At 63.9% G+C, this 56286-nt stretch carries 56 protein-coding genes and 1 tRNA gene (2 of these 57 cut by a window edge); 29 read left to right on the top strand and 28 right to left on the bottom strand.

From position 1 onward, the window contains the following. A protein-coding gene (gene cyoB, locus I6F16_RS10870) for a cytochrome o ubiquinol oxidase subunit I (protein WP_225173730.1) crosses the window boundary here: on the bottom strand, positions 1-381 show its 5' portion. Its footprint begins 1620 nt before the window's first position; the window shows 381 of its 2001 coding nt (coding positions 1-381); the start codon lies at positions 379-381; its stop codon lies off the left edge, out of view. Then, positions 371-1204: a cytochrome ubiquinol oxidase subunit II gene (locus tag I6F16_RS10865; RefSeq protein WP_225173686.1), complete on the bottom strand. Its 834-nt coding sequence runs from the start codon at positions 1202-1204 to the stop codon at positions 371-373. Before I6F16_RS10865 ends, cyoB begins: the two co-directional genes overlap by 11 nt. 243 nt (positions 1205-1447) lie before the next feature. Here I6F16_RS10865 and I6F16_RS10860 point away from each other — a divergent pair, with 243 nt between their 5' ends. Continuing rightward, on the top strand, positions 1448-2248 hold the full coding sequence (locus tag I6F16_RS10860) for an SDR family NAD(P)-dependent oxidoreductase (RefSeq protein ID WP_225173685.1): 801 nt from the start codon (positions 1448-1450) through the stop codon (positions 2246-2248). A gap of 152 nt (positions 2249-2400) precedes the next feature. On the opposite strand, the gene I6F16_RS10855 is transcribed toward I6F16_RS10860, so the two are convergent. Further along, complete coding sequence (locus I6F16_RS10855) at positions 2401-3741, bottom strand: sorbosone dehydrogenase family protein (protein WP_225173729.1); 1341 nt, start codon at positions 3739-3741, stop codon at positions 2401-2403. 236 nt (positions 3742-3977) lie between these two features. Between I6F16_RS10855 and I6F16_RS10850 the strand changes: the two genes are divergently transcribed. The 3 genes from I6F16_RS10850 to I6F16_RS10840 all read left to right on the top strand — a co-directional run bounded on the left by I6F16_RS10850 (position 3978) and on the right by I6F16_RS10840 (position 6521). Next, on the top strand, positions 3978-5168 hold the full coding sequence (locus I6F16_RS10850) for a urate hydroxylase PuuD (protein WP_225173728.1): 1191 nt from the start codon (positions 3978-3980) through the stop codon (positions 5166-5168). 143 nt (positions 5169-5311) lie between these two features. Continuing rightward, positions 5312-6169 (top strand): VOC family protein, encoded by an 858-nt coding sequence (locus I6F16_RS10845; protein ID WP_225173684.1) that lies wholly within the window; start codon positions 5312-5314, stop codon positions 6167-6169. A 76-nt stretch (positions 6170-6245) separates the two neighbouring features. After that, complete coding sequence (locus I6F16_RS10840; RefSeq protein ID WP_036004252.1) at positions 6246-6521, top strand: hypothetical protein; 276 nt, start codon at positions 6246-6248, stop codon at positions 6519-6521. On the opposite strand, the gene I6F16_RS10835 is transcribed toward I6F16_RS10840, so the two are convergent. Continuing rightward, positions 6518-7549 carry a L,D-transpeptidase family protein gene (locus I6F16_RS10835; protein ID WP_225173727.1) on the bottom strand — a complete coding sequence of 344 codons (1032 nt, stop codon included), beginning with the start codon at positions 7547-7549 and terminating at the stop codon, positions 6518-6520. The genes I6F16_RS10840 and I6F16_RS10835 overlap by 4 nt on opposite strands. Positions 7550-7732: 183 nt before the next feature. On the opposite strand from I6F16_RS10835, the gene I6F16_RS10830 reads away from it, so the two are divergent. Continuing rightward, positions 7733-8695, top strand: coding sequence for a lytic transglycosylase domain-containing protein (locus tag I6F16_RS10830; RefSeq protein ID WP_225173683.1), 963 nt, complete (start codon positions 7733-7735; stop codon positions 8693-8695). Positions 8696-8738: 43 nt separating this feature from the next. Here I6F16_RS10830 and I6F16_RS10825 read toward each other — a convergent pair whose 3' ends face one another. Continuing rightward, positions 8739-9800 (bottom strand): DUF1236 domain-containing protein, encoded by a 1062-nt coding sequence (locus I6F16_RS10825; protein ID WP_225173682.1) that lies wholly within the window; start codon positions 9798-9800, stop codon positions 8739-8741. A 108-nt stretch (positions 9801-9908) separates the two neighbouring features. Between I6F16_RS10825 and I6F16_RS10820 the strand changes: the two genes are divergently transcribed. Continuing rightward, positions 9909-10367, top strand: coding sequence for an NUDIX domain-containing protein (locus I6F16_RS10820; protein WP_225173681.1), 459 nt, complete (start codon positions 9909-9911; stop codon positions 10365-10367). A gap of 11 nt (positions 10368-10378) precedes the next feature. Here the strand turns inward: I6F16_RS10820 and I6F16_RS10815 are convergent, their stop codons facing one another. Beyond that, on the bottom strand, positions 10379-11362 hold the full coding sequence (locus I6F16_RS10815) for a tripartite tricarboxylate transporter substrate binding protein (protein ID WP_225112708.1): 984 nt from the start codon (positions 11360-11362) through the stop codon (positions 10379-10381). Between the two features lie 429 nt (positions 11363-11791). Here I6F16_RS10815 and I6F16_RS10810 point away from each other — a divergent pair, with 429 nt between their 5' ends. Further along, positions 11792-12436, top strand: a complete 645-nt coding sequence (locus tag I6F16_RS10810) for a hypothetical protein (protein WP_225173680.1) — start codon at positions 11792-11794, stop codon at positions 12434-12436. Then, positions 12433-12702, top strand: a complete 270-nt coding sequence (locus I6F16_RS10805; protein ID WP_036026046.1) for an HGGxSTG domain-containing protein — start codon at positions 12433-12435, stop codon at positions 12700-12702. The genes I6F16_RS10810 and I6F16_RS10805 overlap by 4 nt, the downstream gene beginning before the upstream one ends. 113 nt (positions 12703-12815) lie before the next feature. Here the strand turns inward: I6F16_RS10805 and I6F16_RS10800 are convergent, their stop codons facing one another. Both I6F16_RS10800 and I6F16_RS10795 read right to left on the bottom strand, forming a co-directional pair. Continuing rightward, entirely contained in the window at positions 12816-12998 is a 183-nt protein-coding gene (locus tag I6F16_RS10800; RefSeq protein WP_036037914.1) for a hypothetical protein, read from the bottom strand. A 172-nt stretch (positions 12999-13170) separates the two neighbouring features. Next, positions 13171-13395, bottom strand: coding sequence for a hypothetical protein (locus I6F16_RS10795; protein ID WP_225173679.1), 225 nt, complete (start codon positions 13393-13395; stop codon positions 13171-13173). A 342-nt stretch (positions 13396-13737) separates the two neighbouring features. Between I6F16_RS10795 and I6F16_RS10790 the strand changes: the two genes are divergently transcribed. The 5 genes from I6F16_RS10790 to I6F16_RS10770 all read left to right on the top strand — a co-directional run bounded on the left by I6F16_RS10790 (position 13738) and on the right by I6F16_RS10770 (position 20342). Continuing rightward, positions 13738-14979, top strand: coding sequence for an MFS transporter (locus I6F16_RS10790; RefSeq protein WP_225173678.1), 1242 nt, complete (start codon positions 13738-13740; stop codon positions 14977-14979). Positions 14980-15046: 67 nt separating this feature from the next. Continuing rightward, complete coding sequence (locus I6F16_RS10785; protein ID WP_225173677.1) at positions 15047-16240, top strand: M20/M25/M40 family metallo-hydrolase; 1194 nt, start codon at positions 15047-15049, stop codon at positions 16238-16240. 267 nt (positions 16241-16507) lie between these two features. After that, the gene (locus I6F16_RS10780; RefSeq protein ID WP_225173676.1) at positions 16508-17710 is read left to right on the top strand and encodes a hypothetical protein; all 1203 of its coding nucleotides are present in this window, start codon (positions 16508-16510) and stop codon (positions 17708-17710) included. Between the two features lie 172 nt (positions 17711-17882). Next, positions 17883-18968: a mandelate racemase/muconate lactonizing enzyme family protein gene (locus I6F16_RS10775; protein WP_225173675.1), complete on the top strand. Its 1086-nt coding sequence runs from the start codon at positions 17883-17885 to the stop codon at positions 18966-18968. Positions 18969-19193: 225 nt separating this feature from the next. Next, complete coding sequence (locus I6F16_RS10770) at positions 19194-20342, top strand: amidohydrolase (RefSeq protein ID WP_225173726.1); 1149 nt, start codon at positions 19194-19196, stop codon at positions 20340-20342. 1 nt (position 20343) lies between these two features. On the opposite strand, the gene I6F16_RS10765 is transcribed toward I6F16_RS10770, so the two are convergent. Beyond that, complete coding sequence (locus I6F16_RS10765; RefSeq protein ID WP_225149985.1) at positions 20344-20568, bottom strand: hypothetical protein; 225 nt, start codon at positions 20566-20568, stop codon at positions 20344-20346. Between the two features lie 91 nt (positions 20569-20659). Between I6F16_RS10765 and I6F16_RS10760 the strand changes: the two genes are divergently transcribed. Next, positions 20660-21382: a DUF72 domain-containing protein gene (locus I6F16_RS10760; protein ID WP_225173674.1), complete on the top strand. Its 723-nt coding sequence runs from the start codon at positions 20660-20662 to the stop codon at positions 21380-21382. A 2-nt stretch (positions 21383-21384) separates the two neighbouring features. Here I6F16_RS10760 and I6F16_RS10755 read toward each other — a convergent pair whose 3' ends face one another. Next, positions 21385-22572: a CoA transferase gene (locus I6F16_RS10755; RefSeq protein ID WP_225173673.1), complete on the bottom strand. Its 1188-nt coding sequence runs from the start codon at positions 22570-22572 to the stop codon at positions 21385-21387. A 183-nt stretch (positions 22573-22755) separates the two neighbouring features. On the opposite strand from I6F16_RS10755, the gene I6F16_RS10750 reads away from it, so the two are divergent. Both I6F16_RS10750 and I6F16_RS10745 read left to right on the top strand, forming a co-directional pair. Continuing rightward, positions 22756-22998, top strand: coding sequence for a hypothetical protein (locus tag I6F16_RS10750; protein ID WP_156446846.1), 243 nt, complete (start codon positions 22756-22758; stop codon positions 22996-22998). A 266-nt stretch (positions 22999-23264) separates the two neighbouring features. Beyond that, positions 23265-24152 (top strand): hypothetical protein, encoded by an 888-nt coding sequence (locus tag I6F16_RS10745; protein ID WP_109144599.1) that lies wholly within the window; start codon positions 23265-23267, stop codon positions 24150-24152. A 30-nt stretch (positions 24153-24182) separates the two neighbouring features. Here I6F16_RS10745 and I6F16_RS10740 read toward each other — a convergent pair whose 3' ends face one another. The 6 genes from I6F16_RS10740 to I6F16_RS10715 are packed head-to-tail and all read right to left on the bottom strand — an operon-like array spanning position 24183 to position 30063. Next, positions 24183-25232, bottom strand: coding sequence for a LacI family DNA-binding transcriptional regulator (locus I6F16_RS10740; RefSeq protein WP_225171684.1), 1050 nt, complete (start codon positions 25230-25232; stop codon positions 24183-24185). Continuing rightward, on the bottom strand, positions 25229-25873 hold the full coding sequence (locus I6F16_RS10735) for a ThuA domain-containing protein (RefSeq protein ID WP_036004213.1): 645 nt from the start codon (positions 25871-25873) through the stop codon (positions 25229-25231). Before I6F16_RS10735 ends, I6F16_RS10740 begins: the two co-directional genes overlap by 4 nt. A 10-nt stretch (positions 25874-25883) precedes the next feature. Beyond that, positions 25884-26981, bottom strand: coding sequence for a Gfo/Idh/MocA family oxidoreductase (locus I6F16_RS10730; protein WP_225173672.1), 1098 nt, complete (start codon positions 26979-26981; stop codon positions 25884-25886). 21 nt (positions 26982-27002) lie between these two features. After that, the gene (locus tag I6F16_RS10725; protein ID WP_225112726.1) at positions 27003-27848 is read right to left on the bottom strand and encodes a carbohydrate ABC transporter permease; all 846 of its coding nucleotides are present in this window, start codon (positions 27846-27848) and stop codon (positions 27003-27005) included. After that, a complete protein-coding gene (locus tag I6F16_RS10720; protein WP_225112727.1) occupies positions 27841-28794 on the bottom strand; it encodes a sugar ABC transporter permease in 954 nt (317 codons plus the stop codon). The genes I6F16_RS10725 and I6F16_RS10720 overlap by 8 nt, the downstream gene beginning before the upstream one ends. Positions 28795-28797: 3 nt before the next feature. Continuing rightward, a complete protein-coding gene (locus I6F16_RS10715; protein ID WP_225112728.1) occupies positions 28798-30063 on the bottom strand; it encodes an extracellular solute-binding protein in 1266 nt (421 codons plus the stop codon). 161 nt (positions 30064-30224) lie between these two features. Here I6F16_RS10715 and I6F16_RS10710 point away from each other — a divergent pair, with 161 nt between their 5' ends. Both I6F16_RS10710 and I6F16_RS10705 read left to right on the top strand, forming a co-directional pair. After that, entirely contained in the window at positions 30225-30983 is a 759-nt protein-coding gene (locus I6F16_RS10710) for an SDR family NAD(P)-dependent oxidoreductase (RefSeq protein ID WP_036026107.1), read from the top strand. 809 nt (positions 30984-31792) lie between these two features. Next, a complete protein-coding gene (locus tag I6F16_RS10705; protein WP_036026108.1) occupies positions 31793-32071 on the top strand; it encodes a hypothetical protein in 279 nt (92 codons plus the stop codon). A 515-nt stretch (positions 32072-32586) separates the two neighbouring features. Here I6F16_RS10705 and I6F16_RS10700 read toward each other — a convergent pair. The 9 genes from I6F16_RS10700 to I6F16_RS10660 all read right to left on the bottom strand — a co-directional run bounded on the left by I6F16_RS10700 (position 32587) and on the right by I6F16_RS10660 (position 41836). After that, positions 32587-33300 carry an ABC transporter ATP-binding protein gene (locus tag I6F16_RS10700; RefSeq protein WP_225112729.1) on the bottom strand — a complete coding sequence of 238 codons (714 nt, stop codon included), beginning with the start codon at positions 33298-33300 and terminating at the stop codon, positions 32587-32589. After that, the gene (locus I6F16_RS10695; protein ID WP_225112739.1) at positions 33281-34012 is read right to left on the bottom strand and encodes an ABC transporter ATP-binding protein; all 732 of its coding nucleotides are present in this window, start codon (positions 34010-34012) and stop codon (positions 33281-33283) included. Before I6F16_RS10695 ends, I6F16_RS10700 begins: the two co-directional genes overlap by 20 nt. 32 nt (positions 34013-34044) lie before the next feature. Then, positions 34045-35034, bottom strand: a complete 990-nt coding sequence (locus tag I6F16_RS10690; RefSeq protein ID WP_036026083.1) for a branched-chain amino acid ABC transporter permease — start codon at positions 35032-35034, stop codon at positions 34045-34047. 16 nt (positions 35035-35050) lie between these two features. Further along, entirely contained in the window at positions 35051-35920 is an 870-nt protein-coding gene (locus I6F16_RS10685; protein WP_109144605.1) for a branched-chain amino acid ABC transporter permease, read from the bottom strand. Continuing rightward, positions 35920-36078 carry a hypothetical protein gene (locus I6F16_RS10680; RefSeq protein WP_157783994.1) on the bottom strand — a complete coding sequence of 53 codons (159 nt, stop codon included), beginning with the start codon at positions 36076-36078 and terminating at the stop codon, positions 35920-35922. The genes I6F16_RS10685 and I6F16_RS10680 overlap by 1 nt, the downstream gene beginning before the upstream one ends. 64 nt (positions 36079-36142) lie before the next feature. Next, on the bottom strand, positions 36143-37267 hold the full coding sequence (locus I6F16_RS10675; protein WP_225112740.1) for an ABC transporter substrate-binding protein: 1125 nt from the start codon (positions 37265-37267) through the stop codon (positions 36143-36145). An 82-nt stretch (positions 37268-37349) separates the two neighbouring features. Further along, complete coding sequence (locus tag I6F16_RS10670; protein ID WP_225112730.1) at positions 37350-38792, bottom strand: glutamine synthetase family protein; 1443 nt, start codon at positions 38790-38792, stop codon at positions 37350-37352. 33 nt (positions 38793-38825) lie between these two features. Then, positions 38826-40184, bottom strand: coding sequence for an aromatic ring-hydroxylating dioxygenase subunit alpha (locus I6F16_RS10665; protein WP_036004148.1), 1359 nt, complete (start codon positions 40182-40184; stop codon positions 38826-38828). A gap of 56 nt (positions 40185-40240) precedes the next feature. Next, the gene (locus tag I6F16_RS10660; protein WP_225173671.1) at positions 40241-41836 is read right to left on the bottom strand and encodes an amidohydrolase; all 1596 of its coding nucleotides are present in this window, start codon (positions 41834-41836) and stop codon (positions 40241-40243) included. A gap of 268 nt (positions 41837-42104) precedes the next feature. Between I6F16_RS10660 and I6F16_RS10655 the strand changes: the two genes are divergently transcribed. From I6F16_RS10655 to I6F16_RS10645, 3 genes are read left to right on the top strand one after another with little or no spacing between them, the layout of a single operon-like run. Continuing rightward, on the top strand, positions 42105-42467 hold the full coding sequence (locus I6F16_RS10655) for a 2Fe-2S iron-sulfur cluster-binding protein (RefSeq protein WP_346730175.1): 363 nt from the start codon (positions 42105-42107) through the stop codon (positions 42465-42467). Next, complete coding sequence (locus I6F16_RS10650; protein WP_225112732.1) at positions 42464-43702, top strand: FAD-dependent oxidoreductase; 1239 nt, start codon at positions 42464-42466, stop codon at positions 43700-43702. The genes I6F16_RS10655 and I6F16_RS10650 overlap by 4 nt, the downstream gene beginning before the upstream one ends. A gap of 60 nt (positions 43703-43762) precedes the next feature. Beyond that, positions 43763-44557: an IclR family transcriptional regulator C-terminal domain-containing protein gene (locus I6F16_RS10645; protein WP_036026095.1), complete on the top strand. Its 795-nt coding sequence runs from the start codon at positions 43763-43765 to the stop codon at positions 44555-44557. A gap of 28 nt (positions 44558-44585) precedes the next feature. Here I6F16_RS10645 and I6F16_RS10640 read toward each other — a convergent pair whose 3' ends face one another. After that, on the bottom strand, positions 44586-44927 hold the full coding sequence (locus I6F16_RS10640) for a 5-carboxymethyl-2-hydroxymuconate Delta-isomerase (RefSeq protein ID WP_036026098.1): 342 nt from the start codon (positions 44925-44927) through the stop codon (positions 44586-44588). Positions 44928-45148: 221 nt separating this feature from the next. Then, positions 45149-45223 (bottom strand) — tRNA-Gln (locus tag I6F16_RS10635). Between the two features lie 243 nt (positions 45224-45466). On the opposite strand from I6F16_RS10635, the gene I6F16_RS10630 reads away from it, so the two are divergent. Further along, positions 45467-47245 (top strand): acyl-CoA dehydrogenase, encoded by a 1779-nt coding sequence (locus I6F16_RS10630; protein ID WP_225112644.1) that lies wholly within the window; start codon positions 45467-45469, stop codon positions 47243-47245. 107 nt (positions 47246-47352) lie between these two features. Here the strand turns inward: I6F16_RS10630 and I6F16_RS10625 are convergent, their stop codons facing one another. Further along, on the bottom strand, positions 47353-48585 hold the full coding sequence (locus tag I6F16_RS10625) for an MFS transporter (RefSeq protein ID WP_225112643.1): 1233 nt from the start codon (positions 48583-48585) through the stop codon (positions 47353-47355). A gap of 230 nt (positions 48586-48815) precedes the next feature. Between I6F16_RS10625 and I6F16_RS10620 the strand changes: the two genes are divergently transcribed. From I6F16_RS10620 to I6F16_RS10590, 7 genes are all read left to right on the top strand, one after another. After that, positions 48816-50477, top strand: a complete 1662-nt coding sequence (locus I6F16_RS10620) for a bifunctional metallophosphatase/5'-nucleotidase (protein WP_225153974.1) — start codon at positions 48816-48818, stop codon at positions 50475-50477. A gap of 122 nt (positions 50478-50599) precedes the next feature. Beyond that, on the top strand, positions 50600-51529 hold the full coding sequence (locus tag I6F16_RS10615) for a histone deacetylase family protein (protein ID WP_036004131.1): 930 nt from the start codon (positions 50600-50602) through the stop codon (positions 51527-51529). Between the two features lie 73 nt (positions 51530-51602). Then, positions 51603-51854, top strand: coding sequence for an exodeoxyribonuclease VII small subunit (locus tag I6F16_RS10610; protein ID WP_008132970.1), 252 nt, complete (start codon positions 51603-51605; stop codon positions 51852-51854). A 627-nt stretch (positions 51855-52481) separates the two neighbouring features. After that, a complete protein-coding gene (gene dxs, locus I6F16_RS10605; protein ID WP_225112641.1) occupies positions 52482-54410 on the top strand; it encodes a 1-deoxy-D-xylulose-5-phosphate synthase in 1929 nt (642 codons plus the stop codon). Between the two features lie 218 nt (positions 54411-54628). Then, complete coding sequence (locus tag I6F16_RS10600; RefSeq protein WP_225112640.1) at positions 54629-55183, top strand: nucleoside 2-deoxyribosyltransferase; 555 nt, start codon at positions 54629-54631, stop codon at positions 55181-55183. Positions 55184-55210: 27 nt separating this feature from the next. Beyond that, the gene (locus I6F16_RS10595; RefSeq protein WP_128263630.1) at positions 55211-55945 is read left to right on the top strand and encodes a TlyA family RNA methyltransferase; all 735 of its coding nucleotides are present in this window, start codon (positions 55211-55213) and stop codon (positions 55943-55945) included. Beyond that, positions 55938-56286: the 5' end (the start) of a methyltransferase gene (locus I6F16_RS10590; protein WP_225173670.1), read on the top strand. 899 nt of this gene lie beyond the right edge of the window; only the first 349 of its 1248 coding nucleotides appear in the window; the start codon lies at positions 55938-55940; its stop codon lies beyond the right edge, outside the window. Before I6F16_RS10595 ends, I6F16_RS10590 begins: the two co-directional genes overlap by 8 nt.

Genomic DNA, 56286 nt, shown 5'->3' with positions numbered 1-56286 from the left:
CGGTACGATGAGGTTCATCAGCCCGATCACGAACGGCATCGCCACGAAGAAGATCATGATGGTGCCGTGCGCGGAGAAGATCTGGTTGTAGTGCTCCGGCGGCAGATAGCCCTGCGACTGATACGCCACAGCCTGCTGGATCCGCATCATGATGGCGTCGCTGCCGCCGCGCAGCAGCATGACCGAGGCGAGCAGGATGTACATGACACCGATGCGCTTGTGGTCGACGCTGGTGATCCATTCGCGCCAGAGATAGGGCAGATGTCCCTTCACCACGACCCAGCCCAGCACGCCGAGGATCGCGACCAGCACCACCGCGCCGGCCACGAGCGGAATCGGCTGGTCGAGCGGGATGGCCGACCAATCGAGCTTACCGAGCATCATGGCCTCCACTGTGCGACCGGCCTGCTTCGGACGCGAGGGCCGGCCCGGGCCCCGGCGGAATATGCTGGGTCGCGATCAAATCGAACAGGCGCGGATCGTCGAGGCGGTAGACCGGCCTGCCCTTCTCAATGCCCTGCTGCATCAGCTTCTTGTAGCTGTCCTCGTTCAGCACCGCGTCCGTCTTAGCCGTGTTCGCCACCCAGTCCGGGAAGGCGAGCGGCGAGATCACGTTGACGTCGAACATCATGTCCGGGAAACCGTCGCCGGAGAAATGCGCGGACAGGCCCTGAAGCTTGCCTTCGTTGTCGGCGCGCAGGTTCAGCTTCGTCACCATGCCGTTCATGGTGTAGATCATGCTGCCGAGCTGCGGGATGAAGAACGTGTTCATCACGCTCGATGACGTCAGCTGGAAATTCAGCTCGGCGCCGGCCGGCACCATCAGCGTGTTGACGGTGGCGATGCGCTGGTCCGGATAGATGAACAGCCATTTCCAGTCGAGCGAGACCGCCTGGATCCGCACTGGGCTGCCGGTGCCCGGAACGGGCGCGGCGGGATCGAGCTGGTGCGAGCCGATCCAGGCGACGCCGCCGAGCAGGATCACGGTGAGCGCCGGAATAGACCACACCACCATCTCGACGCGGCCGGAATAGACGAACTCCGGCTGGTAGCGCGCCCTCGGATTCGAGGCGCGAAACCAGAACGCGAAAGCCAGAATCGCGAAAATGGTCGGCACCACGATCACGAGCATGATGAAGACCGAATCGACCAAAATAGTTCTATTGGCCGCAGCCACGGGCCCTTGCGGATCGAGCAGATTCATCGGCAAGCCACTGGTGGTTGGGAAGCCCCGAGACTGAGCCTAGCGCGGGAAAGGCTCCGCGACAAACGCTGCGAGGCCGGAACGGTTCCTGGACCGCAACGGCCAGCCATGCGCGATGGACCGGCTGCCACATGCAATTCCGTGCGATGTCAATGACATGAACGCGGAAAGCGCGCTCTTCTCTCCCAGGAGCGCGATTGCTAGTCTGCACGAAAATAATGACAAGGACGGGAGTGAACCGAGATGCGCTTGAAGGACAAGGTCGCGATCGTCGTCGGAGCCGGGCAAAGCCCCGGCGAAGGCATGGGCAACGGCCGCGCTACCGCGCTCACCTTCGCGCGCGAGGGCGCCAAGGTCTTGTGTGTCGACCACCATCTGGAATCGGCGCAGGAGACGGTGGCGATGATCGCCGCGAAAGGCGGCACGGCGGCGGCCTTCAAGGCGGACGTGACCAAAGCTGCGGACATCAAGGCGATGGTTGCGGACGCGCAATCGCGCTGGGAACGTATCGACGTGCTGCACAACAATGTCGGCGTCAGCCTCGCCGGTGGCGATGCCGAGCTGCTGCAAATAACCGAGGAGGCGTTCGATCGCGTCGTCGCCATCAATCTGAAGAGCTGCATCCTCGCAGCGAAGGAAGTGATCCCGATCATGCGCGCGCAGAGAAGCGGCGCCATCATCAACATCTCGTCGATGGCCGCGATCACCACCTATCCTTACGTCGCCTACAAGGCGACGAAGTCGGCGATGATCGCCTTCACCGAACAGCTCGCCTACCAGAACGCCGAATACGGCATCCGCGCCAACGTCATTCTGCCCGGCCTGATGAACACGCCGATGGCCGTCGACACCCGCGCCCGCGAATGGCACAAGACCCGCGCCGAGGTCGAAGCCGAACGCGACAGCAAGGTGCCGCTGCGCAGAAAGATGGGTACGGGCTGGGACGTCGCCAACGCCGCGCTGTTCCTGGCGAGCGATGAGGCGAATTTCATCACCGGTGTGACGCTGCCGGTGGATGGTGGTGCGAGCGTGAGACGGGGATGAGCTGCTCTTCTTCTCCCCTTGTGGAGAAGGTGGCGCAAAGCGCCGGATGAGGGGTTCTCTCTACACCTGAGACTGCTCGTGACGATAGATACCCCTCACCCGGCTTCGCGTTCGCGAAGCCACCCTCTCCCACAAGGGGAGAGGGTGCAGCGTCACCGCGGCGCGCTTGTCACCCGCCAGATCGTGCCGTTGCCATCTTCCGAGATCAGCAGCGATCCATCCTTCGCCACCGCCACTCCCACCGGCCTGCCCCACACTTCCGTATCGTTCACGACGAACCCGGTGACGAAATCCTCGTACTCGCCGGTCGGCTTGCCGTCCTTCATGCGGATGCGGATCACCTTGTAGCCGGTGCGTTTCGACCTATTCCAGGAGCCGTGCTGGGCGGCGAAGGCGTCGCCCTGGTATTCGGGCGGAAACTGCGCGCCCTGGTAGAAGGTCATGCCGAGTGAGGCCGAGTGCGGCTGGATCAGCACATCGGGCACCGTCACCTTGTCCTTGAGATCCGGCCGCGCGCCGGCATGGCGCGGGTCTTCATTGCCACCGATATAGAACCATGGCCAGCCGTAGAACGCGCCTTCCTTCACGCTCGTGACGTAATCGGGCACGAGGTCGTCGCCGAGACCGTCGCGCTCATTGGTCGAGCACCAGGGCAGACCGGTCTGCGGCTGGATCGCGAGGCCGACGCAGTTGCGGATACCGGTGGCATGGATCTTTCGCTCCCTGCCGTCAGGGTTGAAGGCCAGCACCGCGCCGCGCTCGAGCTCGCTGGCCCATGTGGCGCCGAGCGGCTGCGTCTTCGCCCACGCCTCCATCCCGCCGGGCGGCGTGCCCATGCCTTCGGCGACGTTGCTGAGCGAACCCACCGACACCAGCATACGCTTGTTGTCGGGCGTGAAGACGATATCGCGGGTGGAATGGCCCCCATCCGGCAGGCTTGCGACAACCGTCTCCGCTTTGCCGCGCGCCTTGAGATCGCCGGCCTTGTAGGGAAAGCGAACGACGCTGTCGGTGTTGGCGACATAGACCCATTGCGGATTGTCGCCGTTCGGAAAGAAAGCGATGCCGAACGGCTGCCGCAGGCCGCTGGCGAAGATCTCGTTGGTCGCGACTTTGCCGCCCTCGCCCGCGCGCAGCACCCGAACGGTGCCGGCGCGTGTTTCCGCGACGAACACATCGCCATTCGGCGCCGCGCGGATGATGCGCGGCGCACGCAGGCCTTCGGCGAACAGCTCGATCTTGAAGCCGGCCGGCACCTGGAGCTGGGCTTCCGGCGGACGCGGCACCACGCGCGACGAGCTCGCAACCGATCGCGTGGCGCCGGGCCTGACCAGATCCTGCGGCCGGATCAGCCTGACCGTGCCGGGCTTGTCGGCGCGCCAATCGCCATAGGCGTCCTTGCCCTGCAACACGGGCTCGGCGTGTGCGCCGGCCGCCGCAGCAGCAGCCAGCAGCGCTGCGAGCATCGCCACGAACGTTATCCTGTCGCTCAATTCGTCGTCCTCCGCCTTGGGCGTGTCGTGCGTCAACGCCGATCACCCGCAAAAGGTCTCTCGGCGAGTTTGGCGCCTGCCGAATCCCACGTCAGTTCATGCCCGCACGATGTGCATCAGCCGCAGTCCATCATACTGGAAAATGCGGTTGAACGGTGCGACACATTGTGAGGGCGGCGATCGCCGGTTACGGTCATGGAGGCTGCGGCATCCAGGTCGCGCCGGATGAGGAGATCATGTGGGGATCCGTCATATCGGAATGGGCGAGCCTGCTGCTGCGCTGGCTGCACGTGGTGGCCGCGATCGCCTGGATCGGCAGTTCCTTCTATTTCATCGCCCTCGACCTCAGCCTGAAGCTGAAGGCCGACCTGCCGGGCGGCGTGCAGGGCGAGGCCTGGCAGGTCCATGGCGGCGGCTTCTACCGGATCATGAAATACCTGGTCGCGCCCAGCCAGATGCCGGACGAGCTGACCTGGTTCAAATGGGAGGCCTACACCACCTGGCTGTCCGGCTTCGCGCTGATGGTGGTGGTGTATTATCTCGAGGCCGACCTGTTCCTGGTCGACAAGTCGATCCTCGACCTCACATCATTCCAGGCCGGACTGTTCAGCTTCTGCAGCCTGGCGCTGGCGTGGCTGCTCTATGAGGCCGCCTGCCGCACCGGGCTCGCCCAGCGCGAACTGCCTTTCGCCATCGGCGGCTATCTGTTCCTGGTCGCACTCACTTACGCCTTCACCCATGTGCTGAGCGGACGCGGTGCCTTCAACCAGATCGGCGCGATCATCGGCACCATCATGGTGGCCAATGTCTTCACGCTGATCATCCCGAACCAGAAGAAGATCGTAGCCAGCCTGATCGCCGGACAGGCGCCTGACCCCAAGCTCGGCAAAGCCAGCAAGGAACGCTCGGTCCACAACAATTACCTGACGCTTCCCGTCGTCGTGCTGATGATCAGCAACCACTATCCCCTGCTCTACGCCACGCGCTTCAACTGGATCATCGTCGCGATCGTCCTGGCGCTCGGGCCGGTGATCCGCCACTTCTTCAACGAGCGTCATGCCGGGCGCAAATCGCCCTGGTGGGTGTGGGGCGTCGCCGCGGCCGGCGTGATTGCGATCCTCCTCCTCTCCGCCGCCGGACCGCGCGAGGTGAAGACGGGCGCATTGTCGGCGCCGGTCACGGCCGCCAATGTCGAGGAGATCGTGATGTCCCGCTGCAGCATGTGCCACGCGGCCGAGCCGGTCTGGGCCGGCATCGTCACCGCGCCGAAGGGCATTGTGCTCGACACGCCCGAGCACATCCATCGCAACATCCGCCTGATCGGACGGGTCGCGGCCTGGTCGAATTCGATGCCGCCCGGCAACATCACCGAGATGACCGGCGAGGAGCGCGCCGTCCTCGCGGCTTACCTCGAGCAGGCGCGCTGAAGCGTGTCGGAGGATGCCTTGCGCGGAATGAAATTCCGCTTCTCTCGCGGAATTGAAAATGACTTGACGGCCCATCCGGCGTAGACATGGCCGGCAGCCGCCGGCGCGGCGCAAAATCAGCTTGCAATCGGGGAATAACAACAGTGGCCCTCAAGAACGTCATCGGTATCGACCACGCCGTCGTCATGGTGAAGGACCTCGACAAGGCTGCCGAGAATTATCGGCAACTCGGCTTCACGGTCTCGCCGCGCGGCACCCACAGCGCGCATATGGGCACCGGCAATTACACCATCATGTTCGACCCCGATTACATGGAGCTGCTCGGCGTGCTAGTGGCAACCGAGCACAACGCGCCGGCCCGCGCCTTCGTCGAGCGGCATGGCGAGGGCATCGAGCGCATCGCTTTCACCGCTGTCGATAGCGCCGCCGGCGCCGAGGAGATCCGTGCGCGAGGCCTGGAGCCGATCGGCCCGACCGATTTCGAACGCCCTGTCACGCTGCCAGATGGCACGATCTCGGCGGCTAAATTCCGCACCTTCATGTGGCCGACGGCTGAAGCGCCGGGCGGCGTGCGCATCTTCGCCTGCCAACACAAGACCCGCGAGACCGTGTGGATCCCCGAGCTGATGACCCACGCCAATGCGGCCAAGCGGATCAAGCAGACGCTGATCGCAACGCCAGAGCCCGCCAAGGAGGCCGCGCATCTCGCCCGCCTGATCGACCGCGAGGCGAAGACCGACGCGGACAGCGCCATCATCGTGCCCTCCGGCGGCGATCGCGCCGACTTCGTCTATTTGACGCTGGACCAGCTCGCCAAGCGCTATCCCGGCGTGTCGCTGAATGGCCTCTCAGAGCGCGGTGGCGCCGCGCTGGTGCTGGTCAGCGGCGACCTCGCGGCGACCGAGAAGGCGCTGGGGCCAGCCGCCGTGCGGAGCGCAGCTGCGATCTGCGTGCCGCCGGCCAAGGCCAACGGCACCCTGCTCGCCTTCATTGCCGGCTGATTTGAACCAATTCTTTAACGGGCGTTTACCCGGCGGCTGTAGACTTCCCGGCCATCAAGCCACCGGGGCCAAACGCATGTTCAAAGAGGGATCGCCGATCGCCTATGACGCGCCGGCCGAGCTGAAGAAATGGCCGTCGCTGAAGGGCGAGCGGCAGAAGGATCGCGGGCCGCCCTATCTCGTCTACAACGGCACGCTCGCCGAATGCGTCCGCGAGCTCATGGGCAAGCCGATCAAGGGCATCTCGCTCTACGACATCATGACGACGCCGCAGGCCGCCTTCGATCAAAACGTGCTGTCGCCCGGCGACGCCGCGGAGATCGCGATGCGCAAGGATTTTCCGAAGGACTAGTTCGCGGCACGCTTCGCAGCGGGCGTGCCCTGCCGCTTCGATGAGGATTCCGTCGGCGCATCGAGGAAGACGACGGGCATGCCGCGCTTCACGTTCTCGCCGAGCACACGCGCGTCCCAATTGGTGAGCCGAACGCAGCCGTGCGACGCCGACTTGCTGACCTTGTCGGGCTCTGCCGTTCCGTGGATGCCGTAGCCCTGCGCCGACAGGCCGATCCAGTATGCGCCCACCGGATTGTTCGGACCCGGCTTGATGTCGAACGGTCTCTTGGACTTGACGCTCTTGAACTTGTACTCGGGATTGTAGCGGTAGGTCGGCAGCTCGTGGCTGGCGGTGACCTTCAGCGTTCCCGTTGGCGTCGGGCGATCCGGACTGCCGACTGACGCCGGATAGAACGCCAGCAGAGCGCCGCTTGCGTCGAACGCTTTCAAGGTCCCGTTGGTCTTATCGACTTCGAGCCGGGCAATGCGCGGCAGCTCGCGCCGCGCCGGAACATTGGCAGCCACGATCGTCTCTCCGGCCTTGTCGAACGCCTTGCCCGGATTGAGCGCCTTGAGCAGATCCGCGCTCATGTGGAATTTCTCGGCAAGTCCTTCGAGCGGGCTGGTGTAGCTCAGCGCGTCCAGCGACTTCATGTCATCGAGCCTAGCCGGCAGCTTCTTTAAGAACGGTCCCTTCAGGTCGGCGTCGGTGATCTTGTAGTCGACGAGGATAGGACTTTCGCTCGATGCGGTCAGCTTGTCCCAGAGCTCCGGCGCTATGCTCTTGTCGAATGTCAGGCCGTTCTGCTCGGCAAAGGCCTTGAGCGCCTTCTGCGCGTTCTCGCCGAGCTTGCCGTCAATCTCGCCGGGCGAAAATTGCGCGCGATCGAGCAGCACCTGAAGCTTCACCACGGCTGCATTCAGCTTGTCGGTGGCCGGCGGCTTCGCAGGACGCGCAGCCTCGTTCACCGCAGCCCGATCGAGATTGCCTGCGAGCGCCGGGCCGGCGAGCCACAGCACAATCACCGCGCCAAGCATCCATCGCATCGTCATCGCGCATCCCACTCGCAAACAGCCCACGAAACCGCGGATGGTTTCGCTTCGGGAACACCGTAGTAACACCGAAGGAACCGACGAGATCGCAGCTTTGCCGCAATCGGACGGTTAAGAACTTCCTATCGCCGGCGCATCGCTGGCCATTCATCCCACAGTTCGAGGTTCTCCCAGCAAATGCGATTTGTCGTCGCGGCTTGCGCCGCGTTTCTGCTTCTGATGTGCGATCTCGATCCGTCGCCATCCCGCCAAGCATCACGTTTCGACACCACTGTTCTCAAGAACAATCATGCCTCGTCACTTGTTCCGGTGGTCGAGCTCTTCGTCGCCAGCGTGCAGGCGATCGAGCTTGCCAACGCGCACGCGGCTTACGAGCAGGTGATCGAGCCACCGCGCGCGGTCGAGCCGGTGGTGCAGGCGGAGCCCTCGCCAACCGAACGATTTTGTCACGCGCTGCGCGAGGCCGCCGAATCTAGCGGCATTCCGGTGCCGTTCTTCGCGCGCCTGATCTGGCAGGAGAGCCGCTTCAAGTCCAACGAGGTCAGCCATGCTGGCGCGCAGGGCGTCGCGCAGTTCATGCCGGGGACGGCCGCCGAGGTCGGGCTCGACGATCCCTTCGATCCGATGAAGGCGCTGCCGGCGTCGGCAAAATTCCTGCGCAAGCTGCGCGACGATTTCGGCAATCTCGGCCTTGCTGCCGCGGCCTACAATGCCGGTCCCGGCCGTATCCAGAAATGGCTTGCCAGGCAGAGCGAGCTGCCGCGTGAGACGCGCGACTATGTCCGGATCATCACCGGCACCAAGGCCGAAGACTGGACCGAACGGTCGGAGGCACTCGCGATCCGCATCGACCTGCCGCGCGAAGCGCCATGCGAAGGCATCGGCAGTCTTTCGAAGGCCAAGGACGTCGCCTGGGTTCCGGTGAACCTGACGCCTTCGGTTGCGAACATCATTCGCAAGGCGGAGCAAGTCGCGGCGCGCGTGACGACGAAGGGCGCCCGCAAGCGGCTCGCCACACTGTTGCGGAAGAATGTCACGGCTCCCGGCAAAGCCCGCAGCATGATCGCGGCACGCGCGGCCGGAAAGAGCGCGAAGGCTCGCGCCGTTCGTCTCGCATCGCGCGAACGGACGTCAGGCTAACGATCGGAGCCGCTCGCTTGCGGCGGCTCCGACCTAAATCGACCTAGTCGATCTCCTCGATCACCCGCCGCTCGCGCGGCTCGATGACATAGGTCCGGGTGTCGCGGTGGATGTAGCGATATTCACGCAAGCCCGGCGCATCGCGGTAGACCGTGGTCGGGAACTCCTCGACCTCGACGCTCTCGGGAAGACGGTCACCGACGCGGATCTCACTGCGCGCTGTGCTGCCGGTGGTCCGCACTTCCTTGCGCCCCTCGGTACGGGTTTTCGCATGCTTGCGGATCACCTCGCGATCGCGATCCGAGAACTTGCTGGCGCTGCGCTCGCGCGTGGTCGTTGTCGCCGTGGACTGGCCTGAGTATGGCAGCACCGTCACGATCTTGTAGGTCGCCGGATCGACCACGACGATCTGATCTTTCACCAGCGCAAAGCTGTAGCCGCGATATTGCGGCACGATCTCGACGACGTCGGGCGGCAGCGTCGAGAGGTGCACGTCGCGCGGCACCACCGTGCCGACGTTCAGCGCGAAATTGACGTTGGTCAGCGGCCGCACGTTGAGGTGCGAGATCGACGCGCTGATCTTGGTCTCCTGCTGCTTGTTGAGGTTGACGTCGGCCTGGGCGGCCGCCTGGTTGCTCGTCGGCGCAGTCGGTGCCTGCTGGGCCTGGTTGGTTCCAGATGCGGCCGGTGCCTGCTGGGCTTGATTGCTGGCCGGCGGCGGATTGGACCGGTCCTGTGCCTGGTTGGTGTTCGCAGCTGGCGGATTGGCGCTCTGCTGCGTTGCAGGCTGGTTGCCGGTTGCATTGGAATTTGTCGCACCGCTCTGCGACTGCGCAGTCGAGCCCGTATTGGCGGTGCCGGAGCCGGACGATGGTGGGTTGGCCTGCGTGGTCTGGGCCGGCGTTCCCGACGACGGGGATTGCTGCGGTTGCGATGTGGTCTGCTGCTTGTCGGTCGCGCTCGACTGCGAGCTCGTGGATGGCGCGGTCGAGTTCGACTGGGACTGCGGCGTCTGCTGAGACGGCGGATTCGTGCTGGGCGATTGCGCATACGCGGCGCTCGCCAGCACCACCCCCAATGCGGTGGTTGCCAACAGGCGGATCATGGTTCACTCCCTTTCATCAAATGAACATTGGCTACTAACCTGCGCTAGGACGCGCAGTTCCACTTTTTCCCGAGGGAAGGCCGCGGCTCTTTTTCTGCGGAACCTGCAATGCCATCGAAGAGTGCCGGGATCATCGCCTATCGCAAGCGTGGGAACATCGAGGTGCTCCTGGTCCATCCCGGAGGGCCGTTCTGGCGCAACAAGGATCTCGGCGCATGGTCGATCCCGAAGGGTGAATACACGGACGGAGACGACGCGGAGATCGCGGCGCGAAGTGAGTTCGCCGAGGAGCTGGGACAGGAGCTTTCCATGCCGCTGACCCCGCTGGGCCAGGTCAGGCAGCGCGGGGGCAAGCTCGTCACGGCCTTCGCGGCCGAGCTCGATCTCGACGTGCGCAGCATTCGCAGCAACACGTTCGAGATGGAATGGCCGCCGCGCAGCGGCAAGCGGCAGGCCTTTCCGGAAGTCGACCGCGCCGAATGGTTCACGCTCGACGCGGCGCAGGAGAAGATCAATGCAGGACAGCGTCCGCTGCTCGACCGGCTTAAGCTGCTGATCGGCAGATAGCGCGTCGCGCCCTATTCCGCCTTGATGTTCGCCGCCGCGACCACCTCTGCGAGCTCCTTGGTCTCCTTGGCGATCTTCGCGGCGTAGTCGGCCGGGCTGAGCACGCTGACGACGCCTTGCGCGCCGAGCTTCTCCTCGGCCGAGGGATCCTTGGCGGCGGCGACGATCTCCCGGTGCAGGGTTTCCAGGATCGGCGCGGGTGTTGCCTTGGGCATGAAGAAGCCGACCCAGAACGAGATGTCGAATCCGGGATAGCCGGCTTCCGCCACGGTCGGCACGTCGGGCAGCGCCGGCAGCCGCTCGGCCGAGGACACCGCCAGCGCGCGCAGCTTGCCGGCCTTGACCAGCGGCACGGCGGAGAGCGGATCGAACACCGCCAGCACCTCCTGCGCGAGAATGCCGACCTCGGCGGCCGAGCCGCCGCGATAGGGCACATGGATCAGCTTGATGCCGGCCTTCTGGCTGAGCAGCTCCATGGCGAGATGGGCGAGATTGCCGTTGCCGCCCGAGCCGTAGGCGAGCGCGCCGGGCGCGGCCTTCGCCGCAGCGACGAGATCGGCCACCGACTTGACGTTCGCCGTCTTGGGATTCTCGGGATTGACGACGAGGACGAGCGGCGCCGAGACCACCGTGGTGAGCGACGCAAAGTCGACTTGCGGATCGTAGCGGATGTCCTTGAACAGCGTCTTGTTCAGCGTGATCGTCGACGAGTTGCACGCGAGCATGGTGTAGCCGTCCGCCTCGGCGCGCGCGACGGCTTCGGCCGCGATCATGCCGTTGGCGCCGGCGCGGTTCTCGACCACGAAGGGCTGGCCGAGCTTGTTGCTCAAGCGGTCGCCAATGATGCGCGCGACGACGTCGACCGGGCCGCCGGCACTGAAGCCGACCATGATCTTGACCGGCCGCGACGGATATTTCTGCGCGAGAGCCTCTGTCGCCGGCGCCAAGGCGCATAGAGCTGCGATGACTGCCAGCAGGCGGGCGGTTCGTTGCATTCGTTCTCTCCCAGACCTCTTGGCGTCGCTTGTGCATGCTTGTTGGTGCGACGCCGTAGAAGTCATGAATAGCGGCCGTGCCGGATTTCGCAATCGCGTTTGAGCGCCGGCATTCCGCCGCACGGCACGTGCGTGCCGCTTCCAATACAAAAGTGCGAAAACAACCCCATGCACAGTAGACCGCCCCTTTCAGAACAAAGGCTTGCGCAGGGCCGAGGAAATTTTTCGGATTTACGAAATAAATTCTGTCGCGTCGGGCAAAACAGTGCCATAATGCCATCATCGCAACAGTCGCGAGCGTCACGGCCTGCCGGTCCGGACCCGTGCCGACGCGGTTGCGTCTAAACCCTTCATCGACATTCCGAAATCCGCATTCGCGCGCAGCGGCGAACGGCCGTTCGCGCTTGCGCGCTCAAAGGACACATGCCCATGACGACAGCTCTCGAACGCCACATCCCCTCGCCGCTCGCGGCATCCGATCGCAGCGTCCCCGCCGCGACCCCGCGCGTAAAACTCTACAAGCGGCGCATTGCAATCCGCCATCCCGACCCACAGGCCGGCGAGCGGCTGCTGGCCGAGGCGCTCGGCGCCGCCGACCGCGACGCGATGCACGGCATATTGAGGCAATTGGTCAAGGCCAGCGTGGTCGGGCAGAAGCCGGATGAGGCCAATCTCGCCTTCATGATCTCGACCATCAGGAGCATCGCGCCGAAGGATTCCATCGAGGCCTTGCTGGTCTCCCCGATGGTGTCGGTGCACATGGCGGCGATGCGCTGTGCCTGCCGTCTCGCCTGCACCGACGATCTGACGCAGCAGGAGGGCATCGCCCGCGCCTTGACCCGGCTCTCCCGCACCTTCGCCGCCCAGGTCGAAGCGCTGAACCGCCACCGCAACAGCGACGAGCGCGCGATCACGGTGCAGAATTTGTCGGTGCAGGACGGCGGACGGGCGATCGTGGGCAACGTCACGCAGCATGCCAGCATGATCGTTGCGGAGGCTGGCGCAATGGAGACGACTTCGAATGCAGAAACGGGCGCAGGCCGCGAGGTCCATACGAGTGGCGCCTGCGTATGACCGGCGATCACATCCGTCATACCGATGCAATGCAGTCGAGCCCGCGCTGCGGGGCGCAGACGCGCCGCGGTCTCGCGTGCCGCGCGCCAGCCGTGCACGGCAAGCGCCGCTGCCGCATGCATGGCGGCGCGCCAAGATCGGGCGCTCCGAAGGGCAACCGGAATGCATATCAACATGGAATGTGCACACCGGACGCCCGCGCCGAGCGACACCGGATGAAGGCCTTGCTGGAGGACGCTTGGAAGCTGCTGATCGAGTTGAAATAGATTGCGGCCCAGGAGCGACGCGGATGACGCCATTCCGGCGCGAGACATGACCTCAAGAAAACGAAGCTCTGATGGAGCCTTAAGCCAAAAAGCTCGGTGCCGCAGCCATACAACTAGGGCCGTGTATTTGCCGGAGCCACAGGGACAATCTGCAGCCCAGCTGCGTTCAGCGCTTCAGTGATTTGCTTGGCCAGCAGCTTGGCTTCCTCAGTGCCGATTTGAGCGTCGGGAAGCCGCTCGAAGAACGCACAAAGCGTCGTCGCTATGATGGTATTGACCTGGTGCGCATCAACCATTTGCTGCACGCGACATTAAGAATGACTTCACCGGCGCGGCGGTCGCCTGCCGGGCCGTGGCGGGTCATCGCAAGCCGAAGAACGAAAGAATGACGGCGATCACAACGATGAGCCCTATGAGGTAGATCAGACTGTTCATCGCAATTCTCCTTTCCCACGTGATGGGTTGGATTCATTCGAGGGTCGTCGCTGCGTCCCTGGCACTACCTTGCTGAACGGCCAGCTTTTCGAGCTCCACTTCCTTCTCGATGGCCGCCAGAGAGTTGCCGATCTTGTCGACGATCCTGACCAGATCGGCATTGGAGATGCGAAGCCGCCTGCGGACCGACTTGACCTGCTCGGCGCTCGCAAGATCGAGCGTTGTGCGGATGGGCCGTGGTGGTCTCGAGGACAGCATGATCAGGTCTCCCTAACCTAGGTAAGAGAGACGATGTCTCCTTTGTTCCTACGTCCGCCACGGAAGCTCCCAAGAGCGAAGATGATGCAACCGTCGCGCGCACCGCGGAGACACCCACAACACTTTATCCCCGCGGCGCAACGCCATGACCCCCTACCAGCTGAGTGCCGTCTCGAAGGTGGTGCGTTGCAATGCGGCTAGCCTCTCGGCAATGTCATTGCTCGAGAGGTCGAGTATCAGTCCGAGGTCACATTCCGGCATGAGGGGGGCGCGCTGCCGCCATTGGCACCCGCCCCCTCAATCCTGTAACCCACCCTAAAACCTTCTCGGGACGGGACGCTCATGACCAATGCCGACGACGACGCGGGCACCGCCACCCGCGCGCTGATCTTCGCGCTGGTCGCGCTCGCCTGCGGCCACATGCTGTCGACCCTGCTGCGCACCATCCCGGCGGTGAGCCTCGATTTGATGGCGGCGGATTTCCACATCGAGCCGCAGGCGCTGGCGAGCCTCACGTCGGTCTACCACTTTGCCTTTGCAGCCTCGCAGATCCCGGTCGGCGCGGCGATGGACCGGTTCGGCGTGCGGCCGGTGTCGCTCGCCCTGCTGGCGGGAACCGTGTTCGGCGCGATGGCCTCGGGGTTTGCGACGGGGCCCGAGAGCTTCGCCGTCGGGCAACTGCTGCTCGGCGTCGCCACCTCGGGCATGCTGATGTGCCCGATGACGCTCGCAGCCAAGCAATTGTCGGCGGCGCGATTCGGATTGTGGTCGGGCGCCATCCTCTCGATCGGCAACATCGGCATGCTGCTGTCGGCGAGCCCGCTCGCTTTCGTGATCGATACTTACGGCTGGCGCGCCGGGTTCTGGATCTCCGCAATCGGCGGCATCCTCGTCGCGCTGGCGGTGTTCGTACTGGTGCCGCACCAGCCGGCCGAGCACAAGGACGAGTCCTCGCCGCTGTCGCAGATGATCGATGTGGTCAGGCTCGGCCTGTCACGGCCGCTGCGCGGCGTGATCGCGCTGGCGATGGTGTCGCTGGCGAGCACGCTGGTGCTGCGCGGCCTGTGGGGAGGACCCTGGCTGATGGAGATCAAGGGCCTGACGCGGATCGAGGCCGGCAACCAGCTCGGCGCGTTCACGCTGGCGATGATCGCAGGCCCGCTGCTCGTCGGCATGATCGACCGCAGGCTCGGCCGCCGCCGCGAGCTGGTCGCCGGCACGCATGCGATCGCGGCGCTACTGCTCGCGCTGATGGCGCTGGGAGCGCCGCACTTCGCCGTTGCATGGCTGTTCGGCGTGAACGTCATGCCGCCCTCCTACGATCTGGCATTGTTCGTGCTCATCGGGCTATTCACCTCGGCGCAGCCGCTGCTGTTCGGCATGTCCAGGCAACTGGTCGATGCGCAGGTCGCCGGCAAGGCGCTTGCGGCCGTCAATCTCGCCTTCTTTCTCGGCACTGCGCTGATGCAATCCGTCACCGGCGCGGTGGCCGCGCTCGCGGGGCTGCCGGCGGTGCTGCTGTTCATGGCGGCGGCGCTGGCGCTCGGCGTGCTGATTTTCTTGATCTACACGCAGCGCGTCTGAGCCCCTTGCGAAATGCGGAAGTGCAGGAGATGCTGCGCCGCCATCCGCATCAAGGGAATTCGAGTCCATGCCCGTCGACACCAAAGCCGCCACCGATCGTCTCATGCGCTTCCTCACTGTCGAGGGCGTCACCGGACAGGAGGCGGCGATCGGGCGGGAGCTCACGGCTGCGCTGAAGGAGAGCGGCGTGCCGGCCAAGGCGATCCGGCTCGACGACGCCAACACGCGCATTCCAGTGCCGACCGAGACCGGCAACCTCATCGTCGACCTGCCCGGCCGCGGCGCGCTGCACAACCATCCACGCATCATGTTCATGACCCACATGGACACGGTGCCGCTGTGCGCCGGTGCGAAGCCAAAGCTGTCCGGGCGCAAGATCGTCAACGACGCCAGGACCGCGCTCGGCGGCGACAATCGCTGCGGCTGCGGCGTACTGGTGACGCTGGCCGCCGAGCTCGAAAAGCAGAAGCTCGATCATCCGCCGATCACGCTGTTGTTCTGCGTACGCGAGGAGAGCGGTCTCTATGGCGCGCGCCACGTCAAGCTCGACGAGCTCGGCAAGCCGGTGATGGCGTTCAACTATGACGGCGGCTCGGCCTCCAATGTCGTGATCGGGGCCGTCGGCGCCGACCGCTGGACCGTCGAGATCTTCGGCCGCGCCTCGCATGCCGGCGTCGCACCGGAGCGCGGCATCTCATCGACCATGATCATGGCGCTGGCGCTTGCGGACGTGAAGGCCGGCGGCTGGTTCGGCAAGGTCGTGAAGGGCAAGAGGCAAGGCACCAGCAATGTCGGCCCGGTCACCGGCGGCGAAGGCCGCCCCGCGGGCGATGCCACCAACGTCGTCACCGACTACGTGCATGTGCGCGGCGAGAGCCGCAGCCATGATGGAAAATTCTTCAAGGAGATCACCAAGGCCTACAAGGCCGCGTTCGAGAAGGCGGCCAAGAAGGTCACCAACGCGCAAGGCAAGTCCGGCAAGGTCAAGTTCAAGGCCGAGACCGACTATTATCCGTTCCGCATGAAGGAGAACCTGCCGGTGGTCAAACGCGCGATCGAGGCGGTGTCTGCGGTGGGGGGAAGCCCGAACGTGCGGGCCGCCAATGGCGGCCTGGATGCCAACTGGATGGTCCGCCACGGCGTTCCGACCGTCACCTTCGGTGCCGGCCAGAACGAGGCACACACGGTCGACGAATGGATCAATCTCGACGAATACGACCGCGCCTGCGCGCTGGCGGTGCAGCTGGCGACGATGCGGTGAGATGGCAAACGGCACGTCATCGCGCTTCAACACGGCTCTGATCTAACGGGTCGATCGCGGCTTCCGTGAAGTCCGCGCCTGTCCCGTGCTGCCATCGATGGCGAGCACCGTCACGCGGTTCCTCGGCCGCAATCAAACCGAGTCAGGAGCAAACCTCCGCCATCAACTCCAAGTAGATTCAGATCCAAGCGTGACCGCAGTGCGTCTCGCCGAGACCTCCGCTGTTTTCAGAGTCACGCGACTGACATGAAATGGGAGTGATGCGCCATGCGCGCGATGCCGAACGACACCCTGATCCTCACCTTTCCGGACTTCAGCCAAACCGCGACCATCGTCGGAGATCCCAACTTCCCGATCGACGGCTGGGGCGGGAACGACACGGTGACGGCAACCATCCTCAACACGGACGTGTTCGTTACGCTGATCGGCGAAGACACGGTCATGCAGGGCAATTCCCACGGCGGCAACGACACGCTCACGGCGAAGGTGGATTATCCCTTTAGCGGCGCCACCATTATGGGCGACGCCGAGACCATGTTGGGCAATGCTGCAGGCGGCAGCGACACGCTCACCGCCGACGCCGGCGGCAATTTCCGCTCCAACATCTCCATTTACGGAGATGCCGGAGGCGACATGTCGGGCAACACGCAAGGCGGCAATGACACGCTGACAGGCGTGACCGGTGGGCGCGCCTTCGAGAACGTGTTCAGCGGCGATGCCGGGGGATCCATGAGCGACAACGCGCATGGCGGCAAGGACACGCTGAACGTATTCGAATATGCATACGAAAGCACGGCGACCCTCAGTGGGGATGCCATCGGTGCCATGACCGGCAATACAATCGGTGGCAACGACGACCTCACGCTCGGCATCAGCAGCGGCATGGCGATCGGAGGTGGAACGCTGGCCGGCGATTCGCTCACGTCATTGACCGACAATGCCCAGGGTGGCAACGATACCCTGACCTTCGTGACGAATGGCGGCGAGCCGCCGCCGGCCGTCTACGGCTCCCAGCTGATTGGCGACGCCATGAACATGTCCGGCAGTGCGCGTGGCGGCAATGACATCCTCAATGGCGGAGAGTTCACTGATCATCTCTACGGCGATGCGCGGACTTATGCGCCATCTACCCCTGGCTCTATCACCGGCGGCACGGACACGCTGAACGGCGGCGCGGGTAATGATCAGCTGTGGGGCGGACCGAACAACGATGTTTTCGTCTTCACGGCCGGCTCCGGCAACGACGTCATCAACGACTTCAATCAAGGCAACATCGCGGTCGGCAGCACCGCGGGGGAACTCGACGTGATCAACCTGCACGACTACGGTTTTGCCGACTGGGCGACCCTGTCCGGCCTCATCAGCGATGACAGCTCGGGCAATGCGGTGATTCAGCTCACTGCCAATGACACCATCACCCTGAGCGGAGTGCATGCGGCTTCGCTGGAGGCGACTGACTTCATAGTCTAGCGTAAGGTGGGTTAGCCCCGCGGATTGCGCGAAGCGCAAACCGCTAGGCGTAACCCACCACTGTTCGTATCCGCAGAGACAGAAGAGGTGGGTTACGCCAGCGGACTGCGCTTCGCGCATCCGCTAGCTAACCCACCCTACGAAGAAGAAGAACCAAAGACAGGGAGGCACCATGCCGCGCATCGCAAACATCGAGACCGGGCTCTACCGGATCCCCCTCCCCATCACCCTGTCGGACTCCACGCATGGCGACATGACGGCGTTCGAGCTGCTCACCTGCCGCATCCGCGATGCCGATGGCGCCGAGGGCGTCGGCTACACCTATACGGTCGGGCGCAACGGCGGGGCTGTGGCCGACATTCTCAAGCGCGAGATCCCGCCGCTGGTCGAAGGGCGCGAGGCCGACGACACCGAGGCGATCTGGCATCATGTCTGGTGGGGGCTGCATTATGGCGGGCGCGGCGGGCCGGCGGTGCTGGCGCTCTCGGCACTCGACATCGCGCTGTGGGATCTCAAGGCGCGGCGCGGCAAGCTGCCGCTGTACCGCCTGCTCGGCGGCTTCGATGCGCACGTGCCGTGCTACGCCGGCGGCATCGACCTCGATCTCTCCGTCGATGCGCTGCTCAAGCAGACCGATGGCAACCTCGCCAAGGGATTTCGCGCCATCAAGATGAAGGTCGGCCGGCCCGACCTCAAGTCCGATGTCGCGCGCATCTCCGCGATGCGGCAGCATCTCGGCGACGGCTTTCCGTTGATGGCGGATGCCAACATGAAATGGACGGTCGAGGAGGCGATCCGGGCCGCGCGCGCTTTCGTTCCTTTCGACCTCACCTGGCTGGAGGAGCCGATCATCCCCGACGACGTCGCCGGCCATCTGCGTATCATGCAGGCCGGCGGCGTGCCGATCGCGGCGGGCGAGAATCTGCGCTCGCTGTGGGAGTTCAAGAACTACATCGCCAGTGGTGCGGTGTCCTATCCCGAGCCCGACGTCACCAATTGCGGCGGCGTTTCCGCCTTCATGAAGATCGCGCGGCTGGCGGAAGCGTTCAACCTGCCCGTCACCAGCCACGGCGCGCACGACATCACCGTGCATCTGCTCGCGGCCTGCCCGAACCGCTCCTATTTGGAGGCGCACGGCTTCGGGCTCGACAAGTATATCGAGCATCCGCTGGTGCTGAAGGACGGGCTGGCGCTGGCGCCGGACAGGCCCGGGCATGGGATCGGGTTTGACTGGAAGGGGCTGGCGAAGCTGGCGTAACACCCATTGCTCGTCATTCCGGGGCGCGACGAAGTCGCGAACCCGGAATCTGTTGGGCCGCGGAGCTCGCTGCACGATGGATTCCGGGTTCGCGCCAAGAGGCGCGCCCCGGAATGACGGAAAAAGCGCACATTGCTGCACGCGAGGCATTCCAAGGCGCAGGGTGCATGGCGGTGATAATCCTTTATGCTGACGGCAACCGACACCTTGCGAAAGACCCCTGCCTTGTCCCCCGAACTGCACCAGAAACTGACCGTGTGGCGCCGGCATCTGCATGCCCACCCGGAGCTGTCGCTCCAGGAGAAGGAGACGGCCGCCTTCGTGCAGGACAAGCTCACCGAGCTCGGCATTCCCTTCGAGGCTGGAATCGGCGGCCACGGCATCGTCGCGACCTTGAGGCGCGGCCATGCGCAGAGGCGGGTCGGCCTGCGCGCCGACATGGATGCGCTGCCGATCACCGAGGATACCGGCCTGCCCTATGCTTCAAAGACATCCGGCGTGATGCATGCGTGCGGCCATGACGGCCATACCGCCGCGCTGCTGGGCGCTGCGGCGCTGCTCGCCACTGATACCGATTGGAGCGGCACGGTCGATTTCATCTTCCAGCCGGCCGAGGAAGGCTTTGGCGGTTCGCGGGCGATGGTCGCGGCCGGGCTGTTCGACCGCTTTCCGATGGAGCGGATATTCGGCTTCCACAACTGGCCGGGCCTTGCCGCCGGCACCATCGCCGTGCACGACGGCGTCGTCATGGCCTCCGGCGGGCGCATCACCATCACGATCGAGGGCCACGCCGGGCACGCCGGCATGCCGCATCTGACGCGCGATCCCGTGGTGGCGGCCGGGCACCTCATCGTCGCGCTGCAAGCGGTCACCTCGCGCGGCGTCGATCCGCTCGACACCGCCGTGCTGTCGCTCTGCACGATCGAAGGCGGCACCGCGCCGAACCAGATCGCCGGACGCGTCACCATCCGCGGCACGCTGCGCTATCACCGCGAAGCGGTCAAGGACGTCATCCTCGACGGCATCACGCGTACCTGCGCCGGGATCGCGACCAGCTTCGGCGTCAAGGTCACGCCCGAGATCGTCTGGGGTGTCGGCGTCGTGATCAACACGCCTGATGAGGCCGACCTCGCGCGCATCGCCGCGGAGAAGGTCCAGGCGCCGGTGCGGCGCGATCTCGCGCCCAGCATGGCCGGCGAGGATTTTGCCCATTATCTGCAGCAGCGGCCCGGCGCCTTCGTCTGGATCGGCAATGGCGAGTTGCGCGACGGCGCCGAGCTGCACGGCCCGCGCTACGATTTCAACGATGCGATCCTGCCCGTGGCATCAAGCTGGATGGCGGAAGTGGCCAAGGCGGCGCTGGCGACGAACTGACTTAGGAGATCTCGCGCGGCAGCTTCCAATCGGGCCGCGGCGCGAACGTCTCCTCCGTCTCTTCGATGCGCTCGACGTGATAGCCGGCCGGCAGAATGTGGCCGCCCTCCTCGTCCGCAATGGGGACGTCCGTGACGAGGCCCTCGATCAAGGCAGCTTCCCACACTTCCTTCTCGGTCGGAAAGGGATTACCGATCTGCTTGTCGCCTTCGAACAGCGCGTACATCGGTTCCGGTCCTCACCGTTGATGCTCACGAGAAACGTATCGGCCGCACGGACGTTCCCTCTGGCAAATGGCAACGGATGGTACGTGAAACATGGCGCGCGTTCTGATCGGAACTTCGGGCTGGCACTACGCCTCCTGGCGCGGCCCGTTCTTCCCCGAGGGCGTGACGCTGAAGCAGCAGCTCAGCTACTATGCCGGGCAGTTCGACACCACGGAGCTGAACGGGGTGTTCTACCGTACGCCGACGCTGGAGGCGGTGACGGGATGGCGGGAGCAGACCGGCCGCGATTTCGTGTTCGCCTGGAAGGCGTCGAAATTCATCACGCATTGGAAGCGCCTGTCGGAGCGCTCCGTCAACAGCCTCGAGCTGCTGGAGGACCGCATCTCCAGGCTCGGCGGCAAGGCCGGCCCGATCCTGTTCCAGCTGCCGCCGCAATTCGAGGCGAATGCGGACCGGCTCGCCTCGTTCTTCAAGCTGCTGTCGCGAAAGCGGCGTTACAGTTTCGAATTCCGCCATCCGAGCTGGTATCAGCCGCGCATCCTGCGCATGCTGGCGGAGGAGAACATCTCGCTGTGCCTGTCCGATCATCACGACGCGCCGGCGCCGTGGAAGCGCACAGCGGATTTCGTCTATGTGCGCGGACACGGGCCAAGCGGGCGCTATCACGGGCACTATACCAAGGCCACGCTGGCGCAATGGGCCAAGCGCATCAAGTCGTGGAAGCGGCAGGGCTGCGACGTCTACGTCTATTTCGACAACGACCAGAAGAGCGCAGCACCGGCCGATGCCAAGGCGCTGAAGCAGCTGCTGTGACGCTAGATGACACCGCTCTGCCGAAGCGCCGCGATCTCGTCCGCATCATAGCCGAGCTCGGCGAGAACGCGGTCGGTGTGCTCGCCGAGTGTCGGCGGGCGGCTTGCGATCTCGCCCGGCGTTTCCGACAGCCGCACCGCGGCGCGGGCAACCGGGGCCTGCTTCGGCAGGCCGGGATAGTCGACGTCTTGCATGAAGCCGGCGGCGCGGATGTGCGGATGGTCCAGCGCCTGTTGCGGCGAGAGCACGGGACCGGTCGGGATCATCGCCTCGCCCAGCGTGTCGACGGCCTCCTGCGTGGTGCGCTCGGCGCACCAGCGCGCCATCCGCTCGCTGATGATGCGGCCGTTATTGCCGCGGCTGATGTCGTCGGCAAAGCGCGGATCGTTCAGCCACACATCCTCCTCGCCCATCAGCCGCGCCCAGCGCTTGAACAACGGATGACCGGTGACCTGGCAGAGCACCCAGCCGTCTTTGGTCCGGTAGATGTCGGCGGGCGCCGCGGTCTGGCCGAGATTGCCGGTCGGCACGCGGTTGACGTCGATGACGGCCTGCTCGATCAGCGTGGCATTGGTGAAGGACAAAGCGGTTGCGAGCAGCGCGCCCTCGACGATCTGTCCCCGCCCGGATTTGCCGCGCTCGATCAGCGCGGCGAGCGTGCCGAACGCGCAGTGCAGCGCGGTGCCGAAATCGACCCAGTTCACCGCGGCGCGGTACGGCGGATCTCCGGTGCCGGTCATGTACACCGAGCCCGACATCACCTGGCCGACGCCGTCGAAGCCGACGCGGTCAGACCACGGGCCAGGCCCGCCGAACGCGGTCGCCGTGGTCAGGATGATGTCCGGCTTGATCTCTTTCAGCGAGTCGTAATCGAGCTTCATCGCGCGCAGGGTCTGCGGCGGCAGATTGGCGACCACGACGTCCGCGGTCGCGATCAGGCGGCGCATCACCTCCTGGCCTTCCGCCTTCATTGGATCGAGTGTGATGCCCTTCTTGTTGCGGTTGATCTGGAGGAACAGCGCGCCCTCGCCGCCTTCGCCCACCGGCGCGACGAACCGATCCTCGCTGCCGTCGCGCTTCTCGACCCGGATGACCTCGGCCCCGAACTCGGCCAGCAAGGTCGCGCAATAGGGCCCGGCGATATAGCGCCCGAAATCGAGCACGCGCACGCCCTCCAAGACTCCTCCCATCGGCTTCTTCCCTGTTGTTCCAAGGAGATTACAGGGACTGGCTGCCACGGCAAGATCAAGACAGGCATGGGCCGGCCCTCATGTATGACGGCGCGGATTCAGGTCTTGCGACAAAGGAGCAGGCGCCAGGAACGATTCGAGCATCGGAGGCTTGGTTTTTTTAGTCCAAACAAGGAGAACCCGATGAAAAAACTAGCGACGATTGCGACTGCTGCTGCGTTGGCTGTGACTTCCACGATTGCTTTGGCCCAAGGTGGCGGCGGCGCCGGGAGCGCGGGCGTTGATCGGACCAATAACAGCATGGCGAATGACGCTGGCAAGGGCGGCCCCAAGACGACGACCGGCGCCGGCAAGACGTCCGGCAGCAAAGTCAAAAGCTCCACCGATCACGGAGAAAAGACCGGGGAAAAACTGCGGGGCCAATAACGGGCAATCCGCAGAAGAAGAGACCGCTCCAGGGCGGCCTCCTCCGATGTGCTTCCGATCACGGTTAGGTGACGACGCGGGAGGAGTATCCCTCCAAAGAACTAGCCGCCGAAAGGCGGCTAGTTCTTGACCTTGTATTTTTCTTATTTCTTCAGGGCGTCAGCCGCACCTCGCATCGCATGGCACGGGGCCGGCGAAAGCATTCGACGGCCGGAATCTATGCTTTAAGATGCACGCGTTTATCCCCCAGCGAGAAGCGCACAACGATGCCGCAGCAATTCGATCGATCCACAGAAGATCTCGGCAACGCCATCCATTTCGAGCACGTCAACATCCAGGTCCCGGACCAGCGCCTCGCCACGCTGTTCTACGTCGCCGGGCTCGGGCTCACCCGCGATCCCTATCTGATGGTGTCCGACACCAACATGTGGATCAATGCCGGGCGGAGCCAGTTTCATCTGCCGAGCGGCCGGCCGCAGGTGCTGCGCGGACATATTGGCCTCGTCATCGAAGGCCGCGAGGCGCTGCTGGCGCGGCTTGCAACGGTCGCGAAGAAACTCGAGGGCACCGCGTTCGCATTCACCGAGCATAACGACCATGTCGAGGCGGTCTGCCCCTGGGGTAACCGTTTGCGCTGCTACGAGCCCGACGCCGCGCGGTTCGGCCGGATCGCGCTCGGCATTCCCTATGTCGAGTTCGACGTGCCTATGGGATCGGCAGCCGGCATCTGCGCCTTCTACCCTGAAGTCATGGGCATGCCCGCGAGCTTGCGGAACGGCGATGGCACTGTGGCCGCCGTGAAGACGGGCCGCAACCAGCATCTGCTGTTTCGCGAGACCGACCGGCCGCAAGCCGACTATGACGGTCACCACGTGCAGATGTACATCACGGACTTCTCCGGCCCCTACCGCAAGCTGCTTGCGCGCAAGCTGATCTCGCGCGAGGACAATCAATACCAGTACCGGTTCTGCGACATCGTCGACCTCGACAGCGGCAAGAAGCTGTTCACGGTCGAGCACGAGGTTCGCTCAGTGACCCATCCGATGTTCATGCGTCCGATGGTCAATCGCAATCCGGCGCTCAACAACCGCAACTACGCCTTCGGCCACGACGAGTCGGCTTGGGCGATGGGGCCGGATCAGTACGAGGGGTAGTCCTCGCGCGGCGCTTCCGTGCGCTTCACGCTACGGCAAATTATCCCGCAGGAAGATGTCGATGCGGATGCGCTCCTGGTCGGGGCTGATCGGCTCGCCCGAACAATGCGCGAGCAGGACTCGCGCCGCAGACCGCGCCTCATGGCCGGCATCCTGGTTGATGACGGCGTCGAGCGTGCCGCGCACCAGGAACCGCCTGGTGTGCTCGGTCAGCTCATGGGTGATCCAGACCACCTCGCGCGCGCGGCCCGAGGCCTCGAGCGCATCGGCGATGCCGCGGTTTCCGGCGCCGCAGCAATAGATGCCGCGGAGATCGGCATGGCGGGCGAGCAGCGCGGCCGTGAGGTCCCGGGTGCGGTCACTGTCGTCGCGCCCCTCGATGACAGGCAGTGCGGACAGGCTCGCATACTCGCTCGACAGGATCTGGTGGAAGCCGAACTGCCGTTCGGTGTGGTCGCGCAGCGACAACGATCCCGCAATCACGGCGACGGTGCCCTCGCCCCCGGCGAGGAAGCGCCCCATCAGCGTGGCGGCGGTGCGGCCCGCGGCCGGATTGTCGATCCCGACATAATGCACCCGGGACGAGCTCGGCGCGTCCGACACCAGGGTGACCACGGCAACCCCGCGCGCGACGAGCTCGTCGATCGCGGCGCGCACCCGGGGATGATCGAGCGCGATGACGGCGACGCCCTGATAGGCCGGCGAGAGGTTCTCCAGCGCACGGGCAAGGACATCGGGGTCGAACACGTCGACATGGTGGATGTCGATGAAGCCGCGATGGCCGGCGAGCCAGTCCGCGGTGCGCGCGACCTGCTCGCTGAGGTTGGTCATGAAGCTGTTGCTGCCGGTCGGCAGCACGAAAGCGAAGCGGAAGGTCTGCCCGCGGGCGAGCCGCGCCGCGGCAACATCGGCGCGATAGCCGAGCTTTGCCACGGCGGCCTCGACGCGCGCGACGGTCTTGGCGCGGACACCCTCGCGCCGGTTGACGACGCGATCGACGGTGGCGAGCGAAACGCCCGCCGCGCGCGCGACGTCCTCGAGCGTGGCCCGAAGCACCGGCTGGGTCGCGCCTTCAGTCATTCGCGCGCGGCCCATAGCATGCCGCGGGTCATCAACGTCCGGATCTCCGGCACGTCAAGCTCGTAGGCGCGGTGGCCCAGCGAGGAATAGAATACCCTCCCGGCGCCATAGCGCTTCTTCCACACCACCGGCATCACCACGCCCTCGATCCAGGGCGCGTGCTCACCGGTGAAGGTCGTCGTTGCCAGGACCTCGATGGCGGGATCGACATGCATGTAATATTGCTCAGACCGATGCTCGAAGCTCTTCAGACCCGTCATGATCGGATCGTCCGGCTTCGTCAAGTCGACCTTGTAGTCGATGATGTTGCCGGGATGGGCGACCCACTGCCCGCCGCACAGGAATTGGTAATCGACCGATTCGCGGAAAGCATCGCACATGCCGCCATGGTGGCCGGCAAGCCCGACGCCGCTGCGCACCGCATCGCAGAGGTTGAGCGCTTCCGCCTTCTCGATCTTCGACATCGTGTAGATCGGTATGATCAGCGACAGATCGTGGATCGCGGGATCGGCAAAGGCTGCCGTCGTGGTTTCGATCCGCACCTCGAAGCCTTCCGCCTTCAGCCAGCCGCGGATCATCGACGCGCAGAGATCGGGATCGTGTCCCGGCCAGCCGCCCCATACAATCATTGCCTTGCGCATGGTCATACCCTCAATCGATCTGTCCGGTTTCGCGTCCCGCCGGCAGCATCGCCGGCCGCTCGACGCGGCTCTCGATCTTGACGCGGCGGCCCTCGTCGGCGGAAGTCTGGAACGCCTCCATCACCTCCAGCACGTGGAGGGCGAGCGCGCCGCTGGCGCGATGCGGCCGGTCGTTCAGGATCGCGCCAGCCATGTCGGCGACGCCGATCGAGCGGAACTCGCCCTCGACGTGGCCGTGCGTCAGCGGCATCGCCTCCCATTCGCCGCCGGTCTTCGCCACCTGCACCTCGCCGCCGAAGCGATTTGGATCCGGCACCAGCATGCTGCCCTTGTCGCCGTAGATCTCGATCGGCGCATGCCGATGTTTCGGCACGTCGAAGCTCATCGTGATCGACACGACTGCGCCGCTCTCGAACTCCAGCGTTCCCGTGACATGGGTCGGGACCTCGACCGGAATCAGCGCGCCGTTCATCGGCTGGCTGGTGACGAGGCGCTCGGTCTTCGGGCGCGCGGTCGAGCCCATCACGCTGGCGACCGGGCCGAGCAATTGCACGAGGTCGGTGATGTAGTACGGCCCCATGTCGAGCATCGGCCCGCCGCCGCGCAGGTAATAGAAGCCGGGCGCCGGGTGCCAGCGCTCGTGGCCGGGGCAGCCGAAGAAAACGCTGCCCGCGACGGGCGTGCCGATCGCGCCGTCGTCGATCAGCTTGCGCGCGGTCTGATGGCCGCCGCCAAGGAACGTGTCGGGCGCGCAGCCGACGCGCAGGTTCTTCTGCGCGGCAAGCTCCATGACCTTGCGCGCCTCAGTGACATTGATGCCGAGCGGCTTCTCCGAATGGACGTGCTTGCCGGCGTTCAGCACCGCCAAACTGACATCGGTGTGGGCGAGCGGCACCGTGAGATTGACGATTATTTCGACATCGCCGCGCTTCAACAATTGGTCGACCCGCATCCCAGGCAAGCCGAAGGCCGCGCCCTGGCGCTCCGCAATCTCGCTGCGCATGTCGGCGAGCGCCCTGACCTCCATGACCGGAAAGCGCTGAGCCGCCTTGAGATAGGCGGTGCTGATCACCCCGCAGCCGATGATTCCGATGCCGACTTTTCTCATGTTATCTCCTCAGAATACGGCTCATCCCTTGACCGCGCCCGCGGTGAGGCCGGCCACGATGTGCTTCTGCGCCAGCAGGAACAGAATGATCGTGGGCAGGATGGTGAGTGTGATGAAGGCCAGGATCAGGTGCCATTCGGACGAGTATTCGCCCTGGTAGACCATGATGCCGAGCGGCCAGGGATACAGCGCGTCGGTGTTCAGCATCACCAGCGGCAGCAGATAGGCGTTCCAGCTGTTGACGAAGGTGATGGTGCCGACGGTCGCCAGGATCGGCCGCGACAAGGGCAGCGTCACGTAGCGGAAGAACTTGATGTAGCTGCAGCCGTCGACCAGCGCGGCCTCGAGCAGCTCATATGGAATGTCCTTGAAGAAGCGGCGCAGCAGCAGCACGCTCATGGCGAGGCTGAACGCCACCTGCGGCAGCGCGACGCCGAAATAGGTATCGAGCAGGCCGAGATCCCGCACCTTGATGAACAGAGGCAGCACGGCGGTCGCGGCGGGGAACAGCAGGCCCAGCGTCAGATAGCTGAGCAGCATCGATGAGCCGAAGAACCTGACATGGGCGAAGGTGAACGCGGCCATCGAAGCCGTGATCAGGGTCAGCGCCACCGCCAGCGTCGAGATAACAAGCGAATTGCGCAGCAGCTGCCAGTAGCGCGCCGAGAACAGGATGTCGGCGTAGTTCTGCCATTCCCATTGTGCGGGCAGGCCGAATGGATTGACACGGAGCTCGCCGAGCGACTTGAAGCCGCCGAGCAAGGTCGCGAGCAGCGGCACCAGGACGAAGATCGCGACCATGCCGAGGAACAGCGCCTTGAACAGCGCTGCGGGATCGAATGTGTGTCTAGCCCCGACACTATTCATCGCGCATGAACCATCGCTTGTAAGTGAAGGCAAAGGTCACGCAGATCGCGAACAGGATGACGCCGATGGCGCTGCCATAGCCGACCCGCATGCGCGAGATGCCGTTGTTATAGAGAAAGCTCACCAACGTGTTCGAGGAATCCGCCGGTCCGCCGCGCGTCAGCGGCATGACGAGATCGAACAGCTGCAGGGATCCGATGATGGCGAAGAACACCGACAGGCGGATGGTCGGATAGAGCAAGGGGATCACGACGTGACGCAGCGTCTGCGTCCGCGTCGCGCCGTCGATGCGGGCGGCCTCGACCAGGTTCTTGTCGAGGCTCTGGAGCGCGGCGATGAACAGCATCATGTGGAAGCCGAAATACTTCCAGACCACCACGATCAGGACCGCCAGCATCGCCGTGTCGGTCGAGGCCAACAGATGCGGAGGCTCGGCGCCGAACGTGCGCCAGATCGAGGCGACGAGGCCGTAGTCGCCGTCATAGACGAAGCTGAAGATCAGCCCGGTTGCGATCTCGGCGAGGATATAGGGCATGAAGAACAGCATGCGCAGCGCCACGGCGCCGCGAAAGCGTTCGGCCAGGATGAGGGCGAGCGTGAGCGCAAGCGGCAGCTGGACGGCGAGCGAAACGGCGATGATCAGCCCGTTGTTGCGCAGCGCGAGCCAGAAGGCCCGCGTCTCCAGCACGAAGCGGTAATTGTCGAAGCCGATCCAGTTCGTCGGCCTGCCGAACCCGTTCCAGTTGAAGGCGGAGTACCAGGCGGCCTCGCCGATCGGCAGCACCACGAACAGCGTGAAAAGCAGCAGCGCGGGCGGCAGGAACAGGATCAGGACCGTGAAGCGGCCATCCCAGCCTGGGCCACGAACCGCGCCACGAATCCCGACCTGGGGGGCCGCCTCACCGGCAACGCCGATCGGCGACGACATCGCGATCCGTCGCGCCACCGGTCAGTTACCCTGCTTGTACGCCGCTTCGATGGCTTTCGCTGCGTTCTGCGGGCTCATGCTGCCGCCGGCGATCTCGGCCGTGACGTCGTTGACGACGCGGCCGACCGACGGGCCAAGGCTCTGGTCATAGAAGTTCTGGTGATAGTTGGACTTGGCCAGGTTGGCCGCGATCTGCTTCATGAAGGCGCTGTTGAGACCGGCCTCGCCGCCCTTGACGACGGGAACGATGAAGTTGCCGGCGGCAAGCCGCGCCTGCACGTCCTTGGAGATAAAGAATTTCAGGAAGTCGGTGGCTTCCTTGGGCGCCCCCTTGGTGATCAACCAGCCGGTGATGCCGCCGAGCGTGTCTGACGGCTCGCCCTTGCCGCCGGGTACGACCGGAAAATCGAACCAGCCAAGCTTGTCGTCGCCGAGACCAACCTTGTCGGCGGCAAGCGCGCGCTGGGTGTGATAGAAGGACGAGATGGCCAGGATCATCGCGGCCTTGCCGTCGCCGAAATAGCCGACGGCCTGCGGATTCTTGAAGCCGAGGAAGCCGTTCTGGAAGGGCTGCAGATCGACCAGCTGCTTGAACAGCTCACCTGATTTCTGGAAGGTCTCGCCGGCGAACCCGCCATTCTCGCCCTTCAGTGCTGCATCGAAGCCCGGCTTGCCGCCGATGCGCACTGCGAGATGCGTCCAGTAAAAATGCAGCGGCCATTTATCGGCACCGCCAACCACAATCGGCGTCACGCCCGCGGCCCTCAGCGTTTTCACTGCGCCGAGCAGATCGTCCCATGTCTTGATCTTGCTCGCGTCGACATTACCCTTGGCCATCAAGTCCTTGTTGTAGAGGAAGCCGACCTGCGAGAGCGCGGTCGGCAGGCCATAGACCTTGCCGTTGCTGGTGAAAGCCGCGAGCGCTGCCGGTGCGATCGTGTCGCTGTAGCCGCCGCTTTTCACGGAATCGGTGATGTCTGCCAGGACGTCGGCCTCGATCTGGGTCTTCAGCACTCCGCCGGCCCAGCTATAGATGATGTGCGGCCGATCCTTCGATTGCAGGATGGTCGGCAGCTTGGCCTTGTAGGCCTCGTTCTCGAGGAACTGCATCTCGACCTTCACACCTGGGTGCGACGCCTCATAGCTGCGTGCGACCTCCTCCCAGATCTTCACCTGGGCCGGATTGACCTCGATGTGCAGCCATTTGACCGTGGTGTCGGCTGACGCGGAACTGGCCCAAAGCAGGCATGCGGCAGCGGCGAGTCCCAGTTTCCCGAGCAATCTCATCACATCCTCCCGACCGTCTTTTATTCTTTGACGCAATCCTGCCCTCAATTTTTGAGGTGCGCAACACAATTTCTGATCTATGCACCTCACCAATGGAATGGCTATGGTTCGCGAAAGAGTCGACGCGGCCTGCCGCGCCGGCCGCAACAAACGAGGTGCCCATGGCTGCGATCTATTCCGACCTCGCCGGCAAGGTCGTGCTCGTCACCGGTGGCGCAGCCGGAATCGGCGCGGCGATCGTGCGGCGCTTTGCGGAGCAGAAATCCAAGGTGGTGTTCTTCGACATCAAGGTCGAGGAGGGACAGCGCCTGGCGCGCGAGCTATCCGAGCAGGGATTGGCCGCGCATTTCCAGCATGTCGATCTCACCGACATCCCTGCGCTGCGTGCCGGCGTCGTCGCGGCACGCAAGGCTCATGGCCCGATCAACATCCTGATCAACAATGCCGCGCATGACGAGCGGCACAACACCGAGGAGATGACGCCGGACTATTGGGACGACCGCATCGCGGTGAACCTGAAGCACCAGTTCTTCGCATCTCAGGCCGTGTTGCCGGACATGAAGGCGGCCAATGCCGGCGCCATCATCAATTTCGGCTCGGTATCGTGGATCGCAGGACAAGGCGGCATGGCCGCCTACACCGCCAGCAAGTCAGGCGTGATCGGGCTGACGCGCTCGCTGGCGCGCGACTACGGCCCCTACAACATCCGAGTCAATGCGATCGCGCCAGGCTGGATCATGACCGAGCGGCAGCTCGAGAAATGGATGACGCCGGCCGGCGAGATCGAGTTGCAGCAGCGACAATGCCTGAAGCGCCGACTCATGCCGGACGAGGTTGCGAAGTTCACCGTCTTCCTCGCCTCCGACGAGGCGTCCGCCTGCACCGCCCAGCACTATATCGTCGATGGTGGCTGGGTCTGAGATGCCTTGAGGATCCAGTCGGAAAATCTGACCCGGGCGCGGCTGCGCGAAGCTCACGAAGTCAAGGACGCAATGGATCAGGCTGGTTGTGACCGGCTGGCGCCGTGGTCGCGCGTGGCCGACCGATGCCCTCGCTCAAGGTCTTGCCGCTGGCGACATTGACGAAGTGCAGCGAGGCGCAAGCGGGACACCGGACCGGGACGTGCGTGTCCGCGGCGTCGGAGCCTGTGCCGGAAATCCAGTGCTGCACGTTCACGCCCGTGCGGGGGCATTTGAAGATGACGTTGCGCTCCATGCTGGAGATATGCGCCCGTCGCGGCGACCTGGAAATTGCGGGCCAATACTTACGCAGATGTCCTGAACGGATTGACGCGAGCAGCGGTGAAGACATCGCGCAGCGCTTGTAAGCAGGTTGCCGATTGAGAAGCGTTCGGTCGAATACCGCCGCCTCCTTTGAGCTGGATCAAGACATGTTTGCGACGCCGGCGATAGTCTTGTGTCGGCATCGGGAACGCTTTTTCTAGGTCCCCTTTGCCGGAGCGAGCGACGTTTGGATTTCGAGGCCTTCCCGGCGCCGCTTTCACGGAGAGTGCAGAAGACCGCGAACATGGAGTCGGCCGGAGAGCGGCTCCGCCGGAGAGTTCGATGGAACGAAGATCGGCAGCGCGGGTTTGCTGGACGAGTTCAGACCCTGGATGGAAGAGCCACGCGAACAATCGGCCTCGGCGCTCCCATCGAGCCCGAGGCCGATTTTCGTCGAAGCCAGTGCATGGTCTGGACAAGGGAGGATGCCGATCAGGAGAACCGACATGCTTGCCGACATTGACACCGACGATCTCACCGAGGTCGTGCGCTACGCCCTGGAGACGACCCGCGCGACGACGGCCTGCCCGTTCCATCGGGACGTGATCGTCCGCATCGGCGATGACGCCGCCGAGAGTCACGCCTTCGAGCGCGCCAAGCGAATCGTCAGATGCGACGGCGCCGAATGGAACAAGGAGGCTCTCAGGGCCGAGCTCGGCCGCCAGCTCGGCGCAGCCGCCGACGGCCGCTGCCCGAAGTGCGATCCGACCGCCTCGTGCACCTAGCGCGCCGCGATTTGCAAAATGTTGCGGCGCCACGCGTCGGCGACGAGCCATGCAGATCGACCCGCTCCGGCGACTTAACTTGTGTGAAGGCCGCAGATGGAATTGGCACCTAGCCTGAACGACGCGCGTCGTGCATCAGAGGTCAGACTTCCCGTGAAAGTGACAAAGCCGATCGCCTCGATCATGCGCGGGAGTTCCAAGACGGATCCTCCGTCGCCGGACGGGAACGACGAATGTCAGCTGCCGCCATCGGCCGAGAGGCGTCAGGTCGTCGATGAGTACGCCGAAAACTTGCGCAAGATCATCCGAAGACTGCTTGGAAGGCTGAACTGACAGCGCTTGCGGTCGTCCTTGAGCGCTTTGCGGCAAGGGATCAACTTGTCCGGCCCTTTGGCGTGCGATCGTGCTGCCGGTTCGCCTTTCCGGGCGAGCGCTACGGCCAAACCCCGCCGCCCCGACGGGGCAAGGGTGATACGAGCTTGCCCATTGTCTCGATGACAAGGAAGCCGCATGCCTCAGTGCACCCCAACACCGAGCAGGCGCTCGACCATTTTGGGGTCGTCGCGCAAGTGCGAGCATTCACCACTCCAGACCGCTTTGCCGCGTTCAACCACCATGACATGATCGGCAAAGCGCAGCGCTCGTTCGATCTGCTGCTCGACCAAAACGATGGTCATCTCACCAGAACTCGCCAGCGCGGTGATGATTTCCATGATCTGATCGCAGATCACCGGCGCGAGCCCCTCGAGCGGCTCATCCAAGAGGAGAACTGAAGGCCTTCCCAGCAGCGTCCTGGCGAGCGAGAGCATCTGCTGCTCGCCGCCCGATAATTGCGTTCCGAAATGGCGTCGACGTTCGGCCAACCTCGGAAACATCACGTAGACCTCTTCAAGTGCCTCTCGACCTCGATCCTTGAGACCCGCGACCAGGTTTTCCTCCACCGTCAGCGACCGAAATATGTCGCGTGTCTGCGGTACGTAACCGAGACCTCGTTGAGCGCGTATCGATGCCTTGGTATCCGTGAGATCAGCCTCGCCCAGGAATACTTTTCCCCCATGATGGGTCGTCAGACCCATCAGCGATGCGAGCAAGGTCGTCTTGCCGACTCCGTTTCGACCAAGGATGCTGAGACGGCCTCCGGGCAAGACCTCGAACGACATGTGATCGATGATACGGGTGGGGCCATACCCGGCACTGAGACCTTTGACTTCAAGACGCGTGGCGGGCATCTGCGTAGCTACCTAGATAAGCTCGACGGACTTCCTGATGGTGCGTGACTTCTGCCGGATCGCCCTGGAAGATCAGCTTTCCGTTGGCGAGAACGAGCACACGGCGGGCAAATTTGAAGACCAGGTCCATGTCATGCTCGATCATCAAGACCGCGATATCAGATGGCAATCTGTCGATCGCCTCGATGATCTTGGAGGACTCCTCTGACGGCACCCCTGCCGCGGGCTCGTCCAGGAGCAGGACCTTCGGCTCGAGAGCAAGCCCGATTGCCAGGTCAAGAAGGCGCTGCTGACCGTACGCCAGTTGCGAGACCTGCCTGTCGGCCAGATGGGCGATACCGAGCGTTCCAAGGGCCCGCTCCCACTCCCGACGAACGTCCGGCCGATCCATCGGGGAGGAAAACATGCTTCTCGTGAGCCCCTTTCGTTGCATCACGGCGAGCGCGACGTTTTGTGCGACCGTCAGGCTCTTGAAGAGCCTCGTAATCTGAAATGTCCGGATCAAGCCGGCGTCGACGCGATCGGAAATCGGTAGTGCGGTCACATCAACCCCGGCGAGGTGGACGGCGCCCTGTGAAGGGGTCAAGTCGCCGGAGATGACGTTGACGAGCGTGGTTTTGCCGGCGCCGTTCGGGCCAATCAACGCGACCCTTTCTCCCTTCCCGATACTGAAGGAGATATCATCGTTGACCCGCATCCCGCCGAAGGACATCGAAACGTTTCGCAGTTCGAGCAGCGGCCGGCTCACGGGCGCCTCCTCATCACCGAGGCGGTGCGACCAGCAAGCAAGCCTCCAAGGGACACCAGGCCTTTCGGGGCGAACAAAACGACCGCGATCAGCAACGCACCGACCATGGTCATCCAATGGAATGGATTCGCAGCCGAGACGTAGTGCTCGAACACTTGGAAGACGATGGATCCGATCAGCGCGCCCCAGAGACTGCCTGCGCCACCCAGGACCAGCATGACGAGAGCTTCAGCCGACCGCTCAAATCCGATGCTATCCAGTCCCACGACGCCCGTATTGATGGCATTGAGAGCACCACCAATTCCGCCAACAACCCCCGACACGCCATACATCAGCACGAGCCGGGGATACACGCGGGCACCGATCATCCGAGCTCGCAGGCTGTCATCCTTGATTGCCTGACAAAGCAGGCCGAACGGAGAGTGCACGATTCGAAGCAGCACCACGAACACGACCATGAGCACCGCAACGGAGAACACGTAGCCGGTGCGACCGTACATATCGAACGCGTAGACCCCGAAGACTCGTCCAGGCGAAATGCCGGACAATCCGTCGCTTCCGCCCGTCAGGCTGGACAGTTTGTTGGCCAGCGCCGCGACGAGCTGTCCGACGGCAATGGATAGCACGAGCTGGGGGAGACCCTTGAACCTCGTGACAAGGACGCCTGAGACCAGCCCCATCACGGCACCGGCCACCGCCCCCACGAGCAACAACAGCAGGGGGTCGGAATGTCCGGCAAGGCATGCGTTACCCACGACGTAGGCGCTCACACCATAGATCGCCGCATGTCCAAGGGTGGCGACACCGCAATACCCCGTGACCAGATCGAGCGACAGCACCAGAAGCGTGATGCTGATCAGTCGCGTCAGAAACGCGAGGTCATCCGGAAAAAGCGTGTAACCGAGCACTCCGAGCGCCAGCGTGATTGCGACAGCGCGCAGCTCAAGCGGCACGGAAAAACGCGGCGGGCTCACGCCATCGACCATGGCTCGATCGGTCACGTCAGTGCCTCCTGCCCAAAAGGCCGTTCGGAAACAGAAACACGACCAGGATGACCGCAAGATAGAAGAAGAACTCACCATATTCGGGTGCAAGGTACTTGCCGGTCGTGTCCGCGAGGCCAAGCAATATCGATGCCGCCACGGCGCCTGGGATCGATCCTGCCCCGCCGACGGAGACGACGACAAGGAACGTCACCATATATCTGAGCGCGTAAAAAGGTTCGACGGGCAGCAGTTCGGCGCCTACCACGCCCCCGAACGCCGCCAGGCCGACCGCAAGCGCAAAGGTCGCGGAAAAAAGGATCTGCGTTTTGATTCCGAGCGACTCGGCCATGTCACCGTTGTCGACCGCGGCACGCAGCCGGATCCCAAACTCGGTGCGGTCGATCAGTAGCCAGAGCAAGCCCGCGGTGCACACTCCGCAAATCATCACGAAAATCCGATGAGCCGGGATCATTCGGAAGCCGAGATCGACGGGACCGCTCAGCAGCGGAGGCAGCGGAATGGATTTGGTTGTCGGGCCAAGAATGTAGTTGGCAACGCCAATGATGACGAACGCGATGCCGATCGTGAGCAATATCTGGGTCAGCTCATCGGACTTGCGATAAATCCGGCGGTAGAGAAGAAATTCGAGCGGAAAGGCGATCGCGATGGTGCCGAGGACCGCCAGGACAATCGCGAGTGGATATCCAACTCCCGCGTTCTTGAGCGCAAAAGACGCGAGATATCCCCCGATCATCGCAAATGCGCCATGAGCGAGGTTCACTACCCTCATCAGGCCCATCATAATGGATAGGCCGATGGAGATGATGAAAAGCACCATGCCGTACGAGAGGGCATCTAGCCCGATGCTGAGACCCGTCCACGCCATTAGTTGAATGCTTCCGCGGCTTTTCGGATCTGGAGCCGCTCGGCAGCCAGCCCGAACAGGTGGATGTGCGCGTCCGTCAAGCCGGGTATCATCCGGTCGCTGGCATCGCGATAGATGCGACCGTTGACGAAGCGAATAGACTGCGACCGACCACTCATTCCGGGCCCTTCTCCGACACGATGAAGAGATCGCTCGCGAGATCTACATCGCGAGCGATCCGCTCTAGTTCTTCGCCAGGCCCCAGTCCGGCTGCGCATCGAACGTTTGCAGTTCCTTGTTGAGGAGCTTGCCGTCCTGCTTCACGACTTCGCGCAGATAAACGTTCTGACGAATATGCCGGGTATCCGGGTCGATCGACACGGGGCCGCGCGGACTGACCCATTTCATGCCCTTCACGGCCGCAAGGGCTTTGTCCGGGTCCTTTTGGCCGTTGGTGGCCTCAACCATCTTGTAGATGAGCCGAGCACCGTCATAGGCCGCGACCGACGCCATGGTGATGTCGTCAGGCTTGGCACCGGCCTTGATCAGATCGGCCAGGAAAGCTTTGTTCTCTGAAGAGTCATGCGAGACCGCGTAGTGGTAAGTCGACAGGATGCCTACGCCGCTGTCACCGATAGTCGGAAGATCGGGCTCGGTCACGACATCACCCGTGGACAACAACTTCACGCCAGACGCTTTCAGCCCGTTGTCGATATAGGCCTTGACGAACCCCAGGGTTGGTGGACCGGCCGGCAAGAATGTGAAGATCATGTCTGCGCCGGAATCCTTGATCCTTTGCATGATCGGGCCGAAGTCGGTGGTATTGAGCGGCATCCTGATCGATTGGACGATGGTGCCTCCATCTGCCTCGAACGTCTTTTTGAAGGCTGATTCGGCATCGATGCCGGGGCCGTAATCGCTGACGGCGATCGCCACCTTCTTGGCCGCTCTGGCCTTCGCCACCTTCGCCGCGGGGACCGTGTTCTGCCACATCGTAAAGGACGTCCGCACGATGTAGGGGCTCTTCTCCACGATCGCGGACGTCGCGGCGTTCATGACGATCATAGGCACCTTCGCTTCCTCGAGAAGCGGAGCGACGGCCAGGGCGTCCGGAGTGAAGTACAGTCCCGCGATGTACTGAACCTTCTCCTTGACGATCAACTCCTGAGCCAATGATTTCGACTTGGCGGGGTTCGGCGATTCTTCGTCGCGATAGACAAACTCGATCTGATGATCGCCGACTTTCGATCCATGCTTGGCCACCCAGGCGTCAATGCCGTACTTGAAGTTCTGGCCGAACAAGGCATACGGACCGGACATGGTGCCGATGATCCCCACCTTGATGGTGTCGCACTGCGCCGGCGACATCCAGGCAGTGGCAATCGCGACGGCCCCAACAAGTCCAAACCTCAAGCTCATATCTCTCTTCTCCCGCTTCGGTGATGCTGTTTCAGAACATTTCGAAATATTCTCGCTGCTCCCACTCGGTGACCGTCGATTGGAAGCGCTCAATTTCCGCGTTCTTGATGAAAACGTAGTAGTCGACGAATTTCTCTCCCAGAGCCTCGCGGAAGAAGGGGTCATCGCGCAACGCGAACACCGCCTCGCGCAAGGAGGTCGGCAGGAGGTTCGCCTTGGTCTCGTAGGGGGTGTCCGCCGACGGACCGGGATCGAGCTGGCGATCAATGCCGTTGAGGCCGGCCAGAATCTGCGACGCCATGTAAAGATAGGGGTTTGCGGCCGGCTCGCCGATCCTGTTTTCGAGCCGGGTGGCCTTATCGTCGGGACCGCCCAGCACGCGGATCATGACGCCCCTGTTATCGCGTCCCCAGATCGCCCGATCCGGAGCCAGCGAGTAGGAACGGTAGCGTTTGTAGCCATTGATCGTCGGCGTCGAGAAGACCGCGGATGCCCTGGCATGCTCCAGCAGCCCGGCCATATAGTGCTTGCCAAGGTTCGACAGGCCGGCCGGTTCGCTGGTCATGAACGCGTTGACGCCGTCTGTTCGGGAGACCAGCGATTGGTGAAGGTGCCACCCCGATGACATCACGTTCGGTATCCGCGGCCGGCACATGAAGGTCGCGTGATAGCCGTGGCGGTTGCAGATCTGCTTCACTGCCGTACGAAACAGCACCATGGTGTCCGCCGGCTCAATGCCGACGGTGGGCTGGAACACGAACTCGCACTGGCTCGGGCCGTATTCCAACTCGATCGACCGAAGCGGCAAGCCCAGCGCCACGATGTTTTGCCTGATCAGCTCGAGCGCAGGCTCCATCTGGTCGTAACGTTGCTCCGTCAGGTACTGATAGCCCTGCGAAAGCAGGCTGACCTCCGGAGGCTCGCCCGGTTGGCCGGGACTGCCGGCGTCCCAAGGCGCCAGGCGGGGATTCTCGACTCTGAAGATGTGGCATTCGACCTCGAGGCCCGCTTTGAAATCATAGCCCCGGTCCTTGAGCTGCCCCAGCACGGATTGGTACAGGCCCCTGGAGGCGAAGGGCACGGGTCGTCCGTCGGAGAAGTAGAGGTCGCAAAGCACCCACCCGGTTTTTGATGCCCAGGGGAGAAGCTTGAAGGTGGTGGGATCGGCGACCATCAAGATGTCGCCTCCCCCCTGCATCTCGTGCATCCCGAACCCGCCGCCGGCGGTGAAGACGGGAAACACCGTGCGGTGAGAGGTATCTTTCGCGAGCAATGTCGTCGTTATCGAGCAGCCGCTCTCGATCGACGAGAGCGCCTCGGAAGCGACCAGCGCCTTGCCGCGCAAGATGCCGTGCTGGTCCGGAAAGGAGAGCCGGATCGTATGCAACTCCTGCTCCTCCGCCATCCGCCGCATGCGGATGGCAGCCTCCTTCTGTTCGGCCGACCAGAGACCGTGCTTTTCGACGAAACTCAACGACATCTCCTTTGCTGAGCTGGGCGGCCTGGCTTATTCGGCGGCGGTCAGGTGAGGCACCTTCTTGGCGAGCTCGGCGGGCACCGGCGCGGCCCAGGGAGCGCCCCGACGACGCTTGACGTCCACTTCCATCCAGTAGGTTTCCCAGCCCTTCGTCGGACCGATGCCGTCCATTGTGGCCGGCCCCTGGATGCTGCGCGCGCTGGCAGCGTCGAGGAACAACAGCGGCTTGCCCCCGGAGGCCACCTTCTCGATCTCCTGGCGAAGCAGCCGGCGGTACTGAATGATCGCCTTGTCGGATTGGCCGAGATGCTCACGCGTCCGGTCCTGAATAGCGCCCATCGACTCGACGGCCCACTGGTCGTGGACGTTGATGTCCGCGCCCATGCCGGTGTAAGTCTCGGTCGCCTGCTCGTGCGGGTCGAAGCCGTAGTCGTTCGACTTGTTCTTCCGCGAGCGGTATTCCGGCAATTCGTAAAGCTCGAGGCGCTGCGCGCGCATTTTCGCCTTGTCGACGGGCGCGGCGTAGCTGGTGAAAATCGCATACCAATAGCAATTCACGTCGTCGACGGGCACGTGCCACTGGGTAATCGTCATCTCCGTGCTCATCGGAATGACGAACGCATGCGGGAATAGCTGGTTGGTGACGCGAACGTGGGTGCGCTGCTCGTCGATTTCTCGCAAGGCGATGAGCCGCAGGCCGTATTCGGTGTGCTCGACGTTGATGATCGGCCGGTCGTACTCGCGCAGGACCTTCGTCATGGGCATTTCCGAGTCGGCCGACGCACCGCGAAACTGCTTGCCATAGGCCGCCGATGTATCCTCATCCTCGAAGAACCGGTGAAGGAACGATGCGTGAGCCGGGTCGATGCCGACTTCCAGCGCTTGCAGCCAATTGCATTCGATCAGGCCCTTGAAGGCGAAGGTGTATTCGTCCGGCGCCGCGAAGCAGTCGATCTCCGGAAACGCGGGCGGCTCGCCTTCACCCAAATACGCCCACAGGATTCCACCCTTCTCCACGACGGGGTAGGACCGCTGCTTGATATTTTTGCAGAGCGAGGAGTTTGCAGGCTCGGCGGGCGTCTCGAGACACTGTCCCGTGACGTCGAACAGCCACCCGTGGAAGGCGCAGCGCAGGCCACCGTTCTCGAGCCGGCCGAAGGCAAGGTCGGCGCCCCGATGCGGGCAGTCGCGATCGAGCAGGCCATAGCGCCCCGTTTCGTCCTTGAACAGAACGAAGTTCTCACCGAGAAGCTTGACGGCCTTGATGGGGCGCCCCTCCGCGAGTTCGTCGACGAGCGCAGCAGGCTGCCAATACATCCGCATCAGCTTTCCCGCAGGCGCCTTCGGTCCGATGCGGGTAATGAGGTCGTTCTGCTCTTGGCTCATCATGACTTGGATCTCCTCTCTCGGCTTCGAGATGCGTCCTCATGCTATCGGGACGCAGACTAACGCTGAAACACGATCTTGCCGCCGACGATCGTCAGGTCGGCTTTGATGTCTTTGATCTGCTCCTCGGGGACCGTCATGAGGTCCGCCGACAACACGGTCAGGTCCGCGAGTTTTCCGGCCTCGATCGTCCCCTTCTCGTTCTCTTCGAACATATAGTGCGATGCCGCGCTGGTGTAGAGGCGCAGCGCCTGCTCGCGGCTGACGGCTTCGTTCGCTCCATAAACGCGTCCGGCGAGATCCTTGCGGGTTACCATGACGTAGATGTTGATGAAGGGATTGATCGTGTTCACCGGGAAGTCGGTGCCTGCGCCGAGGCTGTTCAGCCCCACCTTCTCGATGAGAGTTTTCGTGGGCACGGCCCGATTGGCGACCGCCGCACCCAGGAAGCGCTCGACGGTGGCCGCCTTGTCCCACATGAAAACGTTCTGGAGGTCGACTCTGACACCGAGGCGTTTCGCGCGCTCCATTTGCTCGGGCACTATCAGGCTTCCATGGATCAGGACGAAACGCCGATCCTTGATCGATTTCTCCTTGTCGGCCGCTTCGAATGCATCAAGGACGTGGTCGATGCCCTTGTCGCCGACGGCATGGACACCCACGCGCCAATTGTGGCGATTGCAAATGGACACCAGCTCCTTGAGGCGTTGCGGCGATTGCTGGGCAATGCCGTGGTAGCCATCATGCGAGTCTGGATAGGCCTCGCGCATGAGCGCCGTCTTGAGCGTCATGCCGCCATCGTAAAGGATCTTGATTCCGGCGAACTTCAGCCAGTCATCGCCAAAGCCGGAGGAGGCGCCGTTGCCTCGCATGATGGCCTCCCAGGCCGCGTTCTCGGCGGGGGGTTCCGGGCGCCACATGAGACCGACCCGTAGCGTTGCTTCACCGGCCTGCGCCACGCGCTGCAGGGCCGCGATGTCCCTGGGTGAGGTGGCCCCTTCTACGGCGCTGGTGATCCCGAACGAGTTCAGCACACCTTCCGCGAGCTTGAATTGGCGAAGCTCGTCGTCCGCCGTCCACTCCGGAACGGTCTTTTCGACCTGATCGATCGCCGTCTCGACCAGAACGCCGGTCAGGTCACCGGCACTGTCGCGCTCAAACGATCCGCCGCTCGGGTTTGGCGTGGCCTTGGTTACGCCGGCCTTCTCGAGCGCCATCGAATTGGCCATCGAGAAGTGGCCAACGGTCCGGAGATAGACCGGATTGTTCGGCGCGACGCCGTCGATCTCCTGGCGTGTCAGGTAACGCTTTTCCGCGAGCTGTGACGGGGGATGCCAGGCGCTTCCGATGATCCACTCGCCGGGCTTTTTCTTCGCCACGAACTGCTTGATGCTTGCGAGGGCATCCGCAACAGTCTTGGCGCCGCTCATGTTGACGACGTAGTCGGACAGACCGGCAGCCTTGAAATGCGCGTGCGTGTCGATCAGCCCGGGAACGACCGTCTTGCCCTGCAAGTCGATCGTGCGGGTGCGATTTCCGGCCAACGCCTTGATCGTCGCCGCGTCTCCTACGGCCAAGATTCGTCCGTCGCGAACGGCAAGCGCTCCCGCAACCTTTGACTGACCGTCCATGGTGAGAATCTTGCCGTTGATCAAGGCAAGCGAGGGAGCATTGGCCTCCTGCTGCTGGGCAAACGCCGCGCCTGATGTCAGCACCACTCCCACGATCGCTGTCGTCAGCTTCATTGCATCCTGCCCTGTCGTTCGGTAGACGAACATTGGTTCGGTATCGTTCAGAATGACTCCAATGTGACGCGCAAGCAAGCAAAATATTTCCGCATAACTTGCCTAATGGAACCGCAGCGGCGGCCAACAAGTCGGGATTGAGGGTCCGCCAGAACTGCTGTAACCGTTTAACGAACTTATGTTCACAGATCGAACACACTTAGGAAACGGAGGTCGGATGCCGCGAGTGAGATTTGTCCAGCAGGACGGCAGCGGAAAATCCATCGAGGTCGGACGCGACGTGAGCGTGATGCTCGCGGCCGTCCGCAACGGTATTCACGGCATCGACGGCGAATGCGGCGGCTGCCTCGATTGCGCGACCTGTCACGTCTACGTCGATGAAGAACAAGCAAGCTCTCTCCCTCAGCCGAGCGAAGAAGAGCTCGAGTTGCTGTCCGCCGTCTCGGGAGAGCGAAAGCCGAACAGTCGGCTGAGTTGCCAGCTGAAGGTGCCCGCCCCTCTCGACGAGCTGGTGGTCCATGTGCCGGCGAGGCAATCATGACAGGGCTGGTCATCATCGGCGCATCATATGCCGGGGTTCAAGCCGCTCTCACGGCTCGTGACGCCGGCTATTCTCAGCCCATCACCATTGTGTGCGACGAAGAGTGGCTGCCCTATCAGAGGCCGCCGCTATCCAAGGACTTCCTTCTCGGGCGCATCAGCGAGCAAAATCTGATCTTGCGCGACGAGACTTTCTTCGAAGGCAAGCAGATCAATCTCGTTCTTGGGCAGCGCGCCACGCTGCTCGATTTGCGCGCGCGACAGGTCACTCTGGCCGGCGGCAACGCTCTGAAGTTTGAAAAACTCCTCTTCGCCACGGGCTCGCGCGCGCGGCGCATCGCGGTTGAAGGCGCGGACTTCGATGGAATTTTCTATCTGCGTTCGGTGACCGATGCGATCGACCTGAAGGCAGGTCTGGCCAATGCTGCGGAGATTGTCATCATCGGGGGCGGCTTCATAGGGCTGGAAGTTGCGGCCTCCGCGGCAAAGCTGGGCAAGAAGGTCACCGTCGTGGAAGCGAGCAGCCGCCTGCTTGAACGTGCCGTCTCGCCGGTCTTGTCGACCTTTCTTCTTGATACGCATTTGCGGGCTGGCGTCGACGTGATGCTCGACGAAACGGTTGCTTCCTTCAAAGGAAACGATCGAAAAGTTTCCGCTGTCGTGCTGGGCAACGGTGCCGTTGTCCACGCCGACCTGGTGCTGGTGGGGATTGGTGGTGTCGCCAATGACGAGATCGCGCGCTCGGCGGGGCTTAGATGCACGAATGGAATTGTCGTTGACGCGCACGGACAATGCGAAACATCGGACATTTTCGCGGCCGGTGACTGCGCCAACCACTTCAACCGCTTTTGCGAAAGCTGGGTGAGATTGGAATCGGTGCAAAACGCCCAGGATCAAGCGAAGGCCGCTGGACTGGCGATCGCCGGCGCTCGAGCGCCCTATGAGAATGTGCCGAGGTTCTGGTCCGACCAATATGACGTCAAGCTGCAGATCGTCGGGCTGGCCGGACGATATGATCGGCAGGCGGTCCGAGGTTCGGTCGACGACGGAAGATTCTCGGTCTTCTACTATCGCCAGGGCCGATTGGTCGCGGTGGACAGCGTCAACCGGCCAGGCGAGCAAATGGCAGCCCGACGCCTGATTGCGGCGGGAATCTCCCCTGCACCGGAGCAAGCCGCAGACCCTTCCTTTGACCTCAAATCCCTGGTGACAGCCGGAGACAAGGCTGGCGCCTAGCGCGCGGATTTGTGATGGTTCTCGCTTTCGAGAGGCCACTGAGAGGGACCGCCCAATAGAATGCCGAGGCTGAAGCGTACGGAAGAAGAGGAAAAGGCGCGGGAGGGCAGCGAGTTCATCGAGACCCTGGATCGGGGTCTTCGCGTGATACAGTCGTTCGGTATCGATCGCCGTCCAATGACCCTCAGCGACCTCTCCAAGAGCGCGAATCTTCCGCGGGCGACGGTGCGCCGGATTCTGATGACCCTCGTAAAATCCGGATTCGTCGCGGGCAACGAGCGGTTGTTTTCGCTAACGCCCAGAGTGCTGCTTTTGGCTTCGGCCTATTTGACGTCGAACCAAATCAGCACCGTGATGCAGCCGTTGATGGACGAGGTCGCCGGCAAGGCCAGGGAGGTCTGCTCCCTTGCGGTCCTGGATGGCGAAGAGGTCGTTTTCATCGCCCGCTCGAGTCCGGCGCGGGTATTTTCGACCGGACTGGACATAGGATATCGGCTGCCGGCTTTCTGCACGTCGGTGGGACGCGTTCTGCTGGGCAGATTGGCAAACGACGAGCTGACGAGAACGGTCGACGGCATGAAGCTGGCGGCTCTGACCCAGTCGACGCTGGTCGACAAATCGGCAGTGATTGCGACGATCATTGCCGACCGCACCAAAGGGTATAGCCTTGTCGATCAAGAAGCCGAAGAGGGCTTTCGGTCGATATCGGTGCCAATTCGCCGCTACGATGGCGCCGTCATCGCGGCCGCAAATATCGGCGCTCATGTCGATCGCATCACGACCGGTGAGATGATCGATCGCTTCCTGCCTCTCCTCAAGGAGATGTCCCTCGCCGCGCAGCCCCTGCTCGTCTGAGAAGCTGCCGCCTTTTGGCGAGCACCCGTCATTTTAGCCGTTTCTTGTAGGCGACCGGGTCCATGTCACGGACATCCACGCTTATGCTGGCCACATCCGGGCATCGCTCTGTCATCGTCCGTCGAAGGCTCGTACTCAGCTCGACCTTCTGGTCGGGCGATCGACCTTCGAGCAAATAGACAGACAGATGCACGAAGCTGTCACGCTTCCCGGCAACCAGGAAATCGTTGTAGACGCACGCGCGCACCTTGACGTCCTCCGCCTTCATGATGCCCGTTCGCCAAGCGGCTTCAAAGAGCGCTTCCATCAAGCCTGCTACGTCGTCGCGAGCGAGCGCCCCTTCCGAATATTCGATCACTAAGTGCGGCATGACGTTGTTCTCGTTTTTAGGTGGCGTTCATGAGATGACCTCACCGTCGTAGACCGTTCGCCCCTCAACGTCGCCATCTTTGTCGCGGCGGGTCATGGTTCGCATGGGGAAGGCCCGGTCGGCGGAATCTTTGCCGAGAAACACCCTGTGCAGCGCAGAGCTGCGCAGCAGCTCCCCAGCCAGGCCGGTTTCGTGGGTGATTTCAGGCGGGGCGGGAGATCTGGCTGGGGCGGGAGGGATCGAACCTCCGAATGGCGGAATCAAAATCCGCTGCCTTACCGCTTGGCTACGCCCCAACAGACGACGAACGGAACGGGCAGAACCGGCACCCGCAGATTCCCGTCGGTCGCAGCCGGTCTATAGGGAGCGGCGCGGCATTTCAACCGCCTGGAGGGGCAAAAAGGGCCCGGCGGCCGACACTCTATTCTGGGCTCCGACGGCCCTGCCCGTTCCGGCCAGGCCATCCGGCGTCCCGGCAGTTGAGACCGCTCCCGTTTCATGGGAATACGGCGCCAATATCTGTTCTCGGGGAGTGAGCCATGACCTACCGCGCGCCGATTTCTGACATGCTGCTGTCGCTCAACCATGGCGCGGGCCTCAAGGCCGCCCTGGAGGCCGGCCATTACGGCGATTTCGATGCCGACCTCGCGGCCGCCGTGCTGGAGGAAGCCGGCAAGTTCGCATCCGACGTGCTGGCGCCGCTCAACAAGATCGGCGACGAGCACGGCATCAAGCTCGAGGATGGCAAGGTCACGACCGCGCCGGGCTGGCCTGACGCCTACAAGCGCTGGACCGAGGGCGGCTGGAACGCGGTGTCCGGCCCGGAAGATTTCGGCGGCCAGGGCCTGCCGCTCGCCATCAACGCCGCCTGCACCGAGATCTGGAGCGCGACCAACGTCGCCTTCGGCCTTTGCCCGCTGCTGACGGCATCGGCGATCGAGGCGCTGGACGCCCACGGCAGCGACGAGCTGAAGCAGATCTATCTCGAAAAGCTCGTCTCCGGCGAATGGACCGGGACGATGCAGCTGACCGAGCCGCAGGCCGGCTCCGACGTCGGCGCGCTGCGCACCCGGGCCGAGAAGCAGGCCGACGGCACCTATCGCATCAAGGGGACGAAGATCTTCATCACCTATGGCGAGCACGACATGACCGACAACATCGTGCATTTCGTGCTGGCGCGTCTGCCCGATGCGCCCGCCGGCACCAAAGGCATTTCGCTGTTCCTCGTTCCCAAGTTCATGGTCAACGCGGACGGCTCGCTGGGGCCGCGCAACGACATCTATGCGAGCGGCGTCGAGCACAAGCTCGGCATGCATGCTTCGCCGACCTGCACCATGACCATGGGCGATCATGGCGGCGCGATCGGCTATCTGATCGGCGAAGAGAACCAGGGCATGCGCTGCATGTTCACGATGATGAACCAGGCCCGCCTCGGCGTCGGCCTGGAGGGCGTCGGCGTTGCCGACCGGGCCTACCAGCAGGCCCTGTCGTATGCGCAGGAGCGCCGCCAAGGCCGCGCGGTAGGCAAGAAAGGCGACGGCTCGGATGCGATCTTCGTGCATCCCGACGTCAAGCGCATGCTGATGCGGATGCGGGCCCAGACCGCGGCCGCCCGCACCATCTGCTATGCGACGGCTGTCGCGATCGACGTCTCGACCCGCGCCAAGGATCCGACGGTGCGCGCTGAAGCCGCCGCACGCGCGGCGCTGCTGACGCCGATGGCCAAGGCCTATTCCACCGATATCGGCAACGAGGTCGCCTATCTCGGCGTGCAGGTGCATGGCGGCATGGGCTTCATCGAGGAGACCGGCGCGGCCCAGCACTACCGCGATGCCCGCATCACCGCGATCTACGAGGGCACCAACGGCATCCAGGCGATCGATCTCGTCACGCGCAAGTTAGCTGCCAATGGCGGCGCGTCGGTGTGGGCGCTGCTCGACGAGCTCTCGGCGACCGTCAAGCAGGTGGAGGCCTCCAACGATCCCGCCTTCGGCACCACCGGCACCAAGCTGCGCGAGGCGCTGGAGGCGCTCACGCGCACCAGCAAATGGCTGCTGGAGCGCGTTGCCTCCGCGCCGAACGACGCGCTTGCGGGGGCGACGCCCTATCTGCAGCAATTCGGCTCCACGCTCGGCGGCTGCCTGCTCGCCTCCGAGGCGCTCGCCGCCAAGGCCGAAGGCCTTGGCGACGCGCCACGCTACGTCGCGCTGGCGCGCTTCTTCGCCGAGAACATCGCGGTGCAGGCGGGCGCGCTCGAGCGCACCGTGACCGAGAGCGCGGAATCGGTCGCAGCGGCGGATGCGGCGCTGCTGGGGTAAGGTGAGCGCCGCAAACGCGACATCGTAGCCCGGATGGAGCGTAGCGAAATCCGGGAAAGTCTCACCGCGGATACAGCGGTCCCGGATTGCGCTGCGCTCCATCCGGGCTACAAAGCTGCGACCTGAGCCCTTCTCCCCGGCCGCCACAGCACCACGCCCGCCGCGGCGAGATCGAGCACCACGCAGATCGCAAACGCCGTCGTGTAATTGCCCGTAACGCTCCGCACGAGACCGACGACACCGGGGCCGAAGGCGCTGACGATGCCGCTGATCGAGGTGCCCAAGCCCACCGCGGTCGCGAAGGCCGAAGCACCGATCTCGCGCTGGATGATCAAGGGCGGGAACGTGATCATGTTCCCCATCGAGAAGCCGTAGACGGCGCAGCAGGCCAGCAGCACGGTCGGGCTCGTGCTTTGCAGAGCCACGAACAGCGCAGCCGCCTGGCTCGTCATCGAAACCGCACAGGCGAGCCGGGCATCGAGCCGGTCGACGAACAGGCCGAGCGAGAGGCGCCCGACGATCGCCATCGCCGCCATGATCGTGACGGCAAGCCCTGCGGCGGAGCGGCCGATCAGCGGCTCGAGAAACGTCACCTGGTGGACGATGAAACCCGTCTGCGCCATCAGCGCGAACGCGATCGGCAGCACCATGGTCCAGAACGCCGCGTTGGCGAGCACCGCCTTGCGCGAGCGAACCGGCGCTGAGGAGCCGGAGGAACGTCCGCCCGCTGCAGGCGCCATGCCTGCGGGCCAGCCGATGAAGGTCACGACCGCCGGCAGCACCAGCACCATCATCGCGAGGGTCGCCGCCAGCATCGCGGAACGGAAGCCGATGCTGCCGGTCAGCGACAGCAGCAGCGGGACGAGAATGATGCCGCCGCAAGTCGCGCCGTTGAAGGCAAGGCTGAGCGCGAGGCCGCGCCGCTGCTCGAACCAGGAATTCAGCACGGTCGCGATCACCACCGTGCCCATGCCGGTCCAGCCAACCGACATCAGCGCATAGGCGAGATAGAGCTGCCAGGGCGTCTGCACCAGCGCCAGCAGCACAGTCGAAGCGCCGAGCGCCGACAGGCCGCACAGGATCAGCGCGCGCAGCCCGATGCGCTCGAGCAGGTCATCGGTGAAGATGACGAGCACGGAGGTCAGGAGAAACGAGAAGGTGCTGGCCGCGGAGATCAGCGTGCCCGGCCAGCCGTGAGCGCGCTGCAACTCGGCGAGATAGACGCCTTGGCCGTAGAGGCCGAAGCCGAACATGAAGAAGGCCATCAGGAAGCACGCCAGCACGACCCGCCAGCCGCGATAATACGGTGAGGATTCGTCGATCCGGGGGGCGGCAATCATGAATCTGACGGTCTGTCTGAAGCGAACGGGGCCGGATCGTGCACCACAACCAGCGGTTTTTCAAATGAAACATTGTAGCTAATTGTTGCGGCACGTAGCGGACCTGGCATTCATCGAGCGGCATGGCTCGTGCGATGATGGGATTGTCGGGGGAACGACGCTGCGCGTGCCTCAAAAATGATGACAACAACCTTCGTGAAATCTTCGCGCCGAACGAATAGTCTAACTCCATGCGACATCTTCTCCGCCTGGCTTGCTTCGTCCTCGCTCTCACCGGCACCCTCCCTGCTGCGGCCCAGAGCGCAGCCCCCGTCGAGCTGCGCATTCTCGCGATCAATGATTTTCACGGCCATCTGCGGCCGCCGCCGGGCGGCATCCGCATCAACGACCCCGAGGACAAGTCCAAGAAGGTGACGGTGGTAGCCGGCGGCGCCGAGTACATGGCGACGCTGCTGAAGCAGCTGCGCGAAGGACACAAGAACGCCATCTTCGTCGCCGCTGGCGACCTGATCGGCGCGAGCCCGTTTCTGTCGGCGATGTTTCACGACGAGCCCTCGATTGAGGCGCTCTCGATGATGGGCCTTGCGATAAGCTCGGTCGGCAATCACGAATTCGACGAGGGCAACACCGAGCTTCTGCGCATGCAGAACGGCGGCTGTCATCCCGTCGACGGCTGCCAGGGGCCGCATCCCTTCACGGGCGCCAAATTCCGTTATCTCGCGGCCTCCACCGTCGAGACCGCGACCGGCAAGAGCGTGCTGCCGCCCTACGAGATCAGGGAGTTCGACGGCATCCCCGTCGGCTTCATCGGCCTGACGTTGAAGGAGACCGCCGGCATCGTCTCGCCAGCGGGCATCGCCGGGCTCGAATTCCGCGACGAGGCCGAGACGGTGAACGCGCTGGTGCCGCAGCTGAAGTCGCGCGGCGTCGAAGCGATCGTGGTGCTGATCCACCAGGGCGGCGAGCCCGCCGGCGACTACAATGAATGCCCTGCCATCACGGGACCGATCGTCGACATAGTCAGGAAGTTCGATCCTGCCGTCGACGTCGTCGTCAGCGGCCACACCCATCGCGCCTACATCTGCAATATCGACGGGCGGCTCGTCACTAGCGGCGACAAATACGGCACACTCGTCACCGCGATCGACCTCAAGCTCGATCCTGTGACTCGCGATATCGTCGCCGCCAAGGCCGAGAACGTCATCGTCGCCAATGCTTCGCTGGCCAGGGATCCCGAGCAGACCGCGTTGATCGACGCCTACGACAAGCTCTCCGCGCCGATCGCCAACCGGCCCGCCGGCTCAGTGACGCAGACATTGTCGCGCGTGCCGAACGAGGCCGGCGAAAGCGCGCTCGGCGATATCATCGCCGACGCGCAATTGCTCGCAACGCGCGATGCGAAGGATGGCAGCGCTGTCATCGCGCTCACCAATCCCGGCGGCATCCGCACCGACATCGTTCCAAAGGAGAACGGCGCGATCACGTTCGGCGACGTCTTCGCCAGCCAGCCGTTCCGCAATCGTCTTGTCACCATGACGCTGACGGGCAGCCAGCTCAAGGACTTGCTCGAGCAGCAATGGCTGGACCCGAAGCGGCCGCGGATTCTCCAGGTGTCGAACGGCTTCAGCTATACTTGGGATGCTTCAAAACCGTTCGGCGAGCGCGTCAGCCTCGAGAAGATGACGCTGGGCGGCAGGCCGATCGAGCCGGGAAGCGGCTACCGCGTCACGCTCAACGATTACCTCGCCGTCGGCGGAGACGGGTTTACCGTCGCCAAGCAGGGCACCGCGCCACAATACGGCGGTTACGATGCGGACGCGCTGTTCGCGTTCTTCCGGGCGCACGGGCCGGTCGGTCCGCTGCCGCCCCGGCGCATCCTGCGGGTGAATTGATCCGGATCAAGCGGGCAGCCCTTTGCCATTCCCGGCCAAGCGCTTAGATTGGATTTTGCATTGCGTTTTGGCGCCGGATGCGCCAACGACGGCAAAAGCCCGTTTTCCGTGAGGCCGACCTGATGAGCACGCTTCTCCTTTCCCACAAGGCCTGCCTCGACCATGTCACGCCGCCGGGACACCCTGAGAGGCCGGATCGCCTGCGCGCGGTGGAGGAAGCGTTGTCGCATGAGCGCTTCCAGTTCCTGGCGCGCGAGGAGGCGCCTGAGGGCGATCTCGATCTCGTCACGCTCTGCCACAACGAGCATTACGTCACCGAGCTGCGCCACATCGCGCCCACCAGCGGTCAGGTCTACATCGACGGCGACACCTCGATGTCCCCCGGCACGTGGGAGGCGGTGATGCGCGGCGTCGGCGGCGCGGTTGCGGCGACCGAAGCGGTGATGGCCGGCGAGCATCGCAACGCCTTCGTCGCGGTCCGCCCGCCCGGACATCACGCCGAGATCGGCAAGCCGATGGGCTTCTGCTTCTTCGACAACGTCGCGATCGCCGCGCGCCACGCCCAGCGCAAATACGGCATCAAGCGCGCGGCCATCGTCGACTTCGACGTGCATCACGGCAACGGCACGCAGGACATCTTCTGGTCGGACCCGACCGTGATGTACTGCTCGACGCACCAGATGCCGCTGTTTCCGGGCACCGGCGCCAAAAGCGAGCGCGGCGATCACGACACCATCGTCAATGCGCCGCTCGCCTCCGAGGACGGCGGCCCGGAATTCCGCGTCGCGTTCGAGAATCTGATCCTGCCGCAGCTCGAGAAATTCAGCCCGGAGCTCTTGATCATCTCGGCCGGCTTCGACGCGCATTATCGCGATCCCCTGGCTTCGCTCAACCTGCGCGCGGAGGACTATGCCTGGGTGACGCGCAAGCTGATGGACCTCGCCGACAAGACCGCCGGCGGCCGCGTTGTTTCGGTGCTCGAGGGCGGCTATGACCTGCAGGGACTGAAAGAATCTGTTACGGCGCATGTCGGCGCCCTGATGGGCGCTTGACCCACCCGCCACATTACGCCCGTAAAACTCTGCTTTCTCAAAGGTGAAGCGAATCGGGCAATCGGAAACGGATATGGCCGAAAACACTCAAGTCGACGTCTCCAGGCTCACCTTCGAGCGCGCGATCGAGGAACTCGAAACGATCGTGAAGCGGCTCGAGGACGGCAAGGTGCCGCTCGAGGAATCCGTGACGATCTACGAGCGCGGCGAGGCCCTGAAGCGGCGCTGCGAGGAATTGTTGCGCCAGGCCGAGGCGCGCGTCGACAAGATCACCACCGATGCCAGCGGCCAGGCCACCGGCACGGCCCCGCTCGACGTCCAGTAATAAGAGTGCTCTCCCGCTCAGTCTTCTGCCCCCGCAGGGCGGCGCAAGACCGCGACGCAGGTCCGCGTAGAATGTGTTCGCGGTAAGCGTGGCCGCTGCGTCCTTATCGCAGTGCGCAGCTCCCGGCCGGCATGCGGTTCCCTGGCGGTGGATACGCCCCTGCCTTCGAATCGGGTCGTTGAGAGCTAGAAAAGCCCATACTCGGGCCAAAAAGCCTGCCAAGAACCGAGCAAGGCCGGAACCCCTTACCCCGCACCGAGGTTAACCACTTCTGGTCCGCGAGTTGCACCTGCATACCCCTAATCGGCCCAGCGGGTTGGCTTTGGCCTAAGCTTTGGTGTAAAGCTGCGCGGAGTGTGGCTTTTTGTAAGCCTTGCGTGGGCACCGATTACCGACGACAAGCGCTTCAAACTGCTAATGAAATTGGCTTGGGACGGACGAAGCCGATCTAAGTGACAGGGATCACAGAGACTGAACCGGAGCACACTTAAGCTTACCTAAGCTTGAAGGCGGGGCCTTGCCCCGTGCAGGTGGCTCCGACGGTTATAGGACTCGCGCTGCGCCGATATTGTGCAAACCCATCGCGCACCGGAATGACCTTCCGGTGCTGACAAATTGGAAATCGCCGTGAACGCATACAGTAAGACGCCGCTTCTCGACACCATCCGGACGCCGGAAGATCTGCGCAAGCTCAAGGTCGAGCAGGTTCGCCAGGTTGCCGACGAGCTGCGGCAGGAGACCATCGATGCCGTCTCGGTGACCGGCGGTCACTTCGGCGCGGGCCTCGGCGTGGTCGAGCTCACCACCGCGATCCATTACGTCTTCGATACGCCGCGCGACCGGCTGATCTGGGACGTCGGCCACCAGGCCTATCCGCACAAGATCCTCACCGGCCGGCGCGACCGCATCCGCACGCTGCGCACCGGCGGCGGCCTGTCCGGCTTCACCAAGCGCAGCGAGAGCGACTACGATCCGTTCGGCGCGGCGCATTCCTCGACCTCGATCTCCGCCGGCCTCGGCATGGCCGTGGCGCGCGACCTCTCCGGCGGCAAGAACAACGTTATCGCCGTGATCGGTGACGGCGCGATGTCGGCCGGCATGGCGTATGAGGCCATGAACAATGCGGGTGCGATGAACTCGCGCCTGATCGTCATTCTCAACGACAACGACATGTCGATCGCGCCGCCGGTCGGCGCCATGAGCGCCTATCTGTCGCGCCTCTATTCCGGCAAGACCTATCGCACGCTGCGCGATGCGGCCAAGCAGATCAACAAGCGCCTGCCAAAGATCCTCGCCAACCGCGCCAATCGCGTCGAGGAATATTCCCGCGGCTTCATGATGGACGGCGGCACGCTGTTCGAGGAGCTCGGCTTCTACTATGTCGGCCCGATCGACGGCCACAACCTCGACCATCTCCTGCCCGTGCTGAAGAACGTCCGCGACATGGAGACCGGTCCGATCCTGGTCCACGTCGTGACGCAGAAGGGCAAGGGCTACGGCCCGGCGGAAGCCTCCGCCGACAAGTATCACGCCGTCGTCAAGTTCGACGTCGCGACCGGCACGCAGGCCAAGGCCAAGCCGAACGCGCCGGCTTATCAGAACGTGTTCGGCCAGAGCCTCGTCAAGGAAGCCCAGAAGGACGACAAGATCGTCGCCATCACCGCGGCGATGCCCTCGGGCACCGGCGTCGACATCTTCAACAAGGCCTTCCCCGACCGCACCTTCGACGTCGGCATCGCCGAGCAGCACGCGGTGACCTTTGCCGCGGGCCTTGCGACCGAAGGCTACAAGCCGTTCTGCGCGATCTACTCGACCTTCCTGCAGCGCGGCTACGACCAGATCGTCCACGACGTCGCGATCCAGAGCCTGCCCGTCCGCTTCGCCATCGATCGCGCCGGCCTCGTCGGCGCCGACGGTGCGACCCATGCCGGCTCGTTCGACAACGCCTATCTCGGCTGCCTGCCTAACATGGTGATCATGGCGGCGGCGGATGAAGCCGAGCTGGTGCACATGGTGGCGACCCAGGTTGCGATCGACGACCGTCCGAGCTCGCTGCGCTATCCGCGCGGCGAAGGCCGCGGCATCGAGATGCCCGAGGTCGGCATTCCGCTCGAGATCGGCAAGGGTCGCATGATCCGCCAGGGCAGCAAGATCGCCCTGCTCTCCTTCGGCACCCGCCTCGCCGAATGCGAGAAGGCGGCCGACGAGCTCGCCGCCCACGGCCTGTCGACCACGATCGCCGATGCGCGCTTCATGAAGCCGCTCGACACCGAGCTGGTGCTCAAGCTCGCGCGCGACCACGAGATCCTGATCACGATCGAGGAAGGCTCGATCGGCGGTTTCGGCTCGCATGTCGCGCAGTTCCTGACCGACCAGGGCGTGCTCGACAGCGGCATGGTCAAGTTCCGCTCGATGGTGCTGCCCGACGTGTTTCAGGATCACGACACCCCGGCCGCCATGTACGCCCGCGCCGGCCTCGACGCCAAGGGCATCGTGGCCAAGGTGTTCGAGGCGCTCGGCAAGGATGTGAAGACTGAGACGGTCAAGCTGGCTTGATTGTCGCGGCAGACGCTGAACCCCACCTCTCCCGTAGGGAGAGGTCGGATTGCTCCTGGCGATGCGAAGCATCGTCCAGTGCAATCCGGGTGAGGGGCTCAGATCCCACGTGAGAACGTAACCCCTCACCCGCGCCTTTGGCGCGACCTCTCCCCTTGGGAGAGGTTTTGCACCGCCAACGTCGCGGCAACTCCGATGCCTTCTCAATCGGTCGTGCGATGAAAATCTATCTGGCAGGCCCCGACGTGTTCCTGCCGGATGCCGTCGAGATCGGCCGGCGCAAGGTCGAAATCTGCGCCGCGCACGGGCTTACCGGGCTCTACCCCCTCGACAACGCGATCGACCTCACCGCGCGCGACGCTTCGCGGCAGATTTTCTGCGGCAACGAGGCGATGATGGACGCGGCCGATGCCATCATCGCCAACCTCACGCCGTTCCGCGGCGCCGGCGCCGATCCCGGCACCGTCTACGAGCTCGGCTACATGGCCGGCCGCCGCAAATTCTGCCTGGCTTATTCCAACGATGGCGCCGCCTATGCCGACCGCCTCAGTCGCTTCATGGACGTCGTGTCCGAGGATGGTCGGCTGGTCGATGCCCAGGGGCTGGCGGTCGAAGATTTCGGCCTCGTCGACAACCTCATGATGATCCATGCGCTGGAGCTGCACGGCTGCCCGCTGGTGACGCCGGCCACTATGCCGACCGACGTCTGGCACGATCTCACCGCGTTCGAGACTTGCGTCCGGATGGCGGCCGCGCGATTGATCGCTACATAAGCTTTTTAGTCGTCCGTCGGAGATCCGATGCCCCCTGCCCGCAAGCGCGCGGATGTATTGCTGGTCGAGCGCGGCCTGTTCGAGAGCCGGGCGCGGGCCCGCGCGGCGATCGAGGCCGGCCTCGTCACGGCCGACGACAAGCAGGTCGCAAAGCCGTCGGAGACGATTGCCGAGGACGCGGTGATCCAGGCCGAGCCGGCGCACCCTTACGTCTCCCGCGGCGGCGTCAAGCTCGCCGGGGCGCTGGAGCGGTACCCGATCGAGATCGAGGACCATGTCTGCCTCGACGTCGGCGCCTCCACCGGCGGCTTCACCGAGGTGCTGCTGGCGAACGGCGCGAGCCTGGTGTTCGCCATCGATGTCGGCACAAGCCAGCTGCATCCCTCGCTGCGCGATCATCCCAAGATCGTGTCGATGGAGGAGACCGACATCCGCAGCTATGAGGGCAAGCGCCTGCCGGCGCGGCCCGATGTCGTCGTCATCGACGTCAGCTTCATCTCGCTGAAATCAGTGCTGCCGGTAGCTCTGTCGCTGGCAGCCGCACCGATGAGCCTGCTGGCGCTGATCAAGCCGCAATTCGAGGCTGACAGGAAGCACAACAAGAAGGGCATCATCCGCGATGCCGCCGTGCACCGGGAGATCTGCGACGACATCGCAGCCTTCGCGGCTTCGCTCGGCTGCACCGAGATCGACATATTCCCCTCGCCGATCACGGGCGGCGACGGCAACATCGAATTCTTCCTGGGCGCGCGCCGTGGTTGAGCGCATCACGATCGATCATGTCGGCCATCGCGGCGACGGCGTCTGCCTCGACGCCGGCGAAGCAATCTATGTGCCCTATACGCTCGGCGGCGAGACCGTCGAGGTCGATCACGTCGTGGGCCATCATCCCGACCGCCGCAAGCTGCTGGCGGTGGAGGTCGCAAGCCCGGAACGCGTCGAACCATTCTGTCCGCATTTCGGCGTGTGTGGCGGCTGCGCGATCCAGCATTGGGCGAACGAGCCGTATCGGGCCTGGAAGCGCAACATGGTGATCGAAACGCTGGCGCAGGCCGGCATCGATTGCGAGGTGGCGCCGCTGGTCGACGCCCACGGCGCCGGGC

Origin of the sequence: Bradyrhizobium sp. IC4060 (genome assembly GCF_020193715.1) — a bacterium.
Taxonomy (GTDB): domain Bacteria; phylum Pseudomonadota; class Alphaproteobacteria; order Rhizobiales; family Xanthobacteraceae; genus Bradyrhizobium; species Bradyrhizobium yuanmingense.
Note: the sequence above shows the minus strand (reverse complement) of the source record. Positions and strands in the feature narration are given on the sequence as shown.

Excerpts from the sequence above, each read along its gene's own strand:
- I6F16_RS10695 (WP_225112739.1), bottom strand. The coding sequence starts at position 34,012 with ATGTCCTTCGGCGGGATGCGGGTCAACGATGATATCTCCTTCAGTATC.
- I6F16_RS10710 (WP_036026107.1), top strand. The coding sequence starts at position 30,225 with ATGGCTGCGATCTATTCCGACCTCGCCGGCAAGGTCGTGCTCGTCACC.
- I6F16_RS10680 (WP_157783994.1), bottom strand. The coding sequence starts at position 36,078 with ATGAGTGGTCGGTCGCAGTCTATTCGCTTCGTCAACGGTCGCATCTAT.
- I6F16_RS10750 (WP_156446846.1), top strand. The coding sequence starts at position 22,756 with ATGAAAAAACTAGCGACGATTGCGACTGCTGCTGCGTTGGCTGTGACT.
- I6F16_RS10780 (WP_225173676.1), top strand. The coding sequence starts at position 16,508 with ATGCGCGCGATGCCGAACGACACCCTGATCCTCACCTTTCCGGACTTC.
- I6F16_RS10850 (WP_225173728.1), top strand. The coding sequence starts at position 3,978 with ATGTGGGGATCCGTCATATCGGAATGGGCGAGCCTGCTGCTGCGCTGG.
- I6F16_RS10865 (WP_225173686.1), bottom strand. The coding sequence starts at position 1,204 with ATGAATCTGCTCGATCCGCAAGGGCCCGTGGCTGCGGCCAATAGAACT.
- I6F16_RS10690 (WP_036026083.1), bottom strand. The coding sequence starts at position 35,034 with ATGGTCGATGGCGTGAGCCCGCCGCGTTTTTCCGTGCCGCTTGAGCTG.
- I6F16_RS10630 (WP_225112644.1), top strand. The coding sequence starts at position 45,467 with ATGACCTACCGCGCGCCGATTTCTGACATGCTGCTGTCGCTCAACCAT.
- I6F16_RS10835 (WP_225173727.1), bottom strand. The coding sequence starts at position 7,549 with ATGCGATGGATGCTTGGCGCGGTGATTGTGCTGTGGCTCGCCGGCCCG.
- I6F16_RS10595 (WP_128263630.1), top strand. The coding sequence starts at position 55,211 with ATGCCCCCTGCCCGCAAGCGCGCGGATGTATTGCTGGTCGAGCGCGGC.
- I6F16_RS10790 (WP_225173678.1), top strand. The coding sequence starts at position 13,738 with ATGACCAATGCCGACGACGACGCGGGCACCGCCACCCGCGCGCTGATC.
- I6F16_RS10675 (WP_225112740.1), bottom strand. The coding sequence starts at position 37,267 with ATGTCGCCGGCGCAGTGCGACACCATCAAGGTGGGGATCATCGGCACC.
- I6F16_RS10615 (WP_036004131.1), top strand. The coding sequence starts at position 50,600 with ATGAGCACGCTTCTCCTTTCCCACAAGGCCTGCCTCGACCATGTCACG.
- I6F16_RS10640 (WP_036026098.1), bottom strand. The coding sequence starts at position 44,927 with ATGCCGCACTTAGTGATCGAATATTCGGAAGGGGCGCTCGCTCGCGAC.
- I6F16_RS10755 (WP_225173673.1), bottom strand. The coding sequence starts at position 22,572 with ATGGGAGGAGTCTTGGAGGGCGTGCGCGTGCTCGATTTCGGGCGCTAT.
- I6F16_RS10620 (WP_225153974.1), top strand. The coding sequence starts at position 48,816 with ATGCGACATCTTCTCCGCCTGGCTTGCTTCGTCCTCGCTCTCACCGGC.
- I6F16_RS10645 (WP_036026095.1), top strand. The coding sequence starts at position 43,763 with ATGCCGAGGCTGAAGCGTACGGAAGAAGAGGAAAAGGCGCGGGAGGGC.
- I6F16_RS10810 (WP_225173680.1), top strand. The coding sequence starts at position 11,792 with ATGACGACAGCTCTCGAACGCCACATCCCCTCGCCGCTCGCGGCATCC.
- I6F16_RS10805 (WP_036026046.1), top strand. The coding sequence starts at position 12,433 with ATGACCGGCGATCACATCCGTCATACCGATGCAATGCAGTCGAGCCCG.
- I6F16_RS10760 (WP_225173674.1), top strand. The coding sequence starts at position 20,660 with ATGGCGCGCGTTCTGATCGGAACTTCGGGCTGGCACTACGCCTCCTGG.
- I6F16_RS10825 (WP_225173682.1), bottom strand. The coding sequence starts at position 9,800 with ATGATCCGCCTGTTGGCAACCACCGCATTGGGGGTGGTGCTGGCGAGC.
- I6F16_RS10685 (WP_109144605.1), bottom strand. The coding sequence starts at position 35,920 with ATGGCGTGGACGGGTCTCAGCATCGGGCTAGATGCCCTCTCGTACGGC.
- I6F16_RS10820 (WP_225173681.1), top strand. The coding sequence starts at position 9,909 with ATGCCATCGAAGAGTGCCGGGATCATCGCCTATCGCAAGCGTGGGAAC.
- I6F16_RS10665 (WP_036004148.1), bottom strand. The coding sequence starts at position 40,184 with ATGATGAGCCAAGAGCAGAACGACCTCATTACCCGCATCGGACCGAAG.
- I6F16_RS10650 (WP_225112732.1), top strand. The coding sequence starts at position 42,464 with ATGACAGGGCTGGTCATCATCGGCGCATCATATGCCGGGGTTCAAGCC.
- I6F16_RS10765 (WP_225149985.1), bottom strand. The coding sequence starts at position 20,568 with ATGTACGCGCTGTTCGAAGGCGACAAGCAGATCGGTAATCCCTTTCCG.
- I6F16_RS10830 (WP_225173683.1), top strand. The coding sequence starts at position 7,733 with ATGCGATTTGTCGTCGCGGCTTGCGCCGCGTTTCTGCTTCTGATGTGC.
- I6F16_RS10735 (WP_036004213.1), bottom strand. The coding sequence starts at position 25,873 with ATGCGCAAGGCAATGATTGTATGGGGCGGCTGGCCGGGACACGATCCC.
- I6F16_RS10655 (WP_346730175.1), top strand. The coding sequence starts at position 42,105 with ATGTTCACAGATCGAACACACTTAGGAAACGGAGGTCGGATGCCGCGA.
- I6F16_RS10840 (WP_036004252.1), top strand. The coding sequence starts at position 6,246 with ATGTTCAAAGAGGGATCGCCGATCGCCTATGACGCGCCGGCCGAGCTG.
- I6F16_RS10700 (WP_225112729.1), bottom strand. The coding sequence starts at position 33,300 with ATGCCCGCCACGCGTCTTGAAGTCAAAGGTCTCAGTGCCGGGTATGGC.
- I6F16_RS10610 (WP_008132970.1), top strand. The coding sequence starts at position 51,603 with ATGGCCGAAAACACTCAAGTCGACGTCTCCAGGCTCACCTTCGAGCGC.
- I6F16_RS10745 (WP_109144599.1), top strand. The coding sequence starts at position 23,265 with ATGCCGCAGCAATTCGATCGATCCACAGAAGATCTCGGCAACGCCATC.
- I6F16_RS10775 (WP_225173675.1), top strand. The coding sequence starts at position 17,883 with ATGCCGCGCATCGCAAACATCGAGACCGGGCTCTACCGGATCCCCCTC.
- I6F16_RS10715 (WP_225112728.1), bottom strand. The coding sequence starts at position 30,063 with ATGAGATTGCTCGGGAAACTGGGACTCGCCGCTGCCGCATGCCTGCTT.
- I6F16_RS10800 (WP_036037914.1), bottom strand. The coding sequence starts at position 12,998 with ATGGTTGATGCGCACCAGGTCAATACCATCATAGCGACGACGCTTTGT.
- I6F16_RS10860 (WP_225173685.1), top strand. The coding sequence starts at position 1,448 with ATGCGCTTGAAGGACAAGGTCGCGATCGTCGTCGGAGCCGGGCAAAGC.
- I6F16_RS10625 (WP_225112643.1), bottom strand. The coding sequence starts at position 48,585 with ATGATTGCCGCCCCCCGGATCGACGAATCCTCACCGTATTATCGCGGC.
- I6F16_RS10705 (WP_036026108.1), top strand. The coding sequence starts at position 31,793 with ATGCTTGCCGACATTGACACCGACGATCTCACCGAGGTCGTGCGCTAC.
- I6F16_RS10730 (WP_225173672.1), bottom strand. The coding sequence starts at position 26,981 with ATGAGAAAAGTCGGCATCGGAATCATCGGCTGCGGGGTGATCAGCACC.
- I6F16_RS10815 (WP_225112708.1), bottom strand. The coding sequence starts at position 11,362 with ATGCAACGAACCGCCCGCCTGCTGGCAGTCATCGCAGCTCTATGCGCC.
- I6F16_RS10725 (WP_225112726.1), bottom strand. The coding sequence starts at position 27,848 with ATGAATAGTGTCGGGGCTAGACACACATTCGATCCCGCAGCGCTGTTC.
- I6F16_RS10740 (WP_225171684.1), bottom strand. The coding sequence starts at position 25,232 with ATGACTGAAGGCGCGACCCAGCCGGTGCTTCGGGCCACGCTCGAGGAC.
- I6F16_RS10600 (WP_225112640.1), top strand. The coding sequence starts at position 54,629 with ATGAAAATCTATCTGGCAGGCCCCGACGTGTTCCTGCCGGATGCCGTC.
- I6F16_RS10795 (WP_225173679.1), bottom strand. The coding sequence starts at position 13,395 with ATGCTGTCCTCGAGACCACCACGGCCCATCCGCACAACGCTCGATCTT.
- I6F16_RS10785 (WP_225173677.1), top strand. The coding sequence starts at position 15,047 with ATGCCCGTCGACACCAAAGCCGCCACCGATCGTCTCATGCGCTTCCTC.